This window comes from Rhodococcus sp. T2V, assembly GCF_029269925.1.
GTDB classification, from domain to species: Bacteria; Actinomycetota; Actinomycetes; order Mycobacteriales; family Mycobacteriaceae; genus Rhodococcus_F; species Rhodococcus_F koreensis.
This window is the reverse complement of record NZ_JARJBD010000081.1, coordinates 1-46,077: the sequence shown is the minus strand read 5'-3', so window position 1 is coordinate 46,077 and position 46,077 is coordinate 1. Positions and strand designations below refer to the sequence as shown.

Sequence of the window (46,077 nt, the reverse complement as noted above, 5' to 3'; positions counted from 1 at the left end):
AAAGCCCTCTTCGAAGCCATCGAACGCGAGCAAGCCGCCCGCGGAAACTTCTGAGCGAGAGCCGATGAGCGGGTGCGGCGACTTTCCCGCGGGATCGGTGCCGTCGCGAATACGATGACGCCATGAGCCCTACCGAGGCAGTGGTGGCCGGGGCCGGGCCGACCGGTCTCACGCTCGCTCTGGAACTGGCGCGGCGTGGCGTCGAAGTGCGGATCCTCGACAAGTCTCCCGAGCCGTTCCCGGGTTCGCGCGGAAAGGGATTGACCGCGCGCAGTCAGGAAGTGATGGACGATCTCGGTATCGTCGACGAGGTCGTCGAGGCCGGGTTCCGGCACCTTCCCAACCGGGTCGCGGTGCGCGGCCGGGTGGTGGGCGACAGCGACCCCCACGCAGACCTGAGCCCCACACCCGACCGGCCCTACGAGAGCGGGTTGATGATCCCGCAGTGGCGGACCGAGCAGATCCTGCGAGAGCGGCTCTCCGAGTTCGGTATCGACGTGGAGCGCGGCGTCGAGGTGGTGGGTTTCGAGCAGAAGACCGACAAGGTGACCGTCCGGCTCGCCGGGGGCGGGACCGTCATGGCGCGTTACCTCGTCGGGTGCGACGGCGGGCGCAGCACGGTGCGCAAGGCGCTCGGGGTGTCGTTCGAGGGGACGGGCGGCATCGAGGGCATGCTCCTCGGCGACGTGTCCGTCGACGGCCTGACCCCCGATCACTGGTACCAGTGGTCGCACCCCGAGAAGGGATTCGTCGCGCTGTGCCCGTTCCGTGGAATCAACTCCTGGCAGTTCCAGGGAGTGCCGTTCGCGGACTTCGACGAGGAGGGGAACCTGCCCGAACCGTCGCTGGAGTACTTCCAGCGAGTGCTCGACGACATCGCCTGCGAACCCGGCGTGCGACTGTCCGCACCGACGTGGCTGTCCACCTGGCATGTGAACGTGCGGATGGTGGACCGCTTCCGAGACGGCCGGGTGTTCCTCGCCGGCGACGCCGCGCACGTTCATCCGCCCGCCGGTGGGCTCGGGATGAACACCGGGATCCAGGACGCCTACAACCTCGGCTGGAAACTCGCGCTCGTCCTGGCCGGGTCCGCGGATCCGTCGCTCCTCGACACGTATCAGGAGGAGCGGTTGCCGCTCGCCCGCTGGACGCTCGGGGTGAGCAGCGCGGGGCTGCAGAAGGTGACCGACAACCTCGGACGCGAGGACTCATCGGGGTTCGCCGGCGCGGCGACCGAGGACGGCCAGCAACTCGGGCTGGGCTACCCGTGGAGTTCGCTGTCCCGGGACGGGGACGTGACGACGGGCATCCGCGCGGGTGACCGCGCACCCGACGCGCCGTGCCTGAGCCCGGACGGCACCCCGCTGCGACTGTTCGACGTCTTCCGCGGCACCCAGTTCACGGTTCTCGGGTTCGACGGCGGGCCCCGGCACGCCCTGCAGACCCTGGCCGAAGACGCGCCCGACGACGTGAAATACGTGGTGGTGGGAGATTCCCGCGGCCCCGGCGTGGACGTCGTCGACGACCGCGGTTTCGCGCGTAGCGCCTACGGGGCACACGGTGGCACGCTGGTGGTGGTGCGCCCCGACGGTTACGTCGCGCTCACCGCCCCGGCCACCGCGACCGACGATGTCATCGACTACCTCGGCTGCCTGGTGGGGAGATCGTGACGAAAGGCTGAACGATGCGTCACAAGGACGAGGAACTCGACTACGACGAGGCCGACCTCGAGGTCGGGCACCCGAAGGACCATGCGGCCGGGCCGACCGCTGTCGCGGTGTCGATGAAACGCGCGCTCGAGCAGATGGGTGTGGTCCGCACGGCCGAGACGTTGCTGCGGCTGAACCAGGCCGAGGGCTTCGACTGCATGAGTTGCGCCTGGCCCGACCCCGACCCGGGTCACCGCCACGCCGCGGAGTTCTGCGAGAACGGCGCCAAGGCGGTGGCGGAGGAGGCGACGCGGGTCCGGGCGACCCCCGAATTCTTCGCCCGCCACAGTATCGCCGAACTCGACTGCCACAGCGAGCACTGGCTGGGGCAGCAGGGCCGGATCACGCATCCGATGGTGAAGCGGCCCGGCGGAACCCACTACGAGCCCATCGAGTGGGACGAGGCCTTCACGCTGATCGGCGACCAGCTGAACGCTTTGGACAGCCCGGACGAGGCGATCTTCTACACGTCCGGCCGGGCGTCGAACGAGGCCGCGTTCGCGTACCAGCTGTTCGTCCGCGCGTTCGGGACGAACAATCTGCCCGACTGTTCCAACATGTGCCACGAATCGACCAGCATCGCGCTGCAGGAGTCGATCGGCATCGGCAAGGCGAGCGTCACGATGGACGACGTGTATCACGCGAAACTCATTGTCCTGCAGGGCCAGAATCCGGGAACCAACCATCCGCGGATGCTGTCGGCGCTCGAGAAGGCCAAGCAGAACGGCGCGAAGATCCTGTCGATCAACCCGCTGCGCGAGGCAGGGCTCGTCAACTTCAAGAATCCGCAGACGCCCCGCGGCATGGTGGGTCCCGGCACCGACCTCTCGGACCTGCATCTGCCCATCGCGCTGAACGGCGACCTCGCCCTGCTCCAGGCGTTCGGCTCACTGCTCGTCGAATGGGACGCCCTCGACCACGACTTCATCGACCGGTACACGATCGGATTCGAGCTGTGGAAGCAGCACGTCACGGACATCGACTGGGGCGTCGTCACCGGGACGACCGGGCTGTCGCGGGAACAGATCACCGACGCGGCCCGGATGCTGCGCGATTCCGACGCCACCGTGTTCTGCTGGGCGATGGGGCTCACCCAGCACCACAACGCGGTGTCGATCATCAAGGAAGTCACCAATATCGCGCTCGCGCAGGGCAACATCGGGAAACCCGGCGCAGGGCTGTTCCCGGTGCGCGGGCACTCGAACGTGCAGGGCGACCGCACGATGGGGATCTGGGAGCGCCCGCCGCGGCATTTCTTGGACGCGCTCGCGAAGGAGTTCGACTTCGAGCCGCCCCGCGAGAACGGCTACGACACCGTCGATTCGATCCGGGCCATGCGCGACGGCAAGGCCCACTTCTTCCTCGGGCTGGGCGGCAACTTCGTCCAGGCCGCTCCGGACACCGAGGTCACCGCCGCCGCCCTGCGCAAGACCCGGATGACGGTCCACGTCTCGACGAAGATCAACCGATCGCATCTCGTGTGCGGTGACACGGCCCTGATCCTGCCGACGCGGGGACGCACCGAGCAGGACGTCCAGGCCGGCGGGCCGCAGTTCATCTCCGTCGAGGATTCGGTGTGCTCGGTTCATGCCTCCCGCGGTCCGCTGAAACCCGCTAGCCCCCAACTCGATTCGGAGGTTGGTATCGTCACGCGCATCGCCGAGGCCACGCTCGGCGACCGCTACGGCATCGAGTGGAGGAAGATGCGGGACGACTACGCGAACATCCGCCTGCACATCTCGCGGGTGGTGCCCGGATGCGAAGGGTACGAGGTGAACGTCCGCAAGCCGGGCGGGTTCGTTCTGCCGCACCCGCCGCGCGACTCCCGGACGTTCCCCACCCACTCGGGGCGCGCCCAGTTCGCGGTGTCCCCGATCGACGTGCTGCAGGTGCCCCCGCGGCACGTGATCCTGCAGACCATCCGCAGCCACGACCAGTTCAACACTACGATCTACGGGCTCAGCGATCGGTACCGCGGCATCGAGGGCGGGCGACGCGTGATCTTCCTGCACCACGACGACATCGCGGCCCTCGGCTTCGACGACGGCGACATGGTCGACCTCTTCACCCACTGGGACGGCGACGACCGCGTCCGCTGCGCCCACGACTTCCGGATCGTCGAGTACGACACACCCCGCGGGTCGGCTGCCGCCTATTATCCGGAGACCAATCCGCTGGTGCCGCTCGATTCCACGGCGACCGGCAGCAACTGTCCCACGTCGAAGTCCGTCGTCGTCTCCCTGGAACACGCGGGCAAGTACAGCGCCGAATGCCCACCGGAGGCGAGCCAGGACGCGGTCGGATCGGACCAGGTCCACAAGGCGCACCCCCAGCCGGAGCACCTCTCCTGACGTGAGTGGCAAATCCTGACGTGAGTGGCAAAGCGTGCCCCGACACGCTTTCCCACTCACCTGCGCAGGTGAGTGGCGATGTGTGCGGGGGTACGCATCGGCACTCACGTACGGAGGGGACTGCTCAGCCGCGGTCGCGGTCACGCAGGTAGGCGGCCAACGGCGCGTGGCGTTGTATGCGTGACAGGGCGATTCGCCGCGCCACCGCCCACATCAGCGCCGAGATGACGACGGCGAGGACGACGCACAGCGCGAAGTCCGCGGTACCCATCCGCGAGTGCACGTCGGCCGGACGGACGAGGCGCCACAGCACGACCGGGACGACGGCGATCGCCGCCGAGAACGCGGGGAAGACCCCGTACGGCACCACCAGCAGAATCAGCCACCGGACGACGACGGTGCGCCACCGGGCACGTTGTTCCCATCGCCACCGCAGCGACCGCTGGTGGTACGGAAAATAGACCCCGACGAGACTCGACCCGGCGAGTGCGCCGAACGGGCACAGCGCCACCGCGACCACCACCACCGCGGTGAACAGCCAGTCCTGCTCGGCGAAGCCGACGACGATCGCGATGGTCGCGCAGATCGGGGCGATCAGCATCCACAGCGCCACCGCCTTGGCGCCGAGCATCGCACCCAGCGCGTCCCGGTCGTCGAGTGCGGCGAGAACCCGCTCACTGTCCGGCGCCAGCACGTTTGTGGCGGTGACGTCGGCGTACATCCAGCCGGCCAGGGCGAGCGCGAAACCGGACGGCCCCGTCCACTCGAACAACCAGCTCCGGGGCAGCAGGAACCAGGCCCCGATCATCAGGACGGCATTGAACGCAACGGTCGCGAGGGTGTCTGCCGGGTTGCGCCAGATTCTGATCCACTCCGCGCGAAGAGCGGCCATGACATTCAGCGTAAAGCGTCGGGCCGGCCGTCGGAGCCGGTCGGCAGGATCCCGGACGAACGGGACGCCGGTCCCTTCCACCTGGGACATCGGGTCGGCGACAGTGGTGCGATCCGAGAGAAAGGCCTGTCGTGACCATCGACGACGAGGAGGCGGCCGGGGCCGCGACCCTGATGGACACCCTCCCCGACCGTCACCGGACCGTACTGCGACTCCGACTCGCGCACCGACTCCCGGCCGTCGAGGTCGCGCGCATCCTCGGGACGAACGTCGACGCCGTACTCCTCCTCCAGCACGCGGCGCTCAACCACCTCCGGCGGCAACTCGCGGAGGGGGAGAGGGCGATCGCGATAGGCGAGGTCTAACCTGGTAATCCGCTGTCGAGTTCCCGGGCGAGGGTGTGCAGCCGGACGGCGAGTTGCAGCGGTAACGCGTTGTCGGGTTGTTGCCAATCGTCGCCGATCAGGGCTGCGATCCGGTCCAGGCGTTTGACCAGGGTATTCATGTGCACGTGCAGCGCCTTGGAGGCGCGGGTGAGATTGGCGGAGTTGTCGAAGTACGCCGCGAGGGTGGTCACCAGGTCGGTGTTGCGGCGGCGGTCGTAGTCGAGGACGGCGCCGAGGGTGTCGGTGATGAACACCCGCAGATCGTCGCCGCGGTCCGGGTCGAAGACGGTTGCGTAGACGCCGAGATGTGTTGTCGAGGTGGCCTTGTCGTTCACACCGACGTTGCGGAGGATCTTGCTGCAGCGGGCGGCGAGGGCGAACGGACGTCGCAGGTTCTCCGCGGTTGCCGCGACGGGCGTGGCGCACACGAGGATCGGTGCGCGCACGAGTCCACGTAGACGCCGGTGGATGGCGGCCGCCGCGGCGTCGCGGTCGTCGGCGCACAGCAGCATCGTCGGAGTACCGAGGTGGATGCCTGCCAGTGCGGACCATTCGTCGGCCACCCCGTGCAGGCGTCGGGTCAGATCCGCCGGACGCAGCGACGGGCAGTCGAGGACGAGGAGGGTGTCGAAGTCGTCGATGCCCAGATGCCGAGCCTCGGCACGGGCCGCAAGTTCGGCGCTGAAGGGCCGCGGTGAGGTGATCACCTCCGTGAGCAGTTCGCCGCGCACCCGGTCCTCGGCTTCGGCGACGGCGTTCTGCTTGATGGTCATCAGCGCCAGGATTTGGGACGCCCGCTCGAGGGTGCGGGCCTCGACCTCGGCCGGGGCGTCGGTGTGGGAGAGCACCACCGCCCCGAGGTAGCTGTCGCCGGCGAGAATCGCGACGAGGCTGTGGAACTGACCTGCACTGTCGGCGACGGTCACGCATCGACCACTGCGCCGGCTCTCGGCCAACGACATCTGCAGCCCGTCTGCGGGCGAGTCGGCATCGCCGCGCACATTCGCGGTTGCCACGAGCAGGTGTTCATCGCGGTCGTAGATCGCGACCCGCCCATCGAGAACGGTGACCAGCAGATCGGCGATCTCCCGGGCCCCGCCGCCGGTGAGCACCACCTGGGTCAGGGCCTCGTGTACCTGCCCGGACCGCTCGATCGTCGAGTAGGCCTGCCGCAGATCCGCCAACGCCTGGCGGCTCTCCTGGTAGAGGCGGGCGTTCTGTAGCGCGACCGCGGCGTGGTCGGCGAAGGCGTTCAACAGGGCCACCTCGTCGATGTGGAAGCGGCGCTCTATGCGGTCCGCGGCAAAGAGGATGCCGAATACTCGCCCGCTGTCGCGCAGCGGAACCCCCAGCAGCGCGACGATGCCCTCGTCGACCAGGATCCGGTCGAAGTCCGAGTCGTGCACCAGCGTGGTGTCGGTGAGGTAGTTGCCGACCCAGAAAGCCGCCTGCGTCTGCACGACTCGGCCGCCCACACCGGTATCGGCGGGCACGTGCGCTGACCGGAAGGCGGGGGAGAGCGACCCTTCGACGGCGCGCAATGTCAATTCCGAGTGGGAGTCGAAGACGGACAGGTACGTGACGTCCGTGCCCATCAGCTCGTGCGCATGCCGCACGATCGACGCCAGCACCGTGTCGACCTCCCCGAGTGCGGTCAGTGACCGCGCCGTGGCGTAGAGGCTGCTCAGTTCACGTTCGCGGCGTCGGCGGCGATGGGCCAGTTCTGCGGTCTCGGAGTCGGTGGAGTCCACACCGGGCACCGTACCCTTGGGTGGCGAATCTTCATACCTCAATAGCAATCAGGTATGAGAACTTCACATCGACTGGCGCTGTGGGGCGGAGATAGCGTGATCCGTGACATCAGCGCGGTGCGATGCGGCGCAGGCCGGTCGTGCCTGCGCCGCACTCACGAGAAGCGGAGACAGCCATGACCCAGTCGGGAATCTACGATCGCCCCGGCACCGTCGCCGAACTGAACGTCCTGATCATCGGCGCCGGTCTGATGGGCCATTCGATCGCCGGAGTCTTCGCCGCTGCCGGCGCCGCGGTGACTGTCCACGACGCCGACACGACCGTGCTGGCGCGGGTTCCGGGCCGCATCCGCGACCAACTCGATACCCTGGGCCGCGACCGTGCGGCGGTCGAGCGGGTACGGCTGGCCGAGACCCTCGAAGCCGCCGCCACCGACGCCCACCTGGTGGTCGAAGCGGTGCCGGAAATCCTCGGTCTCAAGCAGAAACTCTTCGCCGAGCTGAGCGTGCTGCTCCCGCAGGCGGTGCTCGCGACCAACACCTCGGTGTTCACGATCGGCGACGTCGCCCGCGACGTCGCCGATCCGCAACGTGTCGTCGGCGCCCACTGGTGGAATCCCCCGCATCTCGTTCCCCTCGTCGAGGTCGTCCAGGGCGAGAGCACCGCCACCGACACCGTCGACTGGATGCTGTCGATCCTGGCCGGCGCCGGGAAGGTGCCCGTGCACGTGCGCAAGGACATCCCCGGATTCATCGGCAACCGCCTCCAGCACGCCATGTGGCGAGAGGCGATCTCCCTCGTCGAGTCCGGCGTGTGCGACGCGGAAACCGTGGATCTGGTGGTCTGCAACAGTTTCGGGCTGCGCCTGCCGGCGATGGGCCCCATCGAGAACGCCGACTACGTCGGCCTCGACCTCGCGGCCGCCGTCCACAACTACCTGTTCCCCAGCCTCGACAACGACGACCGCGCCTCACCGCTGCTCACCAGGCTCATCGACGAGGGCCGTCTCGGTGCCAAGACCGGCGCCGGACTGCTTACCTGGGACGGCGACAAGCGGGCCGCTGCGGCAGCGCGCCTCGAACAGCATCTCGTCGACGCCACCCGCGACACCACCCCCTGAAATATCGCAGGCACCGACCGGCCCGGGTGACCGCCACCGGACCGGGGATACCGCCCTGCCCGATTCGAAAGGTGACCAGCACATATGGTTTACACCGCACCGGAATCCATTCGCCCCGAGCCGATCTGGACACCCGATCCCGATCTCGCCGGGCTGTCCACCCTCGCCTCCTTCACCGATTACGTGCGTGAGCGGTACCGCACGAACATCGACGACAACCTCGACTACACCGCCCTGTGGCAGTGGTCCACCGACCGCATCGACCAGTTCTGGGAAGCGGTCTGGACGTTCTTCGGCATCGACTCCGCGACTCCCTACGACTCGGTGCTGACCGCCGAGACGATGCCGGGCGCGCAGTGGTTCCCCGGCGCCACCGTCAATTACGCCGAACACCTGCTGAGCAACGATCTCCACGACCAGGACGCACTGGTCTGCATCCGGGAAGACGGTCGCCGGGACACCGTCAGCTGGGATCAGCTGCGCCGTCGTGTCGCCGCACTTGCGGCCGCCCTGCGTGCGGTCGGCGTCGCCCGCGGCGACCGAGTGGTCGGATACCTGCCGCCCGGGCAGCACGCCGTCATCGGCCTGCTCGCCGCAACCTCGCTCGGCGCCATCTGGTCCCAGTGTGCCCAGGACTTCGCCGCCGGTGCGGTCATCGATCGATTCGGCCAACTCGAACCCACCGTGCTCATCGCCGCCGACGGCTACTCCTACAACGGGCGCCGCTACGACCGGCGGCCGGAGGTGCACCAGGTCCGCGCGGGACTGCCCACCCTGACCCACACCATCGTCGTCGACCACGACACCGACGGGGCCTTCGCCGACCTCATCGACGATCCCGCGGTGCTGTTCTGGAACGACGCCGTCAGCGCAGAGGCGCCCCTGCAGTTCGACAAGGTGCCGTTCGATCATCCGCTGTGGGTGCTGTTCTCGTCCGGCACCACCGGACTGCCCAAGGGCATCGTGCACGGGCACGGCGGAATCCTGCTCGCCCTGCTCTCCCTGACAGGCCTGCACATGGATCTGCGCGAGGGCGACACACTGCTCTGGTACACCAGCACGAACTGGATGATGTGGAACGTCGTCGTCTCTTCGCTGCTGACCGGGGCCACGGCCGTCATCTACGACGGCAGCCCGACCTACCCGGACACCACCAGGCTCTGGCGCATCGCCGACGAGCAGAAGGTGACCTTCCTCGGCACCAGCCCCGGTCACCTGCAGACCTGCGCCGACGCCGGTATCACCCCCGCTGAGCAGTTCGACCTGAGCGCTCTGCGGATCGTTGGTTCGACCGGGTCTCCGCTGCCGCCCAGCGGCTACCACTGGGTGCGCGACAATGTCGGCGCCCACATCCAGCTGTCCTCGCCGACGGGCGGCACCGACGTGGTCACCGCCTTCGCGTGCAGTGCTCCGACCACCCCGGTCCGGCCGGGTGAGATCAGCGCCCGAGGCCTCGGAATGGCTTTGCAGGCATGGGACAGCTGCGGCAACGAAATCGTGGGCGGTGTCGGGGAACTCGTCATCATCAAGCCGATCCCCTCGATGCCGGTGTTCTTCTGGAACGACGCCACGGGCGACCGTTACCGGGATGCGTACTTCTCCACCTTCCCCGGAGTGTGGCGCCACGGCGACTGGGTCACCGTCACCGACGAGGGCAGCGTGGTCATGCACGGGCGCTCGGATTCGACGCTCAACCGGCACGGCGTCCGGCTGGGCAGCGCGGAAATCTACCAGGCCGTCGAAAAGCTGCCCCAGATCGAGGATTCCCTGATCGTCGGAGTCGACGAGCCGGACGGCGGCTACTGGATGCCGCTGTTCGTCGTCCTGGCGCCAGGTTCGGAACTGAACGCCGAACTGCGGGAGAGCATCAATGCGGGCATCCGGTCGCAGGCCTCCCCGCGGCACGTCCCCGACGAGATCATCGAGGTTCGTTCCCTGCCGCACACCCGCACCGGCAAGAAGATCGAGGTCCCGATCAAGCGAATCCTCCAGGGCGCAGACCGGGACGCCGTGCTGAGCATCGACGCCCTCGACGACCCCGCCTCCGTCGACCAGTTCGTCACGCTCGGCGAGGCCCGTCGCGCCGAGCGGACTGCCGCCCGGTTGCTCGAACGCTGACCTCACGTGCCGTCCCGCTCGGTGGCACCGCCGAGCGGGAGGTCAGACCTGGTGGGGTTCAGACGCACAGCGCAGATCCGCCGCAGCTCGGCCTTGTCCTCGGGCGTCACGATCCTCGAGGCGGGCGTGCTCAGAAGTTTTCGTACACGGAGGAAGAACCGGGGCGGGTCCACCCCGAAATGCACGAAGATGTCTTCCGCCTCGCCGCCGCCCCACCGCATCCATTTCAGCGCATATGCGACTACTTCACGCGCATCGGGCGAGGGCCGTTCGCTGCGCTCCGTCACACCGGCACTGCGCTCGCACGGCTGATTTCCTTGTTGTCGAGTGGTTTCCGGTTCCACAGTCATCAGCCCCATCTCAGGCTCGTACCTCGCGAAGGCGATGTCGGGGTGGTGGGCCGCCTGTGGCCGGCACGCTCGAGGCGTGCCGGCCACAGACGATCGGGTTGATCTACGGGGTGCGTCAGCGAGTGTGGTGCGAAGGCTGAAGTCCGTATACTTTGGTGTCGAGTCCTTCCATACGGGCCTTGATCTGCAGCGCAAGATATTTCGAGAACTGACGGCCTTGCGAGAAATTTCCGCCGTGAATCCACAGATTCTCGACGTTGGTGGGCTTCCACATGTTGCGGAGTTCGCCTTCCCAGGGGCCGGGATCCTTCGTCGTGTCGGAACCGTATCCCCAGCACTTTCCGACCTGGTCGGCCACCTCCGGGCTGATGAGATCGGCAAGCCACGCGTTCATCGATCCATAGCCCGTTGCGTACACGATCACATCGGCTTCGACCTCCGTCCCGTCGTCCAGAATGATCGCACTCTCGGTAATCTTGGAGACCTGACCTTGCCGGAGCTTCACGTGACCGTCGATGATCAGTTGAGATGCACCGACGTCGATGTAATAGCCGGAACCACGCCGGAGGTACTTCATGTGCAGCCCGGAGTCGTCGTCACCGAAGTCGAGTGCGAAGCCGGCCTCCCGCAACTGTGCGTAGAACTCCGCGTCGTGATCCGCGATCTTCTTGTAGATGGGTTTTTGGACATCCGGGGCCACCCGCAGCGGGATCGAGGAGGCAAGCATGTCAGCCTTCTCCAAGCTGATCCCGTTCTTCACAGCATCCTCGGTGTAGAGGGGTGCGAACGCGTACTCGACCAGACTCCCGCTCCGGGCGATCATGGTCGACGATCGTTGGAGCATTGTGACGTCGGCGCCGTGTTCCCACAGGTCTGCGGCGATGTCGTGCGCCGAGTTGTTCGAGCCGATGACGACCGCACGCTTGCCGGACCAGTCTCCGCCTCCGGAGTGCTGGGACGAGTGATGCTGAGCGCCGGCGAAGTCTTCGGCCCCGTCGAACGCCGGAATGTGCGGGTAGCCGGACACGCCGAGCGCAATCACCAGTTGCCTGGGCCGGAGGGTGATGTGCTCTCCATCGCGGACGACGTCGACCGACCAGGAATCGGACTCCGCGTCGTACCGCGCCTTCACACATTCGGTGTTCGCCCAGTAGTTGATCTCCATGATGGTGGTGTACGCCTCGAGCCAGTCACCGACCTTGTCCTTACTGGGGAACACGGGCCAGCTGTCCGGGTAGCTCATGTACGGCATGTGGTTGAACCACACGGGATCGTGGAGGTGGAGTGACTTGTAGCGGGACCGCCAGTTGTCGCCCGGCCGCGCCTTCTTGTCGATGACGATCGCCGGCACTCCCAGTCGCCCGAGTCTGGCCGCGAGATTGATCCCGTTCTGCCCGCCTCCCACGATCAGGGTGTAGGGCTGCTCGTCTCGGCCGAGGCGCTCCTCCCGGTCGACCTTCTGCTCGAGCCACGAGCGCCGTCCTTTCACGACCTCGTGACGGACACCCAGGTCACGATGCGAGCCGGCGTGCTCCTCATGACCCCGGATTTCCTCCATCGTCGTGAGAAGTGTCCATGCCTTGCCGTCGCGGAGTCGCAGATGGGCTTTGCCTCGCGCCTGAGCGGTGTCGAACCCGACCCAGGCGTCGACCTCGTGCTCGTCACCCTCGGCAGCTTCCAGCAACGTCCATCCCGACGGCTGCACGCGATCGAGGGTGCTGTCCAGCATCGCCTCGATCTCCGCGCTTCCCTCGAATGTCTTGATATTCCATGTGAACGAGACGAAATCGCGCCAGAACCCATGATCCTGGAACAGCTTTGCAGCACCGTTGATGTCGCGGGACCGGAGCCGCTCATCGAATGTGTGGAGCCAAGACTCGGCGATCTCGGAAGGTGAGTGGGACATTGAACTCCTTCTAACTTCTACTTGCTCGATCAGAGAGATCTCGGGTGACGCGCCGTCCGATGGACCGGTCGGGTCGTCGGGAATGTCGTTGTCTGGTGTCGGCTCAGACGAGGCCCGCGTCGAGCGAAAGGGCCGACAGTACGTCGCGGAGACCGTCGACGAGCTCGTCGAATTCAGGGCTGTCTGCGATCAGCGGCGGCGCGATGCACAGCACCGGGTCGCCGCCGTCGAGGGAGAGGCGAAGAAGGATGCCACGGTCGACCAGACGGTCGGACAGGAGTTCGTCCCCGTAGAGCCTGGCCAGTTCGGTATCCGAGAAGCGCTGCCCTCGTGCGTCGGTGGACGTCAGTTCGATCGCGTAGAAGAATCCGGAGCCGCGGACGTCCTCCACGATGGGGAGCGCTCGAAGAGACTCGAGTTTGCTCCGGAGTTCGTCCTCCTTCGCGGCTACGTGACGCGGGATGTCGAGTTCTTGCATGATTTCGATGTTGCGCAGTGCTACGGCTGCCATCACGGGGTGACCGCCGAAGGTGTTGCCGTGGGTAAATTTCCGTCCAGCCACGTAGAACGTCGAATACACCTCGTCCGTCGTGATCACCGCACCGATCACCGCATGCGCCGAGGACAGCCCCTTCGCGGTCGTGATGATGTCCGGTTTCATCTCGTATCGTTCCGAGGCGAACCAGGCGCCGCACCGTCCGAAGGCGGTGATCGTCTCGTCGGCGACCAGCAGGATTCCGTACCGGTCGCACAGCGCGCGCACCCCGGCGGAGTAGCCGGCCGGTGGTACCAGCATGCCGCCGTGGTTCTGTACCGGCTCCATGATGATCATGGCGACCGTGGCGGGGTCTTCGGCGAGGATTCGCTGTTCGAGGTCGTCGAGGAGAAACTGGGTGAATTCTTCCTCGGTTTCCTTCCCGGGTCGGCCGAGGCGCTTGGTGTTGCGAACGTGGGAGGCTCCGGGTAGGAGCGGCTCGAACATGCTCCGGATCTCGGGAATTCCGTTGATCGACAGGGCGCCCATCGTGGTTCCGTGATAGGCCATGCTCCGGCCGATCGCCTTCCAGCGCTTCTCGCCGCGAAGATGATGGTACTCGCGTGCGATCTTCCAGGCTGCCTCGACCGACTCGCCGCCGCTGGGGGTGAAGAAGACGTGATCGAGGCCCTCGGGGGCGAGGTCCGCGAGGGTGTGTGCCAGTTCGATGGCCTTCGGATGGGTTGAGCCCCAGTTGGAGTGGTAGCCCAGTTCGCGGTATTGCGCCAGCGCGGCCTGCCCGAGTTCTTCGCCGTAGCTGTAGCCGATGTTGACGCAGAACAGGTTGGACAGTGCGTCGAGGAATCGATTTCCTTCGGAGTCGATGAGGTAGCACCCCTCACCCTTCACCATCACGCGAAGTGGCTGCTTCTCGGTGGTGGTCATGTCGGAGAAATGCCGCCACAGATGGGCGCCGGCCGAATCGCGGAGGGCCGGTGTGTCGAGGTGCTGAATCTCGGTTTCGGTCGTGGTCACGTGACACTCCCTGTCTTGGTTCTCGTGGTCGCACCATCGTCGGCATCTCGTCGAGATAGCTCCAGAAAGGTTGCGAGTTGTTCGAAGAATGTCTGGATTGACGTGAATCTTTCGGCGAAGCTACGTTGAGTGGAACTGGAAACGAAGAATCTTCTGCACACCCTGGTCGCCGAAACGGATGCGCAGAGTGCTGAAGGGATCCGATAGATGGCCCAATACGAAGGCGAGCAACAGATCAAGCTCGACGACATCGATGAGATTCTGATCTGGGAGCTGGCGGCCGACGGTCGCAAGTCGAACAACGAGCTCGCACGGAAGGCAGGAATCGCGCCGTCGACCTGTCATGTTCGGATCAAGAGGCTCGAGAACCTGGGGGTCATCCAGTCCGTTCATGCCGCCCTGAACTATGAGTCCATCGGCTTCCCCGTGCAGGCCATCGTCGCGGTGCGACTGCAGGCGAACGCCCGCGACCAGGTGAAGAGCTACGCGAACCGCATTATCAAGATCCCGCAGGTGCTGAATGTGTTCTTCGTCGGTGGAGCGGATGACTTCCTGGTGCACGTGGCGTGCACGTCGAGCGCTCAGCTACGCGACCTCGTGGCCCTGAAGCTGAGTGCAAGTCCGGTAGCGTCGACGAACACCAGCATCCTGTTCGACCATCTCATCGGGGTCCAATTCATGCAGCATGTCAGTGGATTGGACGAGATGCGGAGGCCGATCCGCATCGATCCGCACGCGAAACGCGACGGCGGGTCCTAGCGCGGCCCGTGCTGGACCTGATCAGGGTCGGCGGACTGTGTCGGCCGCCAATTCGGCATACCTGTCCGGTCGTTGACGCTTCATGACTTCTGCACCGGCCAGTCCGACCGCGAAGGCGACCGCGATCAGTCCACCGACGACGGCGGCCGTCGTCCTGTCGCCGACGAGTAGTGAGAAGTTCGCGATGACCAACGCGAGAATGACGGTCAGACTGATCAGGGACATCGCGGGAGCAATGAGTGAATGCCACACCGTGGGGGCGGATGCCTTCGTGCGGAAGTAGAAGATCACCGCGAGATTAGTCAGAACCATCAAGCCGATCAGACCGAGCGTGGCCGCACCCGAAAGCCACGTGTAGATCGAGGTGATGGGGTCCCATCCGAGCGCGGTGACGAGTGCCATTGCGGCGAGCGAGATTGCCGATGCAATCAGCGAGGACGTCGACGGTGCAAGGTGCTTTTCGCTGACATCTGCCAGTCTCTTCGGCAGCATGCCCTTTCCAGCGAGTGTGAACTGATACCTGGTGATGACGTTGTGGAACGACAGAACGCAGGCGAAGGTGCTGGTTACCAACAGCACTTGCATGACATCCTTCAGTATCGGCGCGCCGTAGGAGGCTGCAAGGTCGAGAACCAGATTCTCCGGATCGGCTTTCGCCTTCTCGACGACGCTGCCGGAGCCTGCTCCCTCCATAACCGCCCACGAGGAAATCGCATAGAAAATGCCGATCGACAGAACTGCGATATACGTTGCGCGGGGAACGGTGCGGTCGGGGTCCTTCGCTTCGTTTCGGAACACTGCAGTCGCTTCGAATCCGAAGAAGCAGAAGAAGGCAAACATCAGTCCGAGCGTCGGTGTTCCGGAGGCGAAGGTGGAGAGGGAGAGCGGTTCGACACCGAGGCCCGACTCACCGCCCTTGACGACGATGGCAACGTCGAGGACCACCACGACAGCTATCTCTACGACGAGTAGCACGCCGAGCACTTTCGAGCTGAGCTCGATGTCTCGATATCCGAGGACGCCGATAATCAACAGCCAAGCAAATGAATAGATCCACCACTGGATATCCACGTGGAAATGAGCTGAGACGACATTCGATGTCGCCACTCCGAGGTAGCCGTTGACGCCGATCAGCAGGACCCCGTAGGAGACGAGCGCGAGCGCAGCGGCACCCGAGCCCACGTGACGCCCGAGTCCGGCCTGGATATACGAGTAGAAGGCCCCGGCGTTGGGTACGAATTTGCTCATCGCAGTGAAGCCGACCGAGAAGAAGACGAGAACCACGGTCGCGATCAGAAAGAACAGAGGGGCCCCGGCGCTCCCGCTGATCCCGGTGATGATGGGTGTGTTCGCGACCATCACGCCCAGCGGGGCCGCCGCTGCAACCACCATGAAGACGATCGATCCGACGCCCAGCCCGCGGTGGAGAAGCGCATGGGAGCTTTCATCGGGTGCAGGAGGTGCCGCGACGGCAGGTGGGGAGAATTCTGGGGAATTGGTCATTGGATGCTTCCTATGGAGATTCTCGGGGTGGACGGTCGGGGAGGACCGTGTCGGGGGAGAGGTTGGCCGGCCGACCACCGTGCTGCTGCGGCTAGGATTACACCGCGAGGTGTGAGGTGGCGCACATGAAGAAGAATTGTGCGAGTTTGATCCGATTTCCCACAGATTCTTCGTTCACTGCCGCCGTCAGCAAGGCGGAAACCGCAGAATCTTCGGTCCGCGCTGAGTGAAGCGGATCGGCCCGGTCGTGCAACTTCGGTGCCGGCGGGTCGGTACACCGGCACCGAAGGACAGCCCTACGCCTTCGAGATGTTCACGACCTGGATGTCGGTGTACGCCTGGAGACCGTCGACTCCGAATTCGACGCCGAGACCGGAATCTTTGCGACCGCCGAACGGAACGTCGGGGGTAACGGTGAAATGCTGATTCACCCAGGCCGTGCCGCTGTCGAGGCGGCCGGCGACCTGTGCGGCGCGTTCGACATCGCTACCCCACACCGAATTGCCGAGGCCGTAATGGGTGCTGTTGACGCGTGACACCGCGTCGTCGATGTCGGTGTATTGGAGAATCGCGCGAATCGGGGCGAAGGTTTCTTCGGATACCAACTCGCTGTCGTCGTTAAGATCGGCCACCAGTGTCGGTTCGATGAAATAGCCGCTTCGGTCGGAGACCTTTCCCCCTGCCAGGATTCTTCCCTCTTTGTTCGCGATATTGAGCCATTTCTTCGCGGCCTCGTACTGTTTTGCGTTTTGAACCGGGCCCATCTGCGTTTCGGGATCCAGACCGTCACCGACAATAGTTCCGCGTATGCGCTCGGCGAGTTTCTCGCAGAGTTCGTCGTAGAGCGAGGCTGGAGCGAAAATGCGCTTGATCGCGATGCAGATCTGACCGGCATTCGAGTAAGCCCAGGTGTAGATTCCATCGACCACCTTGTCGACGTCCGCATCGTCCAGCACAATCGCCCCGTCATTGCCACCCAGCTCGAGCGTGATGCGCTTCAACGTGTCGGCACCGCTGCGCATGACCGCTTTGCCGACAGCGGTGGATCCAGTGAAGGAAACTTTTGCGACAGCGGGGTGCGACGTGAGAAGAGGACCTACGGTTCCGTCGTCACCGATGATGTTGACGACGCCGGCCGGAAACGCCTCTCTCGCGATCTCCGCGAGCAACATGGTGTTCAGAGGCGTCGTCGGTGCCGGCTTCGCGACGACGGTGTTGCCCACGATCACCGCTGGGGCGATCTTGTACACCGCTTGGAGGAATGGGAAATTCCAGGGCAGAATCGCCGCGACAACGCCCAACGGGCGGCGGTGAATTTCTATCCGAGCCTCGTAGTCGTCTCGAACGATCTCAGGTTCCAGCCGTGTCTGCGCAAAGTATCGAGCGAATGCGACCGCGGCATCGACATCACCCTCCGCGAGTGCGAGCGGCTTTCCCTGTTCGAGAGTGACGATGCGGGCAATCTCATCACGCCGGCCCTCGATCGCGTCGGCGAGGCGGTCGAGGCACTCGGCGCGCTCCTCGACTGCCAAACCACTCCACCGGGGAAAGGCATGTGCTGCTGCCCCGACCGCTTCGTCGACGAGGTCCGAATTCGCGACGGGACTGGTGGCGATGACTCGCGTTGTCGCGGGATTGACCACTTCGGTGGTGGACGCACCCGCGACCAACTCGCCGTTGACGAGCATGCGAAAGGGGTACGTCTCCGGGCTACGAACCGAACCGGGAACATCGGTGGTGAGTTGTGATGTCATCGTGGGTGTCCTCCATAGTGAGTCGACTACATCGAGGTGGTGACGGTGTCGCCGTGTGTGTTCTGCGATACTGACGCACCGATCATGGAGAACACGTCGAAGCAATGGCATCGCCTTCGACGATTATTCGTCGCCAGGCGACCATTGCTGTTCATTTTTCACAGCGGTGCGATGTGCGGCTGGAGCCTGCCGAAGCATCTTCGTCGTGAACGGCTTTGTCTTCCAACGAATGGCAGCATCGCTGACGCTGGAACCCCGACCTCGAACACTGAACTCGCTGGAGCATCCCTTGGGAATCATCCTTACCGTGGCCCCGACCGGTCCCATCGCCACCACCGCGGACAATCCACACTTGCCGACCCAACCGCACGAGATCGCCGATGCCGTCGCCGCGGCGTACACGGCGGGCGCCTCGGTCGCCCATCTGCATTTCCGGGACGGCGACGGCCGTCCCACCGCAGACCTCGGAATAGCCAGCGAAACAATAGGACTCATTTCCGACCGATGCCCGATCCTGATCCAGCTTTCGACCGGAGTCGGTCTGTCTGTGCCGTTCGAGGCACGAGCCGCGCTCGTCGAACTCCGACCACGTATGGCCACCCTCAACCCGTGCAACATGAGCTTCGGTGACGGCGAGTTCCGGAACCCTCCGAAGGATGTCCGGCGGCTCGCGGCAAGGATGCGCGACTTGGGCATCAAACCCGAACTCGAGATCTACGACACCGGACATCTCGAGGCATGTCTCCGCCTGCGAGACGAGGGACTACTCGACGACGAACGGATGCAGTTCTCCATCGTGCTCGGTGTCCGCGGCGGAATGGCCGCGACAGCGGACAACCTGCTCACCATGGTTCGACGCCTCCCCGCCGACTGCGTATGGCAGGTCGTCGCCGTCGGAAGAATGAACCTGAACCTGACAGCCATTGCGCTGGCGTTGGGCGGCAACGCCCGCGCCGGCTTGGAAGACACGCTCTATCTCCGCCGTGGGGAACTCTCGGCGGGCAATCAACCGCTGATCGAGAGGACCACCGAGCTCGTCTGCAACCTCGACCTCACCCTGGCCAACGTCGAGGAAGCAGAGCGACTGCTCAACCTCCCGGCACGCGCGACGGTCAGCGCGCCGGACGTGTCGACCACTCGCGAAGTCGGTCACGCCGACTGAGTGGCCCGACTCTCACTCGGCAACAGTTGTGATCCCCGACACTTGATTTTAAAGATTATACATAATAGTTTTGCGCGACAGGTGGCGGCGGAAGGGACGTGACTGTGGCGCAGAAACGTGAGGTACCCGTTCGGCGGGAATCCCCCAAGAGCGTGAAGAAGGTCGGAGCTGCGGTCATCGTCGGAACCTCGCTGGAGTGGTTCGACTTCTACCTGTACGCATCGATGGCGGCGCTCGTGTTCGGCAAGGTGTTCTTCCCGTCGGCGAATTCGTCGGCGAGCACCCTCGCGGCGTTCTCCACGTTCACGGTCGGATTCCTGGCCCGGCCCTTCGGGGGCATCCTCTTCGGAATCCTGGGTGACCGCATCGGGCGCAAGGCGGTGCTGTCGATCAGCCTGCTGATCATGGGAATCGCGTCCGGGCTCATCGGACTCGTGCCGTCGTATGCCGCGATCGGTGTGGCGGCACCGGCGCTGCTGATCATTCTGCGGATCCTGCAGGGCTTCGGCGCGAGTGCCGAACTGGGCAGCGCAATCACGGTGGCGTACGAGCATGCCGACGAGACGACCAGGGGCCGGAACGGCGCCTACCCGGTGATGGGCGCCCAGATCGGCCTGCTGGCGGCGTCACTCGCAGTCGCCGCGGTCACCAGCATCGACGACGAAGCCCTGTACACCTGGGGTTGGCGGGTGCCGTTCGTCGCGAGTTTCGCGATCGTGGGTTACTGGATTCGCCGTGCGATGCCCGAGTCGGAGGAATTCGAGAAGGTGGCGACCGAGGCGCGGCAACGCAAAGGTTTCCAGGTTCTGCGTGACCTGGTGCGCGGCAACTGGCGGGGCCTGGTCGTGGTTGCGGCCGTGTACGGCGGATACTCCGCCCTCTCGTACACCTTCAAGACGTTCTCGCTGTCCTACCTCGCGGAGTTCCAGGGGGTGGCGAAGAACGTCGGCGCCCTCGGGGTGACGTTCGCGAGCATCGCGGCGATCGCCGCGTGTCCGCTCCTCGGGCGGCTGTCCGACCGCGTGGACACCCGCAAGGTCATGATCGGCGGCGCGATCGGGGTCGCACTGATGGCCTTCCCCGCCTTCTGGCTGTTCGACACTGGCCGATCGCCGCTCATCTGGGGTGTCATGGTCGTGACCACGGGTGTCCTGGCACCGATGATCATGGTGGCGGCGAGCCCGTACATGGCACGGCAGTTCCCCACCGAGGTGCGGGCCTCGGGCATCGGCGCCGGCCGGGAGGTCAGCGGCGCCGCAGCAGGAGGTTTGGCCCCGATTCTTGCGCTGACGATGGTGACCATGTCGCCCAGCCACTCGACGTGGGGTGTGTCGCTGCTGATCATCGGGTGCGCGGTGCTCGTGATCGGCGGCGGGTTGTTCGATCAGTCCCGTCGGCTGACACGTGACGCGAACGTACGGGCGGAGCCCCTCGACATGGCTCACCAGGAAGCACAGCGAACTTAGGCCACCGAGGGAGTAGAAAATGCGCAACTCGTCGATCCCGCAGGACGGTGTCACGGTGCAGGATGCGGTCGCCGAGATCACCCGTGACGTGGGCGCCCTGGTGGACCGCGACCCGATTGGTTCGCAGCCGGTCGGCGCACAGTCCCACAGTCAGACGCTGGGCCGGCTGTGGGACCTCGTGACCGCGGAGATGCTGCGCGCGATCGGCGATCACGGCTCGTCGCCGGACGTTCTCACATCCCTCACGGAGATGCTCGGCCGCATACGCGAGGCGGAGGCGGTGGTGGCGCGGCGGGGGACGGCCGGCCCCGCAGAAGTACTTGCCATGGTGCAGTCGGCGTTGGCGCGGGTCGGCGACGCGCAGACCGTCGGCGCGCTGCTGGCCCGAGCTCCCGAGGCGGTGTGCAGCCTCGGTTTCGACCGTGCGCTGCTGTCGACGGTGGACGGGTCGTGGCGGTTGCATTCGATGCATGTGGTCCGGGATCCGCGCTGGGCGGAGGAGATCGTCGCGGTGGGCAGGGAGAATCCGCCGGTGCTCGACCGCACGCTCGTCGAGAACGACACGGTGACCGGTGCTCGTGCAACGCTCGTCCACGAGGTGCAGGACAACCCGCGCGTCAACCGTCCACTCGCCGAGATCACCAGATCCTCGTCGTACGGCATTGCGCCGCTGGTGGTCGGCGGCGACGTCGTCGGCCTGGTTCACGGCGACTGCTATCACCAGAGGCGCAATCTCACCGGCGTCGATCGGGCGCTGTTGTCGACGTTCGCCGAGGGGATGAGCCAGAACCTGGCGAGAGTCACTGTGCTCGAGGGGCTTACGGCCGTGCGCACGCAATTGGACGGGCTCGGACGCTGGAACAAGGCCACCGGACCGGGAGTGGCGAAGTCCGTGGCGCTCGGACGCGACGACGATTCCGTCCTTACTCGTCGTGAGGTGCAGATCGTCCGGCTCATGGCGGACGGTGACTCCAACGGCAGGATCGCCCGCAGGCTGGTCATCTCCGAGGGAACCGTCAAAACCCACATCACTCGGATCCTGCGCAAACTGGGCGCATCCAATCGGGCCGAGGCCGTGTCGATCTGGCTGCGCAACGTCGACGTCACGCGCACTGCACCGCAAGGCTGACGCCAGCCGAAGGTCGTACGAAACTACGACCTTCGTCAGATGTTCCCGCACCTTCCGTGCGGAAGAGTGACGTGCAACACAAGCGTGGCGCAGACGCACTGCGCACGTCACTGAAACACACAGCACGGAGGCCGAGATATGACGCAGAGTGAGCGGGCAGCCGACTGGATAGTCGGCATCGATGTCGGTGGCACTTTCACCGACATCATTGCGCTCAACCGCAAGACGGGTGAGACCCGAGACGGCAAGGTGCTGTCGACCCTCCAGCAGGAGGAGGGGGTTCTGCTGAGCATCGAGGCGATCGGCGTCGAGGTTCCGGACGTCGCCGAGATCGTGCACGGGCACACGGTGGGTATCAACGCCCTGCTCAGCCGGACCGGCGAGCGCACCGGTCTGATCGCGACCCGCGGTCACCGGGATCTGCTCGACATCGGTCGCATGCACCGCGAATTCGGTGACCGTTTCTACGATCCCACGTGGCTGCGGCCGCACCAGGAGCGGCCGATCGTGCAGCGTGAATCGCGCTTCGGGGTCCCGGAGCGACTGCGGTACGACGGGTCCGAGTTGTTGCCGTTGGACGAGAACGCCGTCCGCGAAGCGGCACGCGCTCTCGCGGGCCAGGGCGCGAAGTCGGTGGCCGTGTGTCTGATGAACTCCTACATCAACCCCGGCCACGAGCAGCGGGCGGCCGAGATCGTCGCAGAAGAGTTGCCGGACGCCTACATTCAGACCTCCGCGCTCTACCCGGTGACCAAGGAGCACGAGCGCACCACGACCGTCGCCCTCGACGCCTACGTGGGCCCGGCCGTCGTCGGCTACCTCGACCGTCTGATGAACGAGCTGTCCGAGCGCAATTACGCGGGGACGCTGTGGATCATGATGATGAACGGTGGTGTCGCGACGTTCGCCGACGCGGGCCGCGCCCCGGTGTTCCAGCTGGTCTCCGGCCCGGTCGGCGGCGTGAGCGGCAGCGTCAAACTCGCCAACGAGAGCAGCTCGCCGAACCTGCTCACCATCGACGTCGGCGGCACGAGCACGGACGTGGCGGCGATCGTCCACGGCAAGACGCCACTCACCGATCTGTGGACGCTGGAAACCGGTCTCACGCTGACCATGCCGCTCGTCGACGTGGAGAGCGTCGGCTCGGGTGCCGGTAGCCTGATCCGGCCCAGCACGCTCGGCAACGTGGCGGTCGGTCCGGCTTCGGCCGGTTCGAATCCGGGTCCGGTGTGTTACCGGCGCGGCGGCGTCGAGCCCACGCTCACCGATGCGTGCGCGGCGCTCGGTGTCCTCCAGCCGGACCTGTTCGCCAACGGTTCCATTCGGCTCGACGTCGACGCGTCGCTCGATGCCCTTCGGGAGACCGGGGAGCAGTTCGGCATGTCAGCCCTCGAGCTCGCCTCGGCCGCCTACGAGGTCGCGTGCGAGGACATCGCCGCGAAGGTCCGCACGATCTCGGTCTACCGGGGACTCGACGTCCGTGAGTTCGCCCTGCAGCCCTCGGGATCGGCCGGCCCCATGCTCGCCGACCGCGTCGGGCAGATCCTGGGCCTGGACAAGGTGATCGTGCCTCGCAACCCCGGCCAGTTCTCGGCCATGGGGCTGCTCCGCAGCGACCTGACGGTCACCCGGGCGCAGTCGATCATGAGCCCGCTCGTACCCGCGAGCGCCGAGGCGATCGAGGCCGCCTTCGTCGCATTGCAGGACCGCATTCGCGGCGAACTCGCCAGCCAGGGCGCCGACGTGGAGCGAATCCGGTTCGAGCGAGCCGTTTTCGCGATGTACCGCGGGCAGACGTGGGACAACCGGATGCCCATCCATTCCGGCGCTCTCACCGCCGACAGCGTGTCCGACCTGGTGCCGCAGTTTCACGACTTCTACCGGGAGTCATACGGTTTCGCGGCCACCGAGATTCCGGTCGTGATCTCGACGGTGGAGGTGACGGCGATCATCCCGCGGGAGCAGCACAAGACCGACCTCACCCCCGAGGACGGCGAGCCATTCCTCCGCACGACGGAGCTCACCTTGCCGGGCACGACCGAGCAGGTCGAGGTGTCCATCTACGTTCGGGAGCGCCTCCAACCCTTCGAGCCAGTGCAGGGCCCCGCCCTCGTCGCCGAGAAGTTCGCGACAACCCTCGTCCTTCCCGGCCGGACGGCCTACGTGGACGGCGACCTGAATCTCATCATCGAGCCCCAGAGCTGAGGAGCAGACCATGACGATCACCACCCCAGACACCGGCCCCGCGGTCGACGTCGAACTCGACATCCTCCGCTACGGCCTCACCGAGGTCGCCCGGGAGATGCTCGACTCGCTGATGCGTAGTGCCTTCTCCCCGGTTTGCCGCGACATCCTGGACTGCACCAGCGCCATTCACATGCGCACCGACGACGGCTGGGAAACCGTCGCGCTGTGGGAGGGCTGTATGCAGCACGCGTTCACCGCCCCGCACATCGCGAATTTCGTGATGGACGACTGGGACGTCGACAGCATGCAGCCCGGAGACGTCATCTTCGTCAACGACCCGTGGCGCGGCACCATCCACCAGTCGGACGTGAATTTGCTCCGGCCGGTATTCGTCGACGGCCGTGTGGAATTCCTGCTGCACTCGACGTCACACCTCGTCGACCTCGGCGGGGCGATCCCGGGTGGCTTCTCCAACGGCACCCAGACCCACTTCGAGGAGCAGCTGAAACTGCCGCCGACGTTGCTGTACGCGAACGACGTTCCGGTTCGTCCGCTGTTCAACTTCATCCTGGAGAACAACCGGGTGCCGCAGCTCGTGCTCGGCGACCTGCGAGCCCTGCACGGCTGCCTGGTCGTCGGCGAGCGCCAGTTGCAGGATCTGATCGCCCGCGGCGGCCTGGAGAAGGTGCGCGCGGCCGGCCGCTACGCCATCGAGGCCACCGAGGCCAGCATGCGGCGCGGCATCGCGAGCATCCCGGACGGCGACTACACCGCCGAGGATTTCCTCGACGAGGACGGCGTCACCGACGAACCGATCCCGGTCAACGTGACGGTGAAAGTCCGCGGAGATTCCATGGAGATCGACTTCTCCGGTTCCGGTCGGCAGCCCCTCGGCAACTGTGGCACCGCCTGGTGCGAGGCCTCGCGCTGCATCGAGGCGGTCAAGCTGATGGTCGACCCGTCGACACCGGTCAACAGTGGCACGCTGCGCCCGATCGAGACTCTGCTGCCGTCCGGCAGCGTGGTACAGGTTCTGCCGCCGTCGAGTTGCTCCAACCACGCCGACATCGGCGCGCGGGGGATCAACGTCGTCACCCAGGCCCTCAGCCAGGCAATGGACGAGGCATTCGCCTGTGACACAGGCACTGCCGTTGTCGTCAGCCTCGGCGGCATCGACACCCGCCCGGGCCACGAAGGCACGCCGTGGGGTGCATTCGCGCTCGCCGGTGGTGGCTGGGGCGGCACCTGGAAGGACGACGGCGTCTCCTTCTGCGTGATCCCGATCGGCAACTGCCGGACTTCGGTGCAGGAACACGTCGAGATCGAGAGCCCGCTGGTCATCGTCCAGCACGAGATGGTGATCGACACCGCCGGAGCCGGAGAATTCCGCGGCGGACTCGGTTCGGTGTACTCGATCTTCGCCGAGTCCGACACGATGGTCACCATCACCGCCGACCGGGTCCGCTGCGGCGCTCCCGGCTCGAACGGAGGTGGCGCAGGCTCGCCGGCCTACGGCTGGTACATCGAGAACTTCGACCTGGCCGCACACGGCGACCCACTCGACCTGCGTGGGGCCGAGCCGCTGTTCGGCATGTTCGACGAACAGGGCAGGCCGGACCCGAACAACGGCGAGTTCGGGCGCGGTGCGCGCTACCAGACCGGCAAGTTCTCCGGGTTGATCCTGAAGGCAGGCGATGCGCTCCGCTTCGTCATCGGCGGTGGCGGCGGCTGGGGTGACCCCCTGGTCCGTATCCCCGAAAAGGTGCTGCAGGACGTCCGTAGCGGACTCGTGAGCCCCGAGTTCGCGGCCGATGCGCACGGTGTCGTGATCGCGAACGGTGACATCGACGAGGCCGCCACCACCGCACGACGCGCACAGCTGGACGCCGCCCGCGACCAGGGGCGCTGGAGCGTGCCGGTGGCCAACCCCCGCAACTGGAATCTGTGAGAAAGGAAACCCCATGGCTGTCGACCGGCTATTGTTCCCCCGCCCCGAGACCGAGCGCGTCTACGTCGAACGCACCGCCGTCGACGGTGCTTGCCCGTCATGCGGCGCAACGAGTCTCGCCCGCTATCCCGTGGCCAACCACCTCGGCCCCCGCATGGTCGTCAAGTGTCAGGAGTGCTTTCACCACGTGTCGGTGACACGTCCCGAGCCCGAGGACAACTGGCCCGCGTGGCGTTCGCCGGCACGTGACTGGCCGGCATCCCGCGTCGGATAGATCGCCACCACATCATCTGCTCGGAAGAAGGACGGAAATGTCAGGATTACTCGACGGGAAAGTAGTACTCGTCAGCGGCGCGGCGGGAGGCATCGGGCGCGCGACGTCCCTGCTGGCCGCGAAGGAAGGCGCCCGGGTCGCGGCGACCGACGTGTCCGAGGAAGGCGTCGCGGCGACGGCAGAGCTCGTGCGCGCGGCGGGCGGAGAGGCGATCGCGCTTCCCGCCGACCTCACGGTCGGAGCGTCGGTGGATGCGATGGTCGCCGCGGCCGTCGACCACTACGGCCGCCTGGACGGAGCGTTCAACAACGCAGGGGTGAGCGGCGGGCAGATCGGTCAGGGTGGCCGATCCGTCGCGGAGTGGGACGAGGCGGCATTCGACCGCGCGGTCGCGGTGAACCTCAAGGGCGTGTGGCTCTGTATGCGCGCCCAGCTGAAGCAGATGGTGGCACAGGGTGGCGGCGCCATCGTGAACACGGCGTCGCTCGCGGGCCTCACTGGATTCAAGACCACGGCCGGGTATGCGGCGGCCAAACACGGCGTCGTCGGCCTGACCAAAACTGCGGCAATCGAATACGCGCCGACGATCCGGATCAACGCGGTGTGCCCGGGCTATACCGACACCGACTTGATGAAGGATGCCAAGCGCCGCAGCGGATCCACCATCATGTCCCGGATTCCCTTCGGGGCACTCGCGCAACCCGACGACATCGCCGAGATGGCGTGCTGGCTCCTCTCCGATCGCGCCGGCTACGCGACCGGCGGTTCGTTCGTCGTCGACGGCGGGTACATGGCGGGGTAACAGCATTCGCTGCGACGGAGTCTCCACGGAGGCGCCGCGCCGATCATCTGAACGACTGCACACCATTGACTCGAAAGGGAAATGTCATGACCGCACCGATTGTCGAGGCCGAGTGCCACATCGACGGGCGCCGGATCGCGGGCGAAGGGGAGGCGATCCGGTCGATCAACCCGACGACCGGTCGGGAACTGGCCGTCACACCTGCGGCGAGCCCGACGCAGGTCGCCGCAGCCGTGTCCGCTGCGCGGTGGGCGTTCGACGACGGCGAGTGGAGCCGTCTCGGACCGGGTGAACGCGGTGCCCTGCTGCACCGGCTGGCGGATCTGCTCGAGCGGGACCGGGAGAAGATCGTCGACCTCGCCGCCACCGAGATCGGCACCCCGGTCAGCAGCGCCGCGACGTTGCATGTGGACCTGCCGGTGCAGTTCTTCCGGTGGTTCGCCGACGCCGCGGCCCGCGGACCGCGGGACGGGTACGAGCAACCGCTGCCGCTGCACCACGACCCGATCGTCTCGAGCAGCATGCTGGTGCGGGACCCGGCCGGTGTGGTGGCCGCGGTCGTCGCCTACAACGTCCCGGTCATGATGTGCGCGTACAAGCTCGGCGCCGCCCTGGCGTCGGGCTGCTCGACCGTCCTGGTGACCTCGCCGCGGGCCGTGTTGCTGACGTCCGCGATCATGCGGCTGATCGAGGAGGCGGGATTCCCGCCGGGCGCGGTCAACCTGGTCTTCGGTCCGCCGAGCGTGACCGCGCAGGTGGTCGCTGCCCCGGAGGTCGACCTGGTGACGTTCACCGGTTCCGCCGCGGTCGGCAGCAAGATCCTCACTTTGGCGGCACCGACGCTGAAGAAGGTCGTCCTCGAACTCGGCGGCAAATCACCGAACATCGTGCTGCCCGGCACCGACATCGAGACGGCGGTGCCCGCGTCCGCGCTGCGGTTTACCCGCAACAGCGGCCAAGCCTGTGGGGCGACGACACGAACCCTGGTGCCCCAGGCCGATTTCGACGAGTACGTCGAGAGGTCGGGCAAGTTCCTCGGTAGCCTCACAGTCGGCGACCCGCATCGGCCCGACACCGTCCTGGGACCGCTGATCACCGGCGCACATCGTGGACATGTGGAGGGCTTCCTTGCGCGCGCCCGGGAGACGGGCGCGGAGGTTCCCGTCGGCGGGGGCCGGCCGCCCGGCCTCGATGACGGCTTCTTCCTCGAACCGACTCTGGTGACCGGCATTTCGAACGACGCGGAGATCGCGCAGGAGGAACTCTTCGCGCCCGTCGGGGTGGTGATGCCGTACGCCGACCTGGACGAGGCGGTGCGGATGGCCAACGGTGTCCGGTACGCCCTCAACGCCAACGTGTGGGGACCGACCGCGGAGGCGTTGGCGTTCGCGCGGCGTCTGCGGTCGGGGACCGTGACCATCAACGGTGGCGGCGGAATGCGGGCCGACGCCCCCTGGGGCGGTCCCGGGTACAGCGGCATCGGCCGCGAAGGCGGCGAGGAGGGCCTCCGCGAGTTCTTCGAAGTCAAACACCTCCAGTGGCCCCTGTAATCCCATCACAGAAACAAAGAGGACGAACCTGATGCCAACAATTGTCGAACACCTCGCGGATTTCGCCGCCGGCGCCGACGGGCGGTCACTCCCCGAGGACGTGGTTTCCGAGTCCAAGCGCATTCTGCTGGACACCCTCGGCTGCGCGGTGGCGTCGCTCGGTGACGCGGGTGCGCAACGAGGGGTCGAGTACGGCCAATTCCTCGGTGGTTCAGGTGGTTCGGCGTCGATCCTCGGGACGGGCACGAAGACGTCGGTGCCGGGTGCGGCGTTCGCCAACGCCGAACTGGTCAACGCGCTCGACCAGGATGCGGTGCTGCCGCCCGGTCACGTGACGCCGTACGTCGTGCCCGGTGCGCTGGCGACCGCCGAGGCTCTGCACTCCTCGGGTGAGCGACTGCTCACGGCGATCGCGGTGGCGCACGAGATGTCGTACCGGATCGGCAAGGCCACCGACTATCTGCGCGACATCAAAGACGGCGTGGTCACCATCCCGAAGGTCATCGGCTACAGCAGCACGCTGTTCGGTGCGGCGGCCGCGATCGGCGTGGTCAAGCGATTCTCAGGCGAGACGCTGGCCGATGCCCTCGGCATCATGGGCTCGACGATGCCCACCAACACCCAGCGCGCGTGGATGATGCATGCACCGTCGACCACTATCAAGTACCAGCTCGCAGGGGGTATGGCCCTCTCCGCGGTGACGGTCGCGAACCTGGCCGAACTCGGGCACACCGGTGACCGCGAGATGCTCGACGACCGCGAGTACGGCTTCCCCCGATTCATCGGGACCTCGCGCTGGGAGCCGGCGCCGATCACGGCAGGCTTGGGGACGGAGTGGACCTTCACCCCGTTCCAGTCGTTCAAGCCCTATCCGCACTGCCGGGTCATGCACGCGCTGTTCGACGCCCTCACCGAGATCGTCGAGGCCAACGACCTCGCGCCCGGCGAGATCGACGCCATCGACGCCTGGGGTGAGAGCTTCGTGATGCAGCCGGTGTGGGTCAACGAGACCATCCGCAATCCGCGCGACGCCCAGTTCAGCATGACCCACGGCCTTGCCCTCGCCGCCCACCGTATTCCGCCCGGCAAGGACTGGCAGACACCGGAAGCGGTCTTCGATCCGTCCGTCCTCGCGCTCACCGCGAAGACGACCTTCCAGGAACACCCCGACTACACCGCGGCACTGACGAGCAACCCGGCCGCGCGCCGATCGCGGGTCGAGGTCCATGCACGCGGCACCCGGTTCTCCGGCGAACGCGGCTACCCCAAGGGCAGTCCGTCTCCCGACCCGGTCACCTACATGACCGACGACGAACTGATCGCGAAGTTCCGCCACAACGTCGACGGCGTCGTGAGCGACGCGGACGCGGCAGCTGTCGTCGAGGCCGTGTACGACCTCGAGAACGTCGACGACATCTCGACACTGCTGAACCGGTTGGGGCCCACACTCACTGCCTGATCGGTCCGAATCACAGCGCCGCCCTCGCCGTGTCAACGGCGGGGGCGGCGCTGTGGTGTGCAGACCCGGTGCGGCTACCTCTGCCAGCGGCTCCATTTTCGGGCGGCACCGAGTTCCCTGGGTGTCAATCCGCCCCACACACCGTGTTGTTCGCCGAAATGGATGGCGTACTGACGGCATTCGCTGATCACGGGGCAGCGGCGGCAGATGTCCTTCGCGATGCGTTCGCGCTGAGGCTGGGATTTCCTTCCGTCCTCGTCGAGGTAGAAGACGGCGATGTCCATGCCGCGGCAGCGCGCACGCAACCGCCATTCTTCCGGGGTGACTTCCGGTACGGCGTGCGGTGCACTCACGGAACACGCTCCGATCGCTCGACGAATAAGCAGTTAAAACATAATATATTGAATGTCGGGAATCGGCAACGGGCTCGAGATGACTCCGACGGGACAGACGTTTGTGCCCAGCACTTCTGACGGTTGCCAGAAGTGCTGGGCACATCGGATCGCCTGTATCTCAGCGAGACACGCGGAGGCGTTCGCGATCACGCGCCGGGTCGGCGAGGACGAGCGCGGCGATCGCGACGACGGCGCCCACGATGCCCAGGCACTGGAACGCAGCCTGGTACCCGTCGATCTTGGTCGCCGAGGCGTCGACGACGATCCCCATCGACCAGGGTCCGATGATTCCGCCGATTGCCTGGATCGCGAAGAAGGCGCCGATGACGCCGGCGGTCTGCCGCGGCGGGCACGTTGCGATCACAGCGGCGTTGAGCAGCGGGAACACCGCGACCACCAGCCCGTACGCCACCGACACCGCGCACACCGCGAGCAGTGGAGATCCGAGGGACGGCAGGCTCAGCAGCAACACTCCGGCGACGATCACGCCGACGCAGGGCACGACGACGCGGACCAGGCGGATGGACAGTCCGCGGCTGATCCCGCGGTCGCTCAGCCAGGAACCACCGACGAGCGTCGCGAGCCCGACGAAGCTCGGCGCGGCGAACAGCGTGCCCGATTCGAGGCGCGAGTACCCGAGGCCCTGCTCGAAGTAGGAGGGCAACCAGGTGAGCACGACGGTCATCAGCGCGTAGGCGCTCATCGCGACGAGGACGGCGGACACGAAGGTCTTCGAGGTGAGCAGGCGCTTCCAGCTGACTGCCGGCTCGCTGTCGGTGTCGTCGCCTGCGGACGTGTGCTTGCCACCCACGGTGTACGGGCCGGGGCGCCAGGTCAGCAGCCACGGGATGCACCACAGCGTGGTTGCGCACGCGAGCACGATGATGGCGGACCGCCATCCGTACTCGGCCACCACGAGCGCGAGGATCGGGACGACGGCCATCTTGGCCAGCATGCTTCCGCTGATGATGAGCGCGCTCGGCAGGCCCCGCTTCGCGGGTGCGTGCCACGAGTAGGCGGCGGTGTGCAGCAATGCGGACGTCGGCCCCTCGGTGAGGCCGAGAAGCATGCGGCTCGCGAGCAGCACCGCGAACGTCGACCACACGACGAGCGGGAGCATGACGACGCCCCACAGCACGGCGATGATCGCGATGGACCACCGGAGCGCGAGGACCTTGTTGATCGGCCCGGCGAAGAAGCCTCCGAAGCTGAAGGCGAGGAAGAACATGCTGCCGGTGAAGCCGATCTGGGAGGCGCTGAGCCCGAGGTCCTTGCTGAGCGGTTGGGCGATGAGCCCGAACACCGCCTTGTCGGACGCGTTCATGAGGTACAGCACCACCAGCATTCCGGTGATGCCCCAGGCAGTGAGCTTGCGAGGTTCTGTTTCCAGGCCGGACCGAGAGACCGGCGTTGACGCGAGGTCGATGCGCTGTTCGTCTGTCTTGTTCACGTAAGGGTGTCCTTCGGTCTTGTCTGTGAGATCACACCATCAACACAGTGTGGCATGCATCATATACTATCTTTTTGCTGAGTCTACGGGTGAAGAAATGCATCAGACATCAAACGCGATCCCTTGCATGCATAATATATTTCTTCTAGAGTGGAGCTCACGTACCGCAGCGGCCGAGCATCGGACTCGTCGTCGCTCGAGAGAAAGGACGTCACATGCCGGGTCTGTACTTCGAGGAATTCGTACCGGGAATGGTCATCGACCACGAGGTCCGACGCACCGTGACCGAGACCGACAACGTCCTGTTCAGCACGATGACTCTGAACATGGCCCCGCTCCACCTGGATGCGGAATACAGCAAGGGCTCCATTCACGGGCAGCGCCTGGTCAACAGCCTGTTCCTCCTGGGCCTCGTCGCCGGTATCTCGATGCACGACACCACGTACGGCACCACCCTCGGCAACCTTGGCTTCGATTCGATCAAGTTCCCCAAGCCGGTGTTCCACGGTGACACCATCCACGTGCGCACCGAGATCGTGTCGGCCCGGGAGTCCAAGAGCCGCAACGACTCCGGCATCGTCACGTTCCGCCACTTCGGCCTCAACCAGCGCGACGAGATCGTGTGCGACGCAACCCGTGTCGGTCTGATGATCAAGAAGTCGGCCGGCGAGCAGGCCTGACCGCTCACCCCGACACGACGACCGACAGCCCCAGACGAGGAGAACACGGAAATGGGCATCAGTAGCCAGCCCGAGGAGATGGCCTGGGTTCCGGGCCCCGCGGTGCGCGAGCGCGCGAGGCTGCTCGCGGCGATGAAGAGCTGGGGCTTCGGTGACGATGCCGCCGCTGTCGCCGAGCTGGGCCGTCGCGCCGTCGCCGACCCCGAGTGGTTCTGGCGCGAGGCGCTGGCCGACCTGGACGTCGCGTTCTCGGCGCCATTCGACCGGGTTCTCGACGAGTCCGAGGGGCGGGAGTTCCCGAAATGGTTCCCGGGCGGCCGGATCAACGTCGCCGAACTGGCGGCCCTCCGGCACGCCCGTGGTGACCTCGCAGGCAAGACCGCGGTGGTCTACGAAGGCGACGGCGGACAGCGACGCACGCTGACCTACGCGGAACTCGCGGCTGAGGTGAGCCGGTTCGCGGCGCACCTCACGGGTCTGGGTGTGCGTCGCGGCGATCGCGTGGTGCTGTTCATGCCGGTCGTGCCCGAGGCCGCCGTGGCCTTCCTCGCCATCGCGATGATCGGCGCGGTCGCGGTACCCACGTTCAGTGGATACGCGCCCGACGCCCTGGCCACGCGACTGCAGGATTCGGACGCCGTGCTCCTGGTGACCGCCGACGGCACGACCCGTCGCGGCAAGGTCGTCGAGATGAAGGCGACCGCGGACGCCGCATTGGCCCAGGCGCTGTCGGTCCGCTCCGTCGTGGTGATCCGGCATCTGGGTACCGACGTGCCGATGCAGGCCGGCCGCGACGTCTACTACGACGACCTTCCCGCCGATCCGGACCCCGTCGACGTGGCGGACACCGAGTCGAACGACCCACTGACGATCGTCTACACGTCCGGCACCACGGGCAGGCCGAAGGGAATCGTGCACTCGCACGGCGGTTTCGCGGCCAAGACGGCGGTCGACTTCGCCTACGGCTTCGATGTGCACGCCGACGACGTGGTCTCCTGGATCACCGACCTCGGGTGGCTCGTGGGCCCGATGCTCATGACCGGTCCGTTGCAGCTCGGTGCGACCATCGTGATGATCGAGGGTCTTCCCACCCATCCCACACCGAATCGTATGTGGGAGATCGTGAACCGCAACGGCGTCACCGTGCAGGGCATCGCGCCGACGGCGGCACGCGCGCTGAAGGCGGCAGGCGACGGCACCGCCCCGGAGATGCCGACCCTGAAGACGTTCGTCTCCACCGGCGAAGCCTGGGACGAGCCCACGTGGTTCTGGCTGTTCGAGGAGGTCGGCGGGCGAGAGCGCGCGATCGTCAACTACAGCGGCGGCACCGAGGTCGGCGGTGGCATTCTCGTCGGCTACCCGTTCCTGCCCGCCGCGCCTGCCGCCTTCACCGGACCGCTGCCCGGTGTCGACGCCGCGGTGCTCGACGACGACGGCAGGCCCGTGGTCGGTCAGATCGGCGAACTGGCGGTGCTCAACACGTTCCCCGGGATGACGCACGCCTTCTGGCAGGACCGGGACCGCTACCTCGACACCTACTGGAGTCGCTGGGACGGCATCTGGGTACACGGTGATCTGGCGAGCATCGACACTGCCGGCATGTGGCGGATCCACGGCCGCTCGGACGACACCATCAAGCTGTCGGGACGCCGCGTCGGGCCGGCCGAGATCGAGGCCGCCCTGTTGCGTGACAACCGGATCACGGAGGTCGCGGTGATCGGCGTGCCGGACGAGATGCGCGGTCAGCGGGCGGTGGCGTTCGCGGTGCTGCGCGCCGATGGCGTCGACAACGACGACCTGCAGGCGACGGCGTTGGCGAACGCAGGCAAATCCTTCGCACCCGAGGTGTATGCGGTGCCGACGCTGCCGAAGACGAAGAACGGAAAGATCATGCGCCGCGCCATCCGGTCGCGGTTCATCGGTGCCCCGATCGGCGACATGTCGTCGCTCGATCCGGCGACGCCGCTCGAGGACATCCCCGTGTACGCGGGCGAAGACTAGGAGAGTTGAGATGGCAGACTTCGATACCGAGAGCAACATCGAGATCGTCCGCAAGGCGACTCGCGAGCTGGCGCGGAAGTTCGACAACGACTACTGGCTGGACAAGGACCGCAAGCACGAATACCCCTGGGATTTCATCAAGGCGTTCGCGGACGGCGGCTGGCTCGGCGCGATGATCCCGGAGGAGTACGGCGGAATCGGCCTGGGTCTCCAGGAGGCCGCGGTGATGATGGGCGAGATCGCGTCCTCCGGTGGCGGTATGAGCGGTGGCTCGGCGATCCACTTCTACGTCTTCCCTCCGGCTCCGATCGTCCGGTACGGCTCGGAGGAGATGAAGAAGAAGTATCTCCCCAAGCTCGCGTCGGGTGAGATGCTCACCGCGTTCGGCATCACCGAACCGACTGCCGGCGTGGATACGTCGCGCATCAAGACCAAGGCGACCAAGGTCGACGGTGGCTGGGTCATCAACGGCCAGAAGGTGTTCATCACCAACGCTCAGAACGCGCACCGCATCCTGCTGCTGGCCCGCACGTCGCCGCGGCGTGACGACAAGCCGCTGCACGGGATGACGATCTTCTTCGCCGAACTCGACCGCAAGCACGTCACGATCCGCGAGATCGACAAGCTGGGACGCGCGGCCATCGACACGAACGAGTTGTTCATCGACAACCTGTTCGTGTCCGACGAAGACGTGGTCGGCGAGGTCGACAAGGGCTTCTACTACATCATCGACGGGCTCAACCCGGAACGCATCGTGGTCGCCATGGAGGGCATCGGCCTCGGCCGCGCGGCCCTCGAGATCGGCACCGAGTACGCGAAGAACCGCGTGGTCTTCGATCGGCCGATCGGCCAGAACCAGGCCGTCGCCCATCCGCTCGCGGACTCGTGGATCCGTCTCGAGGCGGCCGAGCGCATGGCGATGCACGCCGCGAAACTCTTCGACGACAAGCAGGAGTGCGGGCACGAGGCCGCCGCGGCGAAGTATCTCGGCGCCGAGGCCGGATTCGAAGCGTGCGACCGGGTGTTCTCGACGCTGGGTGGGTACGCGTATGCGAAGGAGTACCACATCGAGCGGCTGTGGCGTGAGGTGCGACTGCTGCGCAACGCGCCGTTCTCGCAGGAGATGGTGCGCAACTACGTCTCGCAGCAGGTCCTCGGCCTGCCGCGGTCGTACTGAGCCCACCGACGAAGGAGTGTGACGATGACCGGTCCGCTGGCTGGAGTCCGGGCCCTGGTGCTCGCGGGAATGGGCCCGGTGCCGTACGTCTCGATGCTGCTCGCCGACATGGGAGCCGACGTGGTGCGGGTGGTGCGGCCACCGAACCGGACGGCCCGCGCGCTCAGCCAGACGGACGGTCTGACCGAGGAAGTCGACGTCGTCAACCGCGGCGTCGACGCGGTGGCCGTCGACCTCAAGGACCCGGACGGGCGCGAGAGTGTGCTGCGTCTGGCCGAAGCCGCGGACATCTTCATCGAGGGATACCGGCCCGGCGTGACCGAACGGCTCGGGCTCGGACCGGACGACGTGATGGCACGCAACGAGCGCCTCGTCTACGTGCGGCTGACCGGCTACGGACAGACCGGTCCGCGGTCGCGGGACGCCGGACACGACATCAACTACGTGGCGCAGTCCGGCGCGTTGCACGCCATGGCGCGGTCGGACAGCGCGCCGCGCCCGCCGATCAACCTGCTCGGCGATTACGCGGCAGGCGGCGCCATGGGGGCGTACGGCATCGCGTGCGCCCTCGTTTCCGCGGCCCGTACGGGGCGGGGCCAGGTGATCGACGCCGCGATGGTCGACGGTGTCGCGGCGCTGACCGCCAAGCTGCAGGGCCTGCGTGCCGCGGGCCTCTACTCGGACGATCCGGGGACGAACTTCCTCGACTCCGGGGCACCGTTCTACGACACCTACCGGTGCGCCGACGGCGGGTACATCGCCGTCGGAGCGCTCGAACCCGATTTCTATCGGGAGTTCACCTCGCGTCTCGGCCCCGACACCGACGACTGGCCCGACCAGAACGATCGCGAATCGTGGCCGCATCTGCGCAAGCTCATCGGTGACGCCGTCGAGCGGCGCACCCGAGACGAATGGGAGAAGGTGTTCGCCGGTACCGATGCGTGCGTCACCCCGGTGCTCACGTTCGACGAGGCCGCGGTGGACCCCCACAACACCCAGCGGGGCGTGTACCGGACCGTCGGCGGCGTCCTGCATCCGATGCCCGCGCCGCGTTTCAGCGGCACCCCGGCGCGCGAACCCGCGACGCCGCGGGTCGGCACCGTCGCGCCCGCGGACGTCGCGTCTCGGTGGGGCGTCGGCGACTGACGAGGCCGCCGTCGCACCGCTCGCCCCGAGAAATTCCAGGAAGGAAGTAATGGTGACCAGCTACGAGGCCTTCACCTCACTGAAGGTCGACCGCCCCGAAGAAGGCATCCTCCGCATCGTGCTGGACGGCCCGAACCTCAACGCGGTGGGCCCGGACGCGCACCGCGAACTGGCCGACATCTGGCCGGTGATCGGACTCGACGAGTCGGTCCGCGCCGTGGTGATTCGCGGTGCCGGTGATCGCGCGTTCTCGGCGGGCGGCAGCTTCGACCTCGTCGAGAACATGATCGGCGACTACGCGTCACGGTCGCGGGTGATGCGTGAGGCCCGCGACCTGGTGCGCAACATCATCGAGGTTCCGCAGCCGATCATCTCCGCGATCAACGGGCCTGCTGCGGGCGCCGGCCTGGTGGCCGCGCTGCTGGCCGACATCTCGGTCGCGGGCCGCCGCGCGAAGATCGTCGACGGTCACGTCCGGCTGGGTGTCGCCGCCGGCGATCATGCGGCGATCTGCTGGCCGCTGCTGACGAGTATGGCGAAGGCCAAGTACCACCTTCTGACCAACGAGGTGCTCACCGGCGAGGAGGCCGAGCGGATCGGCATGGTGTCGCTGTGCGTCGACGACGACGAGGTGCAGGACCAGGCGATGGAGATCGCGCGGAAGCTGGCCGCCGGCTCCCGGGCCGGGATCCAGGGCACCAAAATGGCGCTCAACGGCTGGTACCGGCAGGCCATGCCGATCTTCGACGCCTCGCTGGGCCTGGAGTTCTTCGGTTTCGGTGGTCCGGACGTGGTCGAGGGCGTGTCCTCGTTCCGCGAGAAGAGGGAGCCGAAGTTCTCGTGACCGCAACCGAACAACGAACGCAGGGACCGCTGGCCGGCATCACCGTGGTCGGGCTGGAGCAGGCGATCTCGGCGCCGCTGTGCACGCGCCACCTCGCGGACCTCGGGGCCCGCGTGATCAAGGTGGAGGCCCCGGGCTACGGCGACTCGACGCGCGCGTACGACTCCGTGGTCGGCGGGATGTCCGCGCACTTCACGTGGCTGAACCACGGCAAGGAATCGGCGACGCTGGACCTCAAGTCCGCATCGGACATGGGGATCTTCCGGAACATCCTCGCCACCGCCGACGTCGTGGTCAGCAACCTCGCGCCCGGCGCGCTCGACCGGCTGGGGATCGGCACCCGGGACCTCTCGCGTGACTTCCCGCGCCTGATCGTCGTCGACATCTCCGGTTACGGGAAGGGTGGTCCCCTCGACCACAAGAGGGCGTACGACCTGCTCATCCAGGCGGAAGGCGGGTCCTGCAGCATCACCGGCGCACCGGGGCATCCGGCCAAGCCGGGCATCCCGGTGGCCGATGTCGGCACGGCGCTGTACGCGTACTCCGCGGTGCTGGCGGCGCTCTACGACCGGGAACGGACCGGCAGGGGAGCGGTCATCCCGATCGCCATGCTCGACACCGTCGCCGAGATGATGGGCTTCGCCCTCAACCAGGTGATCCACGCCGGCACCGAGCCGGTTCCGGTCGGCATGGGCTCACCGATGATCGCGCCCTACGGCGCGTACCCCACCTCCGACGGCCAGACCGCGGTGCTCGGGACGACCAACGACCGTGAATGGCGGCGCCTGGCCGAGATGATCGGCCGGCCGGAACTGGCCGATGAACCGCGCTACGCGCACAACGACACTCGCGTCGAGGCGCGTGACGAACTGGACGCGGTCGTGGGCGCGTGGTGCGCGGAGCACACGCTGGCGGAGATCCAGAAGACGGCGGACGCCGCGGGGATCGGCAACGCCCGGCTCAACAGCGTGCGCGACCTGGCCGAGCACCCGCAGCTGGTCGAGCGCGGACGATGGCGCGACGTGGGCACCCCGTCCGGCCCCGTGCCCGCGCTGCTGCCGCCCGCGGTGGCCGACGGGTGGCCGGTGCGCAGCGGCTCGGTGCCCGCACTGGGTGCGCACACCGACGCCATTCGCGCCGAATTCGAGTAGAAGGACGGTGAGTGCTGTGGCTGTTCCCCATTCGGCACGGCATTGGAGCGAGATCGAGTCGCTCGCGCCCGGCGATGCTGCGGCGCTGCAGAACACCCGCCTGCGTGAGCAGCTCGAGTATCTCGCCGCCCGCAGCGACTTCTATCAGAAGAAGTTCGCCGAGCATGCCGTCGACGTCACCCGAGTGAGAACGGTGGCCGACCTCGCTGGGCTGCCGTTCACCGAGAAGCAGGAACTGCGGGACAGCCTCGCGGCCACGCCGCCGCTGGGCAACCACGTCGCGGCCGAGGCCGCAGACATCGTGCAGATCCAGGCGTCGTCGGGTACCACCGGCAGCCCGTCCTACGTCGGGTTGACCCGGCGCGACATCGACGTCTGGTCCGAACTCGGAGCGCGGGCACTGTACGCCAACGGTTTTCGTCCCGGCGACAGGTTGCTGCACGGGTTCGGTATGAGCAAGGGCTTTGTCGGCGGGATCCCCGTCGTGCAGATGGCGCAGTACATGGGCATCGTCGACATTCCGATCGGCGCGGAGGCGGGCGCGGAGCGACTCCTGCGGGTGCAGGCCGATCAGCGGCCCGACGCGCTGATCGGCACGCCGAACTTCCTCGCGTATCTGGCCGAGCAGGCCCCGGCGATCCTCGGCCTGCGGGCCCGCGATCTGGGTGTGCGCGCGATCAGCGTGGGCGGCGAGCCCGGCGGCGGCCTGCCCGCGGTCCGCGGCAAGCTCGAGTCGTTGTGGGGCGCCACATCACGGGAGATGCTCGGCGGCACCGACATCGCCTGCATCTACTGGGGCGAATGCGAGGAGGGCGACGGCATGCACTTCCTCTCCCCGGACCTGATGGTGGCCGAGCTGATCGACCCGGAGACCGATGAGATCGTCGCGCCCGTGGCCGGCGCGCAGGGCGAGTTGGTGTACACGGCGCTGCGCAGGCAGGCGTCGCCGCTGCTGCGGTTCCGCACCCGCGACCACGTGGTCGTCACCGGCACCGACTGCGCGTGTGGCCGCACCGGGTACAAGGTGCGGTGCGTCGGCCGGACCGACGACATGCTGATCGTACGCGGCATCAACCTCTTTCCGTCCGCGGTCAAGCAATTGGTGTCGGAGCTGGCGCCGGCCACCACCGGCGAGATGCGGATCCGCGTCGACTTCGAGGGGCATTCGACCCAGAAGCCGATCATGCTGGTCGTGGAGTATTCCGACGGACTCCGGGGCGAGCAGCAGGACGAACTGCGGTTATCGATCGAGCAGAGGGTCCGGTCGGCGCTGGGCGTCAAGGCGGTGGTCGAGCTCGTGCCCGACAGCACCCTCGCGCGACCGGACCACGTCAAGGTGAATCTCATCGAACGGGTGTCGTGACGGAGGCGGCTCTGCGCCACAGTCTTTCGCGCCGTGTCCAGATATCTGGACACTCGATCGGCGCACGCACGGGCAGCATAGGTGATGCAGATCACCTGCATGAACCCGTCGGAAAGGCCCGATCACAGATGAGCAGCACCCCAGACCAGGCAACCGTCGCACTCGCGGAGAGCTGGGTCAAAGCCCTGGCGAACATAGACCTGTTCCTCGAGATCTGCGTCGAGGACTGCCCCGTGTGGCACAGCGCCGACGACAAGTGGGTCTCGGTGTCCGAGGCCGTCGCCGCGGTCTACGAACGCACCGGGGACGGTCCGGTTCCGGACTTCCGTCCCGAGGGCATCACTTTCACCGAGAAGGGCTTCTTCAACGAGGCTTCTGTCGAACTGGAAATGGGCGGTCGGCCGGTCACGTTGCACCTCGTGCAGATCGTCGAGGCGCGCGACGGTAAGGCAGTTCGCGTCCGGGAGTACATCGGCCCGGAGATGGGCATTCAGCCCTGATATCGCCGCCCCCAGGGCAGCGGCCCCAACCGGCTGCCTCGCGTGCCGCCGAGGACGGTTCGCCGACCCGAGAACGACTGGCACGACTGGGCCGGATGTGAACCGGAGAGGTCAGGCGATCTTCAGAGCCCGGAGCCGGTTGTAGAGAGTCGACCGGCTCACCCCGAGTGACTGCGCGGCCTTGAGCTTGTTGCCGCCGGCCGCTTCGATCGCCGCGACGATCACTTCCCGTTCGGCATGTCGAATGGGCGACAGGGGTGTGCCGACTTCCCGGTACGGTGCGGGAAGGTCGGTCGGAATGATGTCTCCGGCCGTGCGGGTCCGGGCCAGCGCGTGAATCACCCGCCGAAGCTCCGCGAGGTTGCCCGGCCACGGATGTGCTGCCAGCACGTGCAGTGTCGCCGAGGTGAGCCGCAGGTCGGACGCCACGGCCTCCTCCGCCAGCATCCGACGTGCCAGCCCGGGAATCTCGTGGCGGCGCCGACGGAGCGGAGCGAGTTCACGTCGTGCGGCACAGAGCCCCACCATGGAAGGGTGGATCCCCGCGTCATCCGTCCTCGTCGAGGTCAGAACAACGTGTCGCCGCGTGCCCCGGATGAGGCGGGCAACCAGTGTGGCCAGCGAATCGGTGAGGAGGTGAACGTTCTCGATGATCACGACGGCACCATCCTGCGCGAGCTGCCGGCCGAGTCCGACGGCCCAGGCCTGCTCACCCGTGTGCACGACGTCCGCGGCGTCGACGATCTCCCCGCCCAGTCCGGCCGCACGTACCGCCTCGGTGGTGCGGCCGGTGCCGGTTTCTCCGACGACGAGGAGCGGCCATTCCTCGACCGATGGTCGGGGTTGCGGCTTCGGGCTGCTTCTCGCCGTCGCGAAATCGACCAGGACGCCGTTTCCGCCATCGACCGGAGTGCAGGTGAATTCCACTTCGCGCCCGGATTCGAGCGTCAGGCGATTGGTGACGGCCATTGTGCGAGCGGTGTCGGCGCCGGCTCGGACGGCCGCATGGTCGGCGGGATCGAGGAGGTCGAGGGCCGCCGGAGTCGCGAGCACCATTCCCTCGCCGAGCACCATCATCGGCCGTTCCTTCCGACGTGCCGCGGAATGGAAGGCCGCCAGCAGATTGTGTTGCGCGGCAGGTGTGCTCAGCGCCAGCCGATCCTCGATCTCCCCGACCAGCCGCTGGGCGATCGGCGCGAAGTACCGGTGATCCTCGCCTGCGCCGCCTCCGACGTCGAGAACGCCTTCGAGTCGACGCGTGATCGGATGAATGATCGGCTGACCGAAGCAGCTGAACTCGTGGAAGGCGGACATGAAGTGTTCGGGACCGTGGACGAGCAGCGGTTGCCGGGCTTCCAGAACGGTGCCCACCGCGTTGGTTCCCACCTCCTCCTCGGCCAGCCGGATGCCGGGCTCGATGCCCATCCCGTCGACCGCGTCGCGGACGGCCGGACTGGCGTGCCGGATGTCCAGGATCCGGGCGTCGTGGTCGGCGAGGACGAAAACCAATGGCGCACCGTCGAACTCGCGGCAGACGCGATCCAGGACGGGTGCCGCGGCGCGTCGGAGGCACCCGTCCGCGACGTCGACCCTGTCCAGCCTCGGCGTCGTATCGGAGTCGAGACCGGACAATCGCGAACGCATCCACGACGACGCGATTTCCGGCCGAGCATCGACCGTAGAATGTGCTGAGCTACCGAGCACTCCGACACCACCTTCCGGCCAGGCGTGATCACATCACATGTGAGCGAAAACACAATATAATATATGCCCTCCGCGAGGGCAATGGTCGGCCGAGGGGCGCACAGACAGAGGCCCCGACTGCGTGCAGCGGTCGGGGCCGGTGTCGTCAGGCCGTCACAGATCGTCGGGCGACTGGGCCGGTGAACGGTAGCGATCGGCTTCCGGCCCCTCGGTCTGCGGCGCGAAGTTCACGCCGGGGAGCAGGAGGTGGCCCGCGTCGACCGGAAGGGCGACACCGGTGATGTGCTCGGCGTAGTCGGACAGCAGCCAGCATGCGGCATTGCTGGTAGCGTTCGGCGGAAGCGCGGGCCTGCCGGCCAGCGGCGCATAACCGTACGTGGCGGCTATCGCCACATCGCGATTCGCCGTCTCGCCGGGGGCGACGAAAAGTTGGTGGCCCATCGGGTTGTCCCAGATCTTCGCGTCCACCGCACCGGGGCAGACGGCATTGCATCGCACGTTGTAGTCCGCGATCTCCAGGGCGGTGTTCTTCATCAGGCCCAGGACGCCGTGTTTAGCGGTGATGTAGTGGGTGTAGCCGGCGGTAGCCTCGAGGCCGCCCACCGACGCGATACAGACGATCGCACCGCCACGTTGCTCGACGAGATGCGGCGCGGTGGCCTTGATCGTCCGGAACGTTCCGCCGAGCACCACATCGGTGACCGTCGTCCACATCTGTTCGGTGATCTCCCAGGACTTCGGCCCGAGGTCCCACAGTCCGGCGTTGGCGATGACCGCGTCGAGCCGGCCGAAGGTGTCGAGCCCGAGCGCGACCGCCGCATCGAGCGCGGCCTGATCACGGACGTCGGCAATGGCGCTGACCGCACGCCGGCCGGTCTGTTCGACGAGCGCCTGCGTCTTGGCCAGATCGTCCTTGCTCGCCAGTTCGTAGCGTATTCCGTCGACGGGCGAGCAGATGTCGGTGATGATGACATCGGCGCCCTCCTTCGCTGCGGTCACCGCGTGCGCTCGACCCTGCCCGCGTGCGGCGCCGGTGATGAAGACGACCTTGCCGTCCAGTAGACCCATATCGATGTCCATTCCACATTTCATTCGGTAGTGCGGGGTAGGTGGGTAGTCATGCAGGACCGACGGATGCGAACACTCCGGTGGCGCCGTCGGAGAACGTCACACCCGTGTCGACCGGCGGTTCGCCCGGGGCCACGAGTGCGCCGTTCGACTGCACCCGGTGGGTGAACACCTTCGCGTTGCCGGTCGTCGCCGCGCACGGGAATCAGGGCGCCGTCGTCTCGGATCTCGAATCCGTCCACGCTCTGATCGCCGGTCTGGGGGAGGTAGACGATCTGCCGTCCGGTGTGACGGCCGTGCCGTGCGGAATCGCCTTCGTCGGGGAGCACCCGATCGGGGTCAGCGCACCGTCGGGTGCGATCGCGGACTTCCTGGAGCGTTGCCGAGACAATCTGCGCGACATACGCGAACCGGCCATTCGGTCGCACATCCCTGCGGGAACGCCGACCGTCATGACGGTCGTACGTATTTGCGCTCGCGGCCAACTCCTCGAGTCGTCAATGCAGCCTCCGTGGTTTCTCGATTCGGCGAGTTCGCCACTCTGAACGTAGGCCGGGAAGCCGGGGTGACAGTGTCCAACTATCTGGACACTCCGCCAGGCGGACAACTGAACGAGGGTCGCACCGTGCTGAACAACTCGATAACCCACGAACCGTGCCCGGTCGGGTGACGGGAGGGGAGGGCTGACAGTACCTGGATCCGCCGGCGGGGTGGGAGAACACTCGACTGTGGCTTCAGCGTCTTCACGCGGCACCGACGCGGGACAGCCACATCGTGCCGCGGCGGGGAAGCACCCTGGGTAAGGCGCCCCCGGCGCCGGAAAGGAAGCACCCAATGGCTGATTCAGACGAGGCCCAGGCCGCGTTCGACAACTTCGTGTCCCTGTGGACCACCGGCACGACCGCCGGACGGCGCGCCCCGCTTCTGCGGCGCCCCGACGAGGTCGGGCTGGAGTACGAGGACGTGACTTTCCCGTCCACGGACGGCGTTCCACTCGAAGGATGGTTCATTCCCGCCGACTCCGACAAGCTCGTCATTCACAACCACTTTCTGCCGGGCAACCGGTACGGATACCCCGGCCATTTGCCGGAGTTCGGTGGTTTCGGAGGATTCGAGATCAATTTCCTGCCCGAGTACAAGGCGCTGCACGACGCCGGCTACAACATCCTGGCCTACGACATCCGCAACCACGGCATGAGCGGACAGGGCAACGGCGGCATCGTCGGCATCGGCTTGCTGGAGTACCGCGACGTCATCGGATCGCTGCGCTACGCGGCGGCACGGCCGGACACGAAGAACATGAAGAAAGTTCTGCTGTCGGTCTGCCTCGGCGCCGACTCCACCGCGGTGGCCTGGTCCAAACACCCGGAAGAGTTCTCCGAGATTCAGGCGATGGTCATGCTGCAACCGGTATCCGCCCGGTACGTCGTCGAAGAGTTCGTCAAGGGCATCGGCATGACCGACGGCTACGAGAAGTTCGACAAGGCTGTACACGAGCGAACCGGGTTCCACCTCGCCGAGCAGTCACCGCTCGAGCACGTCGAGGCGGTCACCGTACCCACGCTCGTCGCGCAGGTCCACGACGACGTCATGACACGCCCCGCGGACGTCCAGTCGATCTACGACCGACTGCCGGTGGAGGACAAGGAGTTGTACTGGATCGAGGGAACGGACCGTCGGTTCGACGGGTACAACTTCTTCGGCGTCCACCCGGAGCTGCCGATCAACTGGTTCGACAAGCACATCGCTTAGCACTGCCGCCCGGTCAGCCGCCGAGGCGGGACGGGCGCCACCGGACGGCCAGCTTCCACAACACGGTCAGCAGCATCTCCCCGCCCCAGGCTCGAAATCATCGCGAGCATCAGTCCGTAATTATCCTGTGCCGAATCTTTATCAACGAGGAGAGCGAGATTGCTGCGGTGATGACCGCCGGTCGGGTGATCGCGGCCCCGGCTTCCGTGGTGTTCGATCTGATCGCCGAATCGCTGGATGCCGTCGGAGCAGGGACACCAGGCGCCCGGCGTTCATCTCGCCCATACGTATGACTGGTCGCAACTGACGGACCCGAAGCGTCTCGACCCGGCCCACGCCACCACGTCGGACAGGCTCCTGGCCTCTGTCGACAGGCTCGCTGCACTGGCCAAGGGGGCGACGAACTGAAGCGCGGAGCGAACAGGACCTTGAGCTCCGGCGACGCGCTGGAATGGGCGGATCGCTCGTCGCACCGGGAATAGTCGCCGAATCGACCGCTGTCAGGGCGCTGAACAGTTCGCGTAACGGTATGTGCGAAACAATCGAATTGCCCATCCAGTGCGATCGCACCGTGCCGAATGCGTTTTGGCACAGCCGGATTAAGGGAAAGCTCTTGACTCGAACTGGTGTTCGATCTAGTCTTGATGCATGGGGGCCGGGGAGAGAGCTCACGGGGCGTTGCCGGACGGTGATCCGGCCGATGCCGACACGCTGCGGTTGACCGAGGCGCAGTTGCTCGAGACGGTGCTGGCGGTGTCC

36 protein-coding genes and 1 pseudogene are annotated in these 46,077 nt (G+C 66.5%); 26 read left to right on the top strand and 11 right to left on the bottom strand.

Going from position 1 to position 46,077, the window contains the following annotated elements; translation table 11 throughout:
* Positions 1-122 precede the first annotated feature (122 nt).
* Complete coding sequence (locus tag P3H15_RS41040; RefSeq protein ID WP_276142521.1) at positions 123-1,670, top strand: FAD-dependent oxidoreductase; 1,548 nt, start codon at positions 123-125, stop codon at positions 1,668-1,670.
* Between the two features lie 14 nt (positions 1,671-1,684).
* Positions 1,685-4,060 carry an FdhF/YdeP family oxidoreductase gene (locus P3H15_RS41035; RefSeq protein ID WP_276142520.1) on the top strand — a complete coding sequence of 792 codons (2,376 nt, stop codon included), beginning with the start codon at positions 1,685-1,687 and terminating at the stop codon, positions 4,058-4,060.
* Between the two features lie 124 nt (positions 4,061-4,184).
* Here P3H15_RS41035 and P3H15_RS41030 read toward each other — a convergent pair whose 3' ends face one another.
* Positions 4,185-4,952 carry a hypothetical protein gene (locus P3H15_RS41030; protein ID WP_276142519.1) on the bottom strand — a complete coding sequence of 256 codons (768 nt, stop codon included), beginning with the start codon at positions 4,950-4,952 and terminating at the stop codon, positions 4,185-4,187.
* 131 nt (positions 4,953-5,083) lie between these two features.
* Between P3H15_RS41030 and P3H15_RS41025 the strand changes: the two genes are divergently transcribed.
* Entirely contained in the window at positions 5,084-5,317 is a 234-nt protein-coding gene (locus tag P3H15_RS41025; RefSeq protein WP_276142518.1) for a sigma factor-like helix-turn-helix DNA-binding protein, read from the top strand.
* On the opposite strand, the gene P3H15_RS41020 is transcribed toward P3H15_RS41025, so the two are convergent.
* Entirely contained in the window at positions 5,314-7,089 is a 1,776-nt protein-coding gene (locus P3H15_RS41020; protein ID WP_276142517.1) for a helix-turn-helix domain-containing protein, read from the bottom strand. The genes P3H15_RS41025 and P3H15_RS41020 overlap by 4 nt on opposite strands.
* Before the next feature lie 176 nt (positions 7,090-7,265).
* Here P3H15_RS41020 and P3H15_RS41015 point away from each other — a divergent pair, with 176 nt between their 5' ends.
* Positions 7,266-8,210, top strand: a complete 945-nt coding sequence (locus tag P3H15_RS41015; RefSeq protein WP_276142516.1) for a 3-hydroxyacyl-CoA dehydrogenase family protein — start codon at positions 7,266-7,268, stop codon at positions 8,208-8,210.
* Positions 8,211-8,294: 84 nt separating this feature from the next.
* Positions 8,295-10,328: an acetoacetate--CoA ligase gene (locus P3H15_RS41010; RefSeq protein WP_276142515.1), complete on the top strand. Its 2,034-nt coding sequence runs from the start codon at positions 8,295-8,297 to the stop codon at positions 10,326-10,328.
* 2 nt (positions 10,329-10,330) lie between these two features.
* On the opposite strand, the gene P3H15_RS41005 is transcribed toward P3H15_RS41010, so the two are convergent.
* The 3 genes from P3H15_RS41005 to P3H15_RS40995 form a co-directional block, all read right to left on the bottom strand.
* The gene (locus tag P3H15_RS41005) at positions 10,331-10,678 is read right to left on the bottom strand and encodes a hypothetical protein (RefSeq protein ID WP_276142514.1); all 348 of its coding nucleotides are present in this window, start codon (positions 10,676-10,678) and stop codon (positions 10,331-10,333) included.
* A gap of 115 nt (positions 10,679-10,793) precedes the next feature.
* Positions 10,794-12,584, bottom strand: coding sequence for an NAD(P)/FAD-dependent oxidoreductase (locus P3H15_RS41000; RefSeq protein ID WP_276142513.1), 1,791 nt, complete (start codon positions 12,582-12,584; stop codon positions 10,794-10,796).
* A gap of 103 nt (positions 12,585-12,687) precedes the next feature.
* The gene (locus P3H15_RS40995; RefSeq protein WP_276142512.1) at positions 12,688-14,094 is read right to left on the bottom strand and encodes an aspartate aminotransferase family protein; all 1,407 of its coding nucleotides are present in this window, start codon (positions 14,092-14,094) and stop codon (positions 12,688-12,690) included.
* A gap of 207 nt (positions 14,095-14,301) precedes the next feature.
* On the opposite strand from P3H15_RS40995, the gene P3H15_RS40990 reads away from it, so the two are divergent.
* Positions 14,302-14,853: an Lrp/AsnC family transcriptional regulator gene (locus P3H15_RS40990; RefSeq protein ID WP_276142511.1), complete on the top strand. Its 552-nt coding sequence runs from the start codon at positions 14,302-14,304 to the stop codon at positions 14,851-14,853.
* A 21-nt stretch (positions 14,854-14,874) separates the two neighbouring features.
* Here the strand turns inward: P3H15_RS40990 and P3H15_RS40985 are convergent, their stop codons facing one another.
* Together P3H15_RS40985 and P3H15_RS40980 are read right to left on the bottom strand one after the other, a co-directional pair.
* On the bottom strand, positions 14,875-16,356 hold the full coding sequence (locus P3H15_RS40985; RefSeq protein ID WP_276142510.1) for an APC family permease: 1,482 nt from the start codon (positions 16,354-16,356) through the stop codon (positions 14,875-14,877).
* Between the two features lie 296 nt (positions 16,357-16,652).
* Positions 16,653-18,044 carry an aldehyde dehydrogenase family protein gene (locus tag P3H15_RS40980; protein ID WP_276142509.1) on the bottom strand — a complete coding sequence of 464 codons (1,392 nt, stop codon included), beginning with the start codon at positions 18,042-18,044 and terminating at the stop codon, positions 16,653-16,655.
* 355 nt (positions 18,045-18,399) lie between these two features.
* Here P3H15_RS40980 and P3H15_RS40975 point away from each other — a divergent pair, with 355 nt between their 5' ends.
* The 9 genes from P3H15_RS40975 (at position 18,400) to P3H15_RS40935 (ending at position 30,087) form a co-directional block, all read left to right on the top strand.
* Positions 18,400-19,272: a 3-keto-5-aminohexanoate cleavage protein gene (locus tag P3H15_RS40975; RefSeq protein ID WP_346348833.1), complete on the top strand. Its 873-nt coding sequence runs from the start codon at positions 18,400-18,402 to the stop codon at positions 19,270-19,272.
* 98 nt (positions 19,273-19,370) lie between these two features.
* Entirely contained in the window at positions 19,371-20,738 is a 1,368-nt protein-coding gene (locus P3H15_RS40970) for an MFS transporter (RefSeq protein ID WP_346348832.1), read from the top strand.
* A 19-nt stretch (positions 20,739-20,757) separates the two neighbouring features.
* Positions 20,758-21,867, top strand: coding sequence for a response regulator transcription factor (locus P3H15_RS40965; protein WP_276142508.1), 1,110 nt, complete (start codon positions 20,758-20,760; stop codon positions 21,865-21,867).
* 138 nt (positions 21,868-22,005) lie between these two features.
* The gene (locus P3H15_RS40960; RefSeq protein ID WP_276142507.1) at positions 22,006-24,072 is read left to right on the top strand and encodes a hydantoinase/oxoprolinase family protein; all 2,067 of its coding nucleotides are present in this window, start codon (positions 22,006-22,008) and stop codon (positions 24,070-24,072) included.
* A gap of 10 nt (positions 24,073-24,082) precedes the next feature.
* Positions 24,083-26,002, top strand: coding sequence for a hydantoinase B/oxoprolinase family protein (locus P3H15_RS40955; protein WP_276142506.1), 1,920 nt, complete (start codon positions 24,083-24,085; stop codon positions 26,000-26,002).
* Between the two features lie 13 nt (positions 26,003-26,015).
* Positions 26,016-26,276: a hypothetical protein gene (locus P3H15_RS40950; RefSeq protein ID WP_276142505.1), complete on the top strand. Its 261-nt coding sequence runs from the start codon at positions 26,016-26,018 to the stop codon at positions 26,274-26,276.
* Between the two features lie 37 nt (positions 26,277-26,313).
* A complete protein-coding gene (locus tag P3H15_RS40945) occupies positions 26,314-27,078 on the top strand; it encodes an SDR family NAD(P)-dependent oxidoreductase (protein WP_276142504.1) in 765 nt (254 codons plus the stop codon).
* Between the two features lie 86 nt (positions 27,079-27,164).
* Positions 27,165-28,628 (top strand): aldehyde dehydrogenase family protein, encoded by a 1,464-nt coding sequence (locus P3H15_RS40940; RefSeq protein ID WP_276142503.1) that lies wholly within the window; start codon positions 27,165-27,167, stop codon positions 28,626-28,628.
* Between the two features lie 31 nt (positions 28,629-28,659).
* On the top strand, positions 28,660-30,087 hold the full coding sequence (locus tag P3H15_RS40935) for an MmgE/PrpD family protein (RefSeq protein WP_276142502.1): 1,428 nt from the start codon (positions 28,660-28,662) through the stop codon (positions 30,085-30,087).
* A gap of 74 nt (positions 30,088-30,161) precedes the next feature.
* Here P3H15_RS40935 and P3H15_RS40930 read toward each other — a convergent pair whose 3' ends face one another.
* Both P3H15_RS40930 and P3H15_RS40925 read right to left on the bottom strand, forming a co-directional pair.
* Positions 30,162-30,440, bottom strand: coding sequence for a WhiB family transcriptional regulator (locus tag P3H15_RS40930; RefSeq protein WP_276142501.1), 279 nt, complete (start codon positions 30,438-30,440; stop codon positions 30,162-30,164).
* A gap of 160 nt (positions 30,441-30,600) precedes the next feature.
* Positions 30,601-31,932, bottom strand: a complete 1,332-nt coding sequence (locus P3H15_RS40925; protein WP_276142500.1) for an MFS transporter — start codon at positions 31,930-31,932, stop codon at positions 30,601-30,603.
* A 215-nt stretch (positions 31,933-32,147) separates the two neighbouring features.
* On the opposite strand from P3H15_RS40925, the gene P3H15_RS40920 reads away from it, so the two are divergent.
* The 8 genes from P3H15_RS40920 to P3H15_RS40885 all read left to right on the top strand — a co-directional run bounded on the left by P3H15_RS40920 (position 32,148) and on the right by P3H15_RS40885 (position 40,794).
* A complete protein-coding gene (locus P3H15_RS40920) occupies positions 32,148-32,612 on the top strand; it encodes a MaoC family dehydratase (RefSeq protein ID WP_276142499.1) in 465 nt (154 codons plus the stop codon).
* Positions 32,613-32,663: 51 nt separating this feature from the next.
* Positions 32,664-34,613 (top strand): AMP-binding protein, encoded by a 1,950-nt coding sequence (locus P3H15_RS40915; protein ID WP_276142498.1) that lies wholly within the window; start codon positions 32,664-32,666, stop codon positions 34,611-34,613.
* Positions 34,614-34,623: 10 nt separating this feature from the next.
* Entirely contained in the window at positions 34,624-35,790 is a 1,167-nt protein-coding gene (locus P3H15_RS40910) for an acyl-CoA dehydrogenase family protein (protein ID WP_087559347.1), read from the top strand.
* 24 nt (positions 35,791-35,814) lie between these two features.
* Complete coding sequence (locus P3H15_RS40905; protein WP_276142497.1) at positions 35,815-36,936, top strand: CaiB/BaiF CoA-transferase family protein; 1,122 nt, start codon at positions 35,815-35,817, stop codon at positions 36,934-36,936.
* A gap of 49 nt (positions 36,937-36,985) precedes the next feature.
* Positions 36,986-37,780, top strand: coding sequence for an enoyl-CoA hydratase/isomerase family protein (locus P3H15_RS40900; RefSeq protein ID WP_276142496.1), 795 nt, complete (start codon positions 36,986-36,988; stop codon positions 37,778-37,780).
* Positions 37,777-38,931, top strand: coding sequence for a CaiB/BaiF CoA-transferase family protein (locus tag P3H15_RS40895; RefSeq protein ID WP_276142495.1), 1,155 nt, complete (start codon positions 37,777-37,779; stop codon positions 38,929-38,931). The genes P3H15_RS40900 and P3H15_RS40895 overlap by 4 nt, the downstream gene beginning before the upstream one ends.
* 16 nt (positions 38,932-38,947) lie before the next feature.
* The gene (locus P3H15_RS40890; RefSeq protein ID WP_276142494.1) at positions 38,948-40,294 is read left to right on the top strand and encodes a phenylacetate--CoA ligase family protein; all 1,347 of its coding nucleotides are present in this window, start codon (positions 38,948-38,950) and stop codon (positions 40,292-40,294) included.
* 128 nt (positions 40,295-40,422) lie between these two features.
* Positions 40,423-40,794: a nuclear transport factor 2 family protein gene (locus P3H15_RS40885; protein WP_276142493.1), complete on the top strand. Its 372-nt coding sequence runs from the start codon at positions 40,423-40,425 to the stop codon at positions 40,792-40,794.
* 111 nt (positions 40,795-40,905) lie between these two features.
* Here the strand turns inward: P3H15_RS40885 and P3H15_RS40880 are convergent, their stop codons facing one another.
* Both P3H15_RS40880 and P3H15_RS40875 read right to left on the bottom strand, forming a co-directional pair.
* Positions 40,906-42,438 carry a sigma-54-dependent Fis family transcriptional regulator gene (locus P3H15_RS40880; RefSeq protein WP_276142492.1) on the bottom strand — a complete coding sequence of 511 codons (1,533 nt, stop codon included), beginning with the start codon at positions 42,436-42,438 and terminating at the stop codon, positions 40,906-40,908.
* A gap of 213 nt (positions 42,439-42,651) precedes the next feature.
* On the bottom strand, positions 42,652-43,578 hold the full coding sequence (locus P3H15_RS40875; protein WP_276142491.1) for a mycofactocin-coupled SDR family oxidoreductase: 927 nt from the start codon (positions 43,576-43,578) through the stop codon (positions 42,652-42,654).
* A 29-nt stretch (positions 43,579-43,607) separates the two neighbouring features.
* On the opposite strand from P3H15_RS40875, the gene P3H15_RS40870 reads away from it, so the two are divergent.
* The 3 genes and pseudogenes from P3H15_RS40870 to P3H15_RS55585 form a co-directional block, all read left to right on the top strand.
* Positions 43,608-44,111: a hypothetical protein gene (locus P3H15_RS40870; protein ID WP_276142490.1), complete on the top strand. Its 504-nt coding sequence runs from the start codon at positions 43,608-43,610 to the stop codon at positions 44,109-44,111.
* A 289-nt stretch (positions 44,112-44,400) separates the two neighbouring features.
* On the top strand, positions 44,401-45,318 hold the full coding sequence (locus P3H15_RS40865) for a S9 family peptidase (RefSeq protein ID WP_276142489.1): 918 nt from the start codon (positions 44,401-44,403) through the stop codon (positions 45,316-45,318).
* 276 nt (positions 45,319-45,594) lie between these two features.
* A pseudogene (locus P3H15_RS55585) lies at positions 45,595-45,726 on the top strand (polyketide cyclase); the annotation flags it as partial.
* Between the last annotated feature and the right edge of the window lie 351 nt (positions 45,727-46,077).

What these genes read in the sequence shown, in the direction of transcription:
- P3H15_RS41040 (WP_276142521.1), top strand. Translation starts at nt 123, where the DNA reads ATGAGCCCTACCGAGGCAGTGGTGGCCGGGGCCGGGCCGACCGGTCTC.
- P3H15_RS41035 (WP_276142520.1), top strand. Translation starts at nt 1,685, where the DNA reads ATGCGTCACAAGGACGAGGAACTCGACTACGACGAGGCCGACCTCGAG.
- P3H15_RS41030 (WP_276142519.1), bottom strand. Translation starts at nt 4,952, where the DNA reads ATGGCCGCTCTTCGCGCGGAGTGGATCAGAATCTGGCGCAACCCGGCA.
- P3H15_RS41015 (WP_276142516.1), top strand. Translation starts at nt 7,266, where the DNA reads ATGACCCAGTCGGGAATCTACGATCGCCCCGGCACCGTCGCCGAACTG.
- P3H15_RS41010 (WP_276142515.1), top strand. Translation starts at nt 8,295, where the DNA reads ATGGTTTACACCGCACCGGAATCCATTCGCCCCGAGCCGATCTGGACA.
- P3H15_RS41005 (WP_276142514.1), bottom strand. Translation starts at nt 10,678, where the DNA reads ATGACTGTGGAACCGGAAACCACTCGACAACAAGGAAATCAGCCGTGC.
- P3H15_RS41000 (WP_276142513.1), bottom strand. Translation starts at nt 12,584, where the DNA reads ATGTCCCACTCACCTTCCGAGATCGCCGAGTCTTGGCTCCACACATTC.
- P3H15_RS40990 (WP_276142511.1), top strand. Translation starts at nt 14,302, where the DNA reads ATGGCCCAATACGAAGGCGAGCAACAGATCAAGCTCGACGACATCGAT.
- P3H15_RS40985 (WP_276142510.1), bottom strand. Translation starts at nt 16,356, where the DNA reads ATGACCAATTCCCCAGAATTCTCCCCACCTGCCGTCGCGGCACCTCCT.
- P3H15_RS40980 (WP_276142509.1), bottom strand. Translation starts at nt 18,044, where the DNA reads ATGCTCGTCAACGGCGAGTTGGTCGCGGGTGCGTCCACCACCGAAGTG.
- P3H15_RS40965 (WP_276142508.1), top strand. Translation starts at nt 20,758, where the DNA reads ATGCGCAACTCGTCGATCCCGCAGGACGGTGTCACGGTGCAGGATGCG.
- P3H15_RS40960 (WP_276142507.1), top strand. Translation starts at nt 22,006, where the DNA reads ATGACGCAGAGTGAGCGGGCAGCCGACTGGATAGTCGGCATCGATGTC.
- P3H15_RS40955 (WP_276142506.1), top strand. Translation starts at nt 24,083, where the DNA reads ATGACGATCACCACCCCAGACACCGGCCCCGCGGTCGACGTCGAACTC.
- P3H15_RS40950 (WP_276142505.1), top strand. Translation starts at nt 26,016, where the DNA reads ATGGCTGTCGACCGGCTATTGTTCCCCCGCCCCGAGACCGAGCGCGTC.
- P3H15_RS40945 (WP_276142504.1), top strand. Translation starts at nt 26,314, where the DNA reads ATGTCAGGATTACTCGACGGGAAAGTAGTACTCGTCAGCGGCGCGGCG.
- P3H15_RS40940 (WP_276142503.1), top strand. Translation starts at nt 27,165, where the DNA reads ATGACCGCACCGATTGTCGAGGCCGAGTGCCACATCGACGGGCGCCGG.
- P3H15_RS40935 (WP_276142502.1), top strand. Translation starts at nt 28,660, where the DNA reads ATGCCAACAATTGTCGAACACCTCGCGGATTTCGCCGCCGGCGCCGAC.
- P3H15_RS40920 (WP_276142499.1), top strand. Translation starts at nt 32,148, where the DNA reads ATGCCGGGTCTGTACTTCGAGGAATTCGTACCGGGAATGGTCATCGAC.
- P3H15_RS40915 (WP_276142498.1), top strand. Translation starts at nt 32,664, where the DNA reads ATGGGCATCAGTAGCCAGCCCGAGGAGATGGCCTGGGTTCCGGGCCCC.
- P3H15_RS40910 (WP_087559347.1), top strand. Translation starts at nt 34,624, where the DNA reads ATGGCAGACTTCGATACCGAGAGCAACATCGAGATCGTCCGCAAGGCG.
- P3H15_RS40905 (WP_276142497.1), top strand. Translation starts at nt 35,815, where the DNA reads ATGACCGGTCCGCTGGCTGGAGTCCGGGCCCTGGTGCTCGCGGGAATG.
- P3H15_RS40900 (WP_276142496.1), top strand. Translation starts at nt 36,986, where the DNA reads ATGGTGACCAGCTACGAGGCCTTCACCTCACTGAAGGTCGACCGCCCC.
- P3H15_RS40885 (WP_276142493.1), top strand. Translation starts at nt 40,423, where the DNA reads ATGAGCAGCACCCCAGACCAGGCAACCGTCGCACTCGCGGAGAGCTGG.
- P3H15_RS40880 (WP_276142492.1), bottom strand. Translation starts at nt 42,438, where the DNA reads ATGCGTTCGCGATTGTCCGGTCTCGACTCCGATACGACGCCGAGGCTG.
- P3H15_RS40875 (WP_276142491.1), bottom strand. Translation starts at nt 43,578, where the DNA reads ATGGACATCGATATGGGTCTACTGGACGGCAAGGTCGTCTTCATCACC.
- P3H15_RS40865 (WP_276142489.1), top strand. Translation starts at nt 44,401, where the DNA reads ATGGCTGATTCAGACGAGGCCCAGGCCGCGTTCGACAACTTCGTGTCC.